Below are 57,671 nucleotides of genomic sequence, written 5' to 3'. Positions count from 1 at the left end.
TAATGGTAAACACTGTCATTTTTAAATCCTCGCTTGAATCTGGCTTGGAAAGATACCACGCACATTCTATACCTACGCCAAATCAGCGAAACTCAACCCGAACTTTTGCAGGTAAACCCGCAAGCGGTGCGAATCATTGCTGCTGGCGCGTTGGGTGCGGCTGATGTTAAACAGGGTGCGCCCCGCTTCCGCCAGACTTTTGCTGGCACGGCATACCCGCAGCACTTCCGCCAATTGCACCCGGTCGAAATGGTCGATGCCTTCCAGCACCTCGTCCGCCGGTGGCATTTCCTGTTGGAAACTACCCCAGTCGTAACGCAGGCGCTGGATTTCCCCGGTCACACCTTCTTCGGTAATGCGCCCGCCATTCGCCAGCGTCGCCATGCGGGTAATGCTGGAATTGAGGTCGCGGAAATTCGCCCGCCAAGTCGCTCGTGGTGAATGCGCAAACGCCAAGTATTGTTCCCGCGCCGCTTTGTTGAAGCTGACTTTGTGCCCGACCTTGCGGGTGAATTGCTGGAGTTCGTATTCGATATTGGCTTCCAGATCTTCGAGGCGGTGTTGGAGGCCGGGCAATTCATACGTCCACAGGTTGATCCGCGCCAGCAGGTCTTCGCGGAATTTGCCGTCGCGCACCCGCTGGAACAGGTCACGGTTGGTTCCGGCAATGAGCTGGAAATCGCTGCTGGTTTCGCGGTCGCTGCCGAAGGGGGTGAATACTTTGTCTTCGATGGCGCGTAACAGCATGGCCTGTTCATCCAGCCCCAATTCGCCGATTTCATCCAGAAACAGCAAGCCTTTGTCGGCTTCGCGTAGCAGGCCGGTGCGGGCGGTCAGTGCGCCGGTAAAAGCGCCTTTCACATGCCCGAACAGGGCTGACATGGCGTTGTCGCCGCGCAAGGTGGCGCAATTCACTTCCACCAATTTGCCACTGACCTGCCCGCGCTGCTTTTTCAGCTCGAAAATGCGTTTGGCGAGGCGTGATTTGCCCGCACCTGTGGGGCCTGTGAGTAAGATCGGCGCAGAGGAGCGGATCGACACTTGTTCGAGCTGTGCAATCAAGCTGTTGAAGGCGGCGTTGCGGGTTTCGATGCCGCTTTTCAGGTAGGCGATGCCTTCTTGTGCTTCGCGGGCAAAGCGGCTGGCAATCTGGTCGTAGCGCGACAGGTCGAGGTCGATGACTTGCAGCTTGCCTTGCACGCCCTCTTCACTCGGTGAGGTTTGCAACAGCTTGCCGGGAATGTAGTTCGCTTCGGTGAGCAGGAACAGGCAGATTTGCGCGACGTGCGTGCCGGTGGTGATGTGCACGTAGTAGTTGTTTTGTTCCGGGTCGAAACGCTGCTGGCGGGTGAATGCGTGAAGCTGGCTGTAAACTTCGCCGAAATCCCACGGGTTGGCGTAGTCGACCACGTAGGCCGTCAGGCGTATGTTGGGCAAAAGTTCGCGCATATCACGCAGCGTAAGACCCGCTAACTCAGCCTCATCGGCGTGGTGGATCAGCACGAACTCGTCCACCGGAAATGCGGGATGCATGAGGATGCCGATGGAAGGCCGCCAGCGTGAATGGCGGCGTTTGCCTAAGCCTTGGTGGTCAAGGCGCGAGCCGAGGATGCCGATGACAATATTATTCATTTGGATATTTCTTTATTTTTTTGGATAGATTTACAGTTTAGCAAAACATCACGGCCAAATCAGAATAATTCGTTTTTTTCAAATTTTACAATTACTTAATGAAAAAATTCTTATCTTGGCATAGCTATTGCTTTAATCAGCCGAAGAGGGCGTATGCAATACGCCCTCTCCAAAACCCAAACAACGAGAAATGCAACAAGGAAAACACGATGACCACTACCGGCAACTATGAAGTCCTCCACGAAGCAGGCCACGCCCCCGTTAAATCGTGGACAAAAGGCGTACCCTTCGATGCCAATGCCAAACAGCAAGTGCTGAACATGGCAAAGATGCCCTTCATCCACCAATGGATTGCGGTGATGCCCGACGTGCATCTGGGAAAGGGCGCGACCATCGGCAGCGTGATCCCGACCCTTGGCGCGGTGATTCCGGCGGCGGTCGGTGTGGATTTGGGTTGCGGGATGATGGCGGCAAAAACCACTTTGAAAGCCAGCGATTTGCCCGATTCACTGGAGGCGATGCGCAGCCAGATCGAACGCCGTGTGCCGCACGGGCGCGGTGAAAACTTGCGCGGTCAACGTGACCCCGGAAGCTGGGGTGATGCGCCCGATGATGTGCTGAATAAATGGCTGACTTTGAGCGACGGTTTCCAACGTTTGTGCGAAAAGCACCCGTTCCTGAAAAATACCAATAACCTGAGCCACTTGGGAACGCTGGGAACCGGCAACCATTTCATCGAGGTGTGTCTGGACGAAACCCAGAGCGTGTGGGTGATGCTGCATAGCGGTTCACGCGGGGTCGGTAACAAGATCGGTACGCACTTCATCGCGCAGGCAAAAAGGGATATGGAACGCTATTTCATTAACCTGCCGGACAAGGATTTGGCTTACATCCCCGAAGGTAGCGAGCATTTCCGCGATTACGTCGAAGCGGTGGCGTGGGCGCAGGATTTCGCGCAAGCCAACCGCGAAGTGATGATGGCGCGTACCCTGCAAGCAATCCGCGAGGTGTTGCCTAAACCGTTTTCTGCCGATGTTGAAGCGGTGAATTGCCACCACAACTACATCCGCAAGGAACACCATTACGGGCAGGATGTGTGGGTAACACGCAAAGGCGCGGTGAGTGCGCGGGCGGGCGAAATGGGCATCATCCCCGGCAGCATGGGGGCGAAGTCTTACATCGTGCGCGGCTTGGGTAACGCCGAAAGCTTTTGCAGTTGCAGCCACGGCGCGGGGCGCGTGATGTCACGCACTGAAGCGAAACGCCGCGTGTCGCTGGATGAGCATAAACGCGCCGTCGCTGGGGTGGAGTGCCGGACTGATGCCAGCGTGATCGACGAAACACCGTCGGCTTACAAGCCGATTGAAAAGGTGATGGAAGCGCAGAGTGATTTGGTGGAGATTATGCATACGTTGAAGCAGGTGCTGTGTGTGAAGGGGTGAGGAATGCTATAATTGAGCATAACTTCACTACCCACAGCACCCACTAATGGCAGATATTACAGCAACCAGCGAACCCCGTATGATCAGGAAGGTGGTGCGTGTCACCACCAACCAGGATCAACCATCCGACTACCAATATTGGGTTTCGCGACCTATCGCTGAACGTCTGGATGCTGTTGAAATGCTTCGTCAATCCTACCTGAGCTTCCGTACCGATGTTCCAACGCGACTTCAAAGAGTTTATCGAGTTACATCACCATTGTTCCTACCACAACAGGAATAATCAGCCACGGTCAGCCTCCGCCAACATCCGCCGAATCTCATCCTCCCCCAGCGGCTCGGCATGTTTGACGCGCAGGCTTTCGTTCCACTCGCGGGCGAAATCGCGTTGCAGCCACCCATTCATACCTGCTGTTATCAGCATCGCCAGCAGCGCCCCCAAACTTGCCAGCCCCATATCCTTGTGTGCATCCCACACATCACCTTGCGTACCGAGGTAAGCCATGCCCAATTCGCCGCCAAACACTTCCGCCACCGCCCATTCCACCAGTTCATACAGCATCGAGGTCGACATGGTTAAATCCAGCGGCAGGAAATAGCTCCAAAAGCCTTTCACATCAGCCACGCGGATAAACATTTCCCGCACCGGATACGCCAGCAACAGGCCATACAAAAAATGCACCAGCCGGTCAAAATGGTTACGCTCAAACCCCAACGCCCCGTTCAAGGAATAGCCAAACACACTCTGCCACCACAGGTCATACGGCACTTCGGCATAGGTATAGTGCGTGCCAAGCTCATGCAGGAACAGGAAAATAAAGATCAAGGCATAGGAAAGGCGTGACAAGGTGAACGACTTGCGAGTGCTGAACAGCAAGATCACCGCCGCCAGCGACAGCACATTTTCCAGCAGCCAATCGTGGCGGTAGAGCGGCGCAATCCCCAACGCCACCGCCCACACCAGAAACAAACCCAATAACAGCAAGAACCAAGTGCGGTGTGTCATCGTTACTCCCGGAATTGTTCGCGATCCAGCCCGTACTTTTTCAGCTTGTCGGTCAGCGTTTTGCGCGGCAAGTCCAGCGCTTCCATCACGGCACGGGTATTGCCCTGATGGTGGTTAAGCGCTTGCACCAGCAGGGTTTTCTCAAAACAGGCCACTTGTTCGGTGAGTGACAAGCCTTCGAGTTTGTCACCCGCATTCATCAGCACCGCCAAGTCGAAATTGTAAGCTTCGCCCAGCAGCACATAACGTTCGGCAATATTGCGCAATTCACGGATATTGCCCGGCCAGTCGTGCCCCATCAACACATGCAGCGCCTGACTGTTGAGTGGCGGCACTTCGGTTTCACAGCGAGCGGCGGCAATCAACACAAAATGCTGGAACAGCAGCGGAATGTCTTCACGCCGCGCCCGCAACGGCGGGATTTCCAGCGTCACCACGTTCAAGCGGTAATACAAATCCTGCCGGAATTCCGCGCGTTCTGCCGCCCCTTTCAAATCGACCTTGGTGGCGGCAATTACGCGAATATCAAGCGGAATCAGCTTATTAGAACCCAGCCGTTCAATCTTGCGCTCCTGCAATACCCGCAGCAGCGGCGCTTGGGTCAGCAGCGGCATTCCTTCAATTTCATCCAGAAACAGCGTGCCGCCATTGGCGTGTTCAAACTTGCCGATTCGCTTGCCTTGCGCCCCGGTGAAAGCCCCCGCCTCGTGCCCAAACAATTCGCTGTCGAGCAAACTGGCGGGAATCGCCGCGCAATTGATTGCCACGTAATTGTGATCACGGCGCAGGCTTTGCTCGTGGATGGAACGCGCCACCAGTTCCTTGCCCGTGCCGGTTTCCCCCATGACCAACACATCCGCGTTAACGTTGGCAATGCGGGTAATCATTTTGCGCAAGTTCATGATCGAGGGCGTTTGCCCAATAATACGCGGGCCGGGGCGGGTCTGGTTTTCCAGTGCCTCTTTCAGGGCGCGGTTTTCCAGCGTCAGGCGGCGTTTTTCACCGGCGCGTTTCACCACTTCCACCAATTGGGTGCTGGAAAATGGCTTTTCCAGCAGGTCATAGCCGCCCTTGCGGATGGCGGCTACGGCGGTGGCGACATCGGCGTGCCCACTGATCAAAATAACCGGCAAATCACGGTCAATTTTCAAGACACGCTGAAGGAATTCCAAACCATCCATCTCCGGCATTCGGATATCGGAAATAATCACACCCTCGAATTCCAGCGTGATTTTGTGCAAAGCCTCGGCAGCACTGCTAAAGGTTTCGACCTCATAACCCGCCAGCATCAGCGATTGCGCGGTGGAATCACGCACGGCTTTTTCGTCATCGACCAGAATAATGTTGGGCGCGATCATGCTTGACCTCCGTCAGCGGCCTGTTGCAGGGTTAGGGTGAAAACCGCGCCACCTTGCGGGGCGTTCGTCACACTCAAATGACCATTCATGTCGCGGGCGAGTCGGTAGGAAATCGACAAGCCCAGCCCTAAACCTTTACCAATGGTTTTGGTGGTAAAGAAGGCTTCAAATACATGCGGCATGGCATCTTCGCTAATCCCCGCGCCATTGTCACGTACACTGACGCAGACTTGCCCATCTGCCGTTTGCACCAGAATCCAGAGGCGCTGTTCATCCTGTTCCAGCACCGCTTCGGCGGCATTGCTCAACAGGTTGACCAGAATCTGTTCCAACCACACCAGATCGGCCTGCACGTAACGGGTCTGCTCGGCACGGTATTGTTCCAGCACAATTCGGCTTTGCGCGAGTTTCGGCTGAACAATGCTGAGGGCGGAATCCAGCGCCCGGTGCAAATCGCAAGTTTCAATCTGCCCGGCACTTTTGCGCGAAAAGGTTTTGAGTTGGCGGGTAATCGCGGCCATGCGTTCGGTCAAGCCAACGATTTCCACCAGATTGCTGCGGGCAATGTCCGGCTTGCCAATGTCGAGGAATTGCGTGGCATTGTCGGCGTAAGCACGAATCGCGGTCAGCGGGTTATTGATTTCGTGGTTGATCCCGGCGGAAAGCTGCCCCAGTGCTGCCATTTTCGCGGCTTGTACCAATTCTTCCTGAGTGCGGTGCAATTCACGGGTACGTTCGACCACTTTGGCTTCAAGTTCTTCACGGGCTTGTTGCTCGTAGTCACGGCGTTGGCGCTGGTTTTTCCACAAAACATACAGCAGCAACAGGGTGAGCAGCAGCATAAAAGCTGTTAACAGCACCGTTATCAGCACACTACGGGTGACGCTACTCCAATCAGTAAGGACATAGACATCCCAGTCAATAAAAGCCATCGCCCGCTTGTGCACCAACGATTGCTGCTGCTCAACAGGTACTTGTTGCCACTCGGTCGCCGGGCTAAGCGGCCATTGTCCCGGCAATGCTTCAATCACTTGCTGGTCATAACGCTGGTTTTGGTACAGGGCGGTTTGCTTTGCTTCAGACAAGGGGCGCAAGGAATGCAAGCGCCACGCGGGTTGGCTGGACATAAATACTACGCCATCGCGATCCGTCACCATGAAATCAGCGTTTTCCTGCTTCCATTGTTCTTCTTGGGTATTGATGTCGACTTTCACCACCATCACCCCCAATGGCTTGCCAGCGGCATCATTCACCGCATGGGCGAAATAGTAACCGCGTTTTTTGGAAGTCGTCCCCAATGCGTAGTAGCGCCCCAACTGCCCTTGCATAGCTTGCTTGAAGTATTGGCGAAACGCGAAGTTCTTGCCCACAAATGACGCGCCTGTATGCCAGTTACTGGCGGCAAGGGTAGTACCGTCCCGACGCATCAGGTAAATGTTGGCGGTCGCCGCGATACGGTTAGCGGTTTCCAAGGTTCGGTTAAGAGCCGACAAAGCGGCAGGATCAGGGCTAGGGGAGCTTAACACGGGGCGCAGATCAAGGGTTTTCGCTAATAATTCAGGCAGGTAACGGTGTTTTTCCAATTCAGCCGTTAACTGCCCGACCAACTGTTGTGATAGCGCGAAGGTTTCTTCGCGCAAACGTTGTTCGGCACTTTGCCGTACTGCGTAGTAAACTGTCAGTAGCGTTAACCCGACAAACAGCGTAACTAAGACAAAGGCTACCCCACGGTTATGTGAAAGTAGCCTTCGGTGATGGTTTATTGCAATACCTCAACCTTCACTTTGGCTGTACCGGTTGCCATCATGCCGATCTTTTTTGCGGCCGCTTTCGACAGGTCGACGACTCGACTACTCCGTTTGCTGAAACCACCTCGGTCATTGACTTTAACGTCTACGGCTTTGTTGTTGCGCAGGTTGGTCACGCGAATGCGACAACCAAACGGTAAGCTACCGTGGGCACAGGTCAGGTTATCCTGATCAAAGCGCTCGCCGCTAGCCGTTTTCTTTCCATCAAAGTTATCGCTGTAATAAGAGGCCGTCCCCACTTGGTGAGCCTTGCCAGATTCGGGAATCTGATCGGAGGAGGCGGTAGATGCTTTTACAGGATCTACGGCAGGTTTCAGGTACTTGGGCGGTTGTTGAGGTTTAGCCACATCGCCTGAAAACGAAGCTGGCATCACATAATAAGCCTGTTTAGGTTTTTGGGATGACTTCCAAACCAACGAGGATGAGTGCTTCGTCGGCTGGTAACTAACCCGCTTCAGCGCAGGCTTGCGAGGCTTTTTACTAACAACCTTGCTTTTGCTAACCTTGGTCGTCTTGGCTACCGTTGTCTTGGTAACTTTGCCAGCCTTGTTAGCCGTTTTGGGGCGTTTTACTACTGCCTTAGGCTTGCGGGGTTTTTTGCTGACTTTCTTGCTCGCCTTCTTGTGTTCTGTCACTTTACTGGAGGATTTTTTTTCCTTCGCAGCAACGGACGTTGGCAAACTGAATGTGACTGCAAGAGCCAACGCCGTCATGCCAATTCCAACCCGGCGCGACCAACCTGACAGTCCGGTTTGTTGTACTATTTTCATTGTTTTAGACATCCTCCAACGATAGTTTGAGTCGTTGCCAAGAATAACACGCTGTCAAGCATTGTAAAACCCTATAAAAAATAGCCATGTCAAGTTATTTTGTAAGAAAAACTGAATTTTCTGGGTAAGTTAAGTTTCTATTTATGCACGTCATGAAAGACTTATACGATAACTGGGCTTACAATAATCACTTTTTATCTAACCTGTTGGCAAACGGGGCGCTAAACTCATTAGGTACGGCAATATGAAAAACGGGAAATCCATGCGAATTTTGCACCTTGGCACATTATTAGTGCTCTCGATTTCGATGGCGGCGTGTAGCTCACAGAACGTCCAGCCAGACACTGCACTAGCCAGCACTAACACACACTCTCAACCAGAGCTATTTGGGGAAGCCGAATCACCAGCGCCAGCGCGTAATACCCAACCGCAAGCCTACCGCCAAGAGCCACGTCAGGTCGCTCAGGTTAGCCGGGTAGCCAGCGCACCGGCGGCACGCATTCAGCCAGCCCGCCTCAGCTCTGCGGGTGGCGACAAAACTTACCGTGGTTCCGGCAAACTCAACCGCTTGCCTGATAATATTGCCAGCAGCCTACGCCTGCGCGGATTGCCAGAACAAAACCTCGGCGCGTATGTCCGCCCGGTCAGCGGTGGCCAACCACTGCTGGTAGCCTATGCCGACACACCGCGTAACCCGGCTTCCACCATGAAACTGGTCACCACGTATACCGCACTGGGTGTGCTGGGGCCGAACTACCGCTGGCCTACCGAAATTTACACGGCAGGCAACCAGATGGGCGACACCTTGCAAGGTGATGTCATCATCAAAGGTTACGGCAACCCCAACTTCGGTGAACAGGACTTCCGCCAACTGCTGCAAGCCCTGCGGGCGCGGGGTATCCGCAATATCAACGGCAACTTCGTGGTCGACAAAAGCTACTTCAATGTCCCCTATCAGGCGGCGATTGACGGCAATGCGAATGCAGATTACAACGCCCAACCAGAAGCACTGCTCTATAACGAACGCGGCAGTTGTTACGAAATGCGCAACAAAGCCGGTCAAGTTCAACGCATGTGCCCCATCAAGCCACGTAATGGCAGCGACCTAAATGCCAACCTGTTCGCCGATTTCTGGCGCATCTGGGTCGGTGAAATGAGCGGCAGCATGAATGGTGGCTTACAAGTGCAATCCCTACCCGGTGGGGCGCAACTCGTCAATACCCAGTATTCAGCGCCACTGCGTGACATCATTGTTGAAATCAACAAGGAAAGTAACAACGTCAAAGCGCGTCAATTACTGCTGTCCGCAGGTGCCAAGCAATTCGGCGCACCGGGAACCACCCAGAAAGGTGCTGGCGCGGTCGGGCAATGGCTGGAAAGCCGTGGCCTGCGCTTTTCCAACCTGAAAATCGAGAATGGTTCTGGCCTCAGCCGGATAGAACGTATTTCAACCCGTGAAATGGGCGAAATGCTGGTTGACGCTTACAACAGCCCTTACCGTGATGATCTGATGCGCTCGATGGCGGTGCTCGGCACTGATGGTACGGTGAAAAATCGTCTGAAAAACCTCGCAGGGCGCGGCAAGTTCAAAACCGGCACCTTGCGTAATGTGCGGGCATTGGCAGGCTATTTGACTGCCGCCAACGGGCAAACCTACGTGGTTGCCTTGCTGCACAATGATGCCAATATCCGCGCTACCGCCAAGGAAGCGCATGATGACCTAGTAGAATGGGTGTACTACGGCGCTCAGAACAATGTTGCCAGCGCACAATAAACAGGCTAGCTGCTGAGAAAATAAAAAACCCGCCTCGGCGGGTTTTTTAGTTTGTCTTAAATATGAATGTTGTGCTCATAGAATCATTACGATACCAAAAGACACAAACAACACCCAACCCAACATACCCATGACTTCTTGGATAGGGATTTGCAAAATAGTCATTTGATAAAAAATAACAATGAGCAGCACGGGTAGCGCATCATGCAAGTTCTCCACGATAGAACCACATAATTTGTTGAATATCTTAATCATCTTTATCAGCCCTTGTATCGGTGCCTTATCAAATAGCCATTAATTGAATTGATTCATGTGTATTATACACAGCACTATAGCACTGCGACAATGATCACTTACTGAACAAATCGGTAACTATTTAAGATCAGCCATCCTTGGATCGTTCTATTTTTAGTCAACTCTCACCCCCGAGAGTTCACTCGCAGAGCAAATAAATAGAACAATCTGGGCAAACTAAATTATCTTATTGATAATGATTAAATTTTCCCCCATAGGTCATGCTCATCAGCGTGAGTAATGCGCACTTGGGCAAATTCCCCTACCGGCAATTCTACCCCTTCAATGATTACCTCGCCGTCAATCTCAGGGGCATCGCGGTGAGTACGCCCAATGCTTTGCCCATCCCCGGACTCATCCACCAGCACGGTCATGGTTTTACCGATCAGGCGGCTGAGCTTGGCGGCACTGATGTCAGCCTGTACTTCCATGAAACGTTCTAGCCGCTCCTCTTTGACTTCCTCAGGGACAGCGCCGTCGATAGCATTGGCGGGTGCGCCATCCACTGCTGAGTACGTGAAGGCGCCCACTCGGTCAAGTTGCGCTTCCTGCAAAAAGTCCAGCAGCATCTCAAAGTCGTCCTCGGTTTCACCGGGGAAACCCACAATGAAGGTACTGCGCACCGCGATATCCGGGCAGGTTTCACGCCAATTCTTCAAGCGATCCAAGACTTTCTCTGCATGAGCCGGGCGACGCATGGCTTTCAGCACCGAAGGGCTGGCGTGCTGGAAAGGAATATCCAGATACGGCAAAATTTTGCCTTCCGCCATCAACGGAATCAGGTTATCAACGTGCGGGTAAGGGTAAACATAATGCAGACGCACCCATACACCCATGTCGCCCAAGGCTTCCGCCAACTGCTGGGAATGGGTTTTGATCGGGCGGCCTTGCCAGAAACCAGTACGGTATTTCACGTCAATACCATAAGCACTGGTGTCTTGCGAAATCACCAGCAATTCTCTGACACCGGCATTCACCAGATTTTCAGCTTCCTGCAACACATCACCGATCGGACGCGACACCAGATCACCCCGCAATGACGGGATAATGCAGAAGGAACAACGGTGGTTACAACCTTCCGAAATCTTCAGGTAAGCGTAATGGCGCGGCGTCAGGCGCACACCCTGTGGCGGGATCAGGTGCATATACGGGTCATGCAGCGGCGGCAGATGCGCGTGTACCGATTGCATGACCGCTTCATAAGCATGGGGGCCACTGACCGCCAGCACGTTAGGGTAAGCATCCAGCACCTTGTCGGCGTTTGCCCCCAGACAGCCAGTGACGATCACCTTGCCATTTTCATGCAAAGCTTCGCCAATCGCATCCAGCGACTCTTCCACCGCCGAATCAATGAAACCGCAGGTATTTACCACCACCAGATCGGCATCATCGTAACTACCGCTGATTTCATAACCTTCGGCACGCAATTGGGTAAGGATACGTTCGGAATCCACCAATGCTTTGGGACAACCGAGACTAACGAAACCGACACGGGGCTGAGCTTGCTTCATAACTAATAGGGGCTAAGTAATTGGAAAGGCGGTAATGATAGCGGATCCCCACGTATTATGCTTCTAGTGTGGGAAAAATCTCTGTCACACTACATCTTGTGTCAAGGCTTTTTACGGAAAATTTTTAGAGTTATGCACATCCTGTCCAACAAACAGAAAAAATTGATCTTAAACAAAACAATACTGGCGCAAAACACTAGGAAAATTACAAGACAATGATTTATAAGTCTTTTTTTATTGTTGTTTTTTTGCACAATGTGGCAAGAATCCTTATAAAACAAGCCCTGTAGACCCCTTCAAACAAAACTTTCCACATAGTTATCCACAGGTTCTGGGGATAACCTGCCTAAGCTCATGATTAAGCTAATATTAAGATTGAGTGACAATGGCCTTGGGGTATCCCTATCGAAAGGCATATACAGGCAAGCCGCCCATTTAGTTAGAATGTTGGTCGATTGCGCATTCACATTCTAGAGAGGAGAATTCCAATGTCCCAAAAACACCCAGTTATCGCTGTAACAGGTTCCTCAGGTGCTGGCACCACTTTCGTCAAACGCGCGTTTGAGCACATTTTCTTCCGTGAAAAAATCACGGCAGCGGTGGTGGAAGGCGATAGCTTCCACAGCGTTACCCGTGCTGAATTCAAGCAGCGCTCCGCAGTAGAAAGTAATTTCAGCCACTTTGGCCCACACGCCAACGACTTCCACTCACTGGAAGCCCTGTTCAAAAGCTACGGCGAAACCGGCAGCGGCAAAAAGCGTTACTACTTGCACAACGATGCTGAAGCCGCGCATCACGTCAAGCGATTGGCGGATTTGGGTGTGGCTTGCAATGCGAGTTCTGGCGAATTCACTCCGTGGGAAGATACCGAACCCAAGACTGACATCCTGTTCTACGAAGGGCTGCATGGCTTGGTAAAAGATGCTAGCGCCGACAAGAAATACGGCGGCTACGACGTGGCTAAATACGTGGATCTGGGGATTGGGGTTGTACCCAGCGTGAATCTGGAATGGATCCAGAAGATTTCCCGTGACCACGCCGAGCGCGGCTATTCACCGGAAGCGACCGTTGACACCATCATGCGTCGGATGCCGGATTACATTAACCACATCACCCCGCAATTCTCGCGCACCCACATCAACTTCCAGCGTGTGCCGACCGTGGATACTTCCAACCCGTTCATTGCGCGTGATATTCCATCACCGGATGAAAGTTTCGTGATCATCCGTTTCGCTGACCCGAAACGTTTTAATGTGGACTTCCCATTCCTATTGTCCATGGTTCACGACTCCTTCATGTCACGCCGTAACAGCATCGTCGTGCCGGGTGGCAAAATGGTACTGGCCATGGAACTGATCCTGAACCCGATCATCCATGACATGATTGAAGCGAAGCATAAAGCGTAAGCTCATCCCCTCGGCGTTACAGTTGCGAGCGCATCGCCTCGCAACGTAACGCTGCGGCTCCAGCAGCATAAGGTTCTGGAACAAACTTCCCCCATACCGGTGCAGGCCAAGCCGCATCACGCTGAAAGCGAGCAATGTGGTGCAAGTGCAATTGCGGCACCATATTCCCCAACGCCGCTAGATTCAGCTTGTCAGGCTGGAATAATGCCATCAAAGCACGGTTAACCTGATCCGACTCTGCCCACAACTGCTGGCGTTCTGCTGGCGTCAATTCATGGATTTCACGAATACCCGCACGGCGTGGCACGAGGATGAACCACGGGTAACGCGACTCATCCATCAACAATACCCGGCACAGCGGCAAATCCGTCACCAAATGGGTATCTTGTGCCAATTGCGGGTGCAAGCTAAAACCCGCTTCGTGTTCACTCATGGCTGTGTTTCCTGCATGGCTTTGAGGGTATCAGGGCTAAACTCAAACGAATCGTAAAACAGTTGTGCTTCTGGCAGGCCATGCGCCAAAAATGCGGTTTTGGCAGCATTCACCATCGGCGGTGGGCCACTCAGGTACACATCATGGCCGGATAACGCCGGGAAATCAGCCGCCACGGCCTCATGCACCCAACCAGTACGCCCTAGCCACTGATCTTCCGGCTGCGGTTCGGACAGCACTGGCACATAAGTCAGGTGCGGGTGGCGAGAAACCCAACTGCGTATGACGTTATCCATGTACAAATCCGCCTTGGCACGCACGCCCCAATACAGATGCACCGGCTTTTCCAAACCTTGCGCCATCATCTGCTCCAGCATCCCCTTGAGTGGCGCAAACCCCGTACCGCCCCCCATCAGGATCAACGGACGTTCTGATTCGCGCAGGTAGAAACTGCCCAATGGCCCCTCAATCCGCAACAACGCCTTTTCCTTCATCTCATTGAACACATGATTGGTGAAATACCCACCTGGCACATGACGGATATGCAATTCCAGAAACTGGTCGTTAAACGGCGCATTCGCCAACGAAAAGCCCCGGCGTTTGCCATCTTTCAACAAAATGTCGATGTATTGCCCCGCCAAAAAGCGCAAACGTTCCGACGCAGGCAATTTCAGGGTCAGTTCCATCACATCATCCGCCAGCTTGCGCAGCTTTTCGACCCGCACCGGCAACGCCTTGATTTCAATATCCGGTTCTGTGCCCACACGCGGGGAATCAATTTCCAGATCGCTCAACGCCCCCGCCATGCACAGAAAGGCTTTACCGCGCTCCTCATCGTAAGGCGCCAGCCCTTGCGGCTCACCAAACGGGTAATGCACCTGACCACTCAGCACCGTTGCGGCACACGAACCGCACACCCCGCCCCGGCAGCCATATGGCAAAGCCACGCCTTGGCGCAAACCCGCCTCCAGCACCGTTTCATTCGCCTCTGCCAAAAAAGTATGCCCGGAGGGCTGCACCGTTACCTTGAAAGTCATCGCATTATCCATTGAAGAATCAAATTGCCTGATTTTAACCTGCTGGTGCAGCTTGTGCTATTCTCCAGAATTTTCATCCACTTGTTGCCCCGGAGAATACTATGCGTATCGGAACCCCGCTCTCCCCTTCAGCCACCCGCGTCATGCTGCTTGGCAGCGGCGAACTTGGTAAGGAAGTCATCATCGCCCTGCAACGTTTAGGGGTCGAAGTGATCGCGGTAGACCGTTACCCGAATGCGCCGGGGCATCAAGTGGCACACCGTTTCCACAGCATCAATATGGCCGACCCGGCAGCCTTGCGTGCCTTGGTGGAAGCCGAAAAGCCGCACTTGATCGTGCCTGAAATCGAAGCGATTGCCACCGATGAATTGGCCGCCATCGAAGCGGCTGGCCTTGCCGAAGTCATCCCCACCGCCCGCACCACGCAATTGACCATGAACCGCGAAGGCATCCGCCGTCTGGCAGCGGAAGAACTCGGCGTACCGACCTCGCGTTACCACTTCGCCTCCAGCCTTGCCGAAATGCAAGCCGCTGCTGATGATGTGGGCTACCCGTGTTTCGTCAAACCCGTCATGTCCTCTTCCGGCAAAGGCCAATCCATGCTGAAAAGTGCAGCGGATGTGGCTGATGCATGGGAATACGCCCTTTCCGCCGGGCGCGTCAATCACGGGCGGGTGATCGTGGAAGAATGCATCCACTTTGATTACGAAATCACCCTGTTGACCGTGCGTGCCGTGGGTGCGAACGGCGCAATCGAAACCCACTTTTGCGCCCCCATCGGGCATCGTCAGGTCAAAGGCGATTACGTCGAAAGCTGGCAGTCGCAACCGATGACCGACAGCGCCCTCGCCAAAGCGCAAGACATCGCCGCGAAAGTCACCGGCAACCTCGGCGGACGTGGCCTGTTCGGAGTGGAATTATTCGTCAAAGGTGACGACGTATGGTTTTCGGAAGTCAGCCCACGCCCGCACGACACCGGCATGGTGACGATGGCAACGCAGTTTCAGAACGAATTTGAGCTACACGCCCGCGCCATTCTGGGTTTGCCAGTGAATACGGCGCTGCATTCCACCGGGGCAAGTGCGGTGATTTACGGCGGCATGGAGGCGGAAGGCATCGCGTTTGAAGGCGTCGAACACGCGCTGCAAGTGCCGGAAAGCGACATCCGCCTGTTCGGCAAGCCCGTATCGTTTGAACGTCGCCGTATGGGTGTGGCGTTAGCGCGGGGTAAGGATACGGATGAAGCGCGGGCGCGAGCGGCGGAAGCGGCGAGCCGCGTGAAGCCGGTGTTGGGTTAAACCGTTAGTATGAGAGCGTTAGCGTTTTACCTAACGTTCTCAAACCAGTTTTCCACCCGCAAGCCACTGAACATCACAAAATCATCCACGTTGCGTGTCACCAGAATCAGGTTGTTCACCACTGCCACGGCAGCAATTTCGCTGTCGTACTTCGGTGGTGTTAATCCTAAGCGTTTGAGCCGAACACGTTCCAACGCTAACCATTCAGCCGCTTGCTCACAGAATGGAAGGATCTGTAAACCACTCGCTTTTAAAATCTCTAATGCCCCGACCAAACCTTGTTTGCGTTTGCCTTCATCCAGCAAATGCACCCCGTGCCAGAGTTCATGCCAGACGGTGGCGGAAGTACACGCAAATATGCTATCCAACTCCCAACGGCGGATAACGCCAGCATTCGGTAGTGGCTTAGTCTGTTCGGAAATGACGTTGGTATCCAATAAATAGCGCATCACCAACCTCAATCCCAAACCGAAGTCGTTTCAGGGTAGGGTTCACGGGTGCGTTGGTGCATTTGTGCCTGCTCAGCATCCGTAAAACCTTGCGCATCAGGATATTGTTCGCGCCAACGACGGAAGGCACTGACAATAGTTGCCCCGCCCGTGAAGGCGTGTTGGTACTTGGCTAGGGAAATCATCACTGCAACGGGTTTACCGTGGCGGGTAATGTGAATATCTTGCCCCGTTTCAGCTAAATGCACCCATTCGGGCAAATGATTTTTGAGCGTGGAAATCGCTGCTTCTGACATGGAAACACCTCATTGCCGAGAAACTATAGCCACAATAATACCAAAAATAGCCATAAATTTCAAAGCAATTTAGAGCTTGCTGTTTTGGCAGCCAGCACTCACACACTCACGAATACGGTCTTGCAAAAACTGCGAGCGTTCGATGGTGGTATTCGTCGCACACTCCAGATTAACGAAAAACTCATCGCCTTCACGTCTTGAGCAACTGGAATTTCTGTCTTCGATCCATGCCAATTGACCGGATTTGAGAAGGTCTTTGCCTTCGCTATCCAATTTGCCTTTGAGCTTTTTGTAATTCTCATTGAGTTCTTTATCGGCTTCTTGGTAAACCTTGTTCAAGCAATATAAACCGTCGAAATCGTTTTTCGGCGCATCGCAGGCAGAGTTTGCTAGGGCGATGCTGGAAGAGCATAGCAGAGAGATAAATGTGAGAGTGATTTTGTTTATTTTAGATATTCCAAATTTAAGTAATTTTAATCAAAACAACATGAAAACACGACTATATGACAGGAAGTAAATCGCCCAGAGACAAGGACTTTTGTAGCATTCGTCGTCGAAAAGTCATTAAAAATCGTAACTACTCAGTCTCCTGAAAAATCAGCTATGCTACCCGTATGAACCAACTCCCACGTCCGACACGAGAAAGTCTCCAGCAGTTAAGCCACGCCGATTTGGTGGAGTTGGTATTGATGCTATTTGAGCGCATTGATCAGTTGACTGCCCGCGTGAATGAACTGGAATCACAGGCCAACAAAAACAGCAAGAACTCGCATAAACCGCCGTCATCGGATGGACTGAAACGCCAGCCCGCACAGCCCCGCCAGCTAGGGCAACGCCCTAAAGGCGGGCAACCGGGTCACAAGGGCCATAGCCTCATGATGCACCCATCGCCTGATCATGTGGAACATTATGGTATCGAAGGGCATTGTGAATGCGGCTTACCCTTGTCCGAAGCCCTGCTCGACACAGGTGAACGCCGCCAGCAATGGGACATCCCGGCTCCGCAAATCGTGGTGACAGAATACCGCCAACTCATTGGCACTTGTAGCTGCGGCAACGTTCATAAAGGCAAGTTCCCAACGTCCCTGCCGCCTTACATCAGTTACGGCGCACGTCTGAAAGCCTATACGGTGGGTTTAGTACAAGGTCACTTCATTTCGCTGTCACGGGTAACGGAGATTGTGTCCGACCAATACGGAGTCAAGCCTTCCGATGGCAGTGTGCAACGCTGGATCGGTCAGGCGAGTGAAAACCTTGCGACAACGTACACGGACATTCGGGACACCATCAGCAGCAGTGCCGTGGCGAACTTTGATGAAAGTGGTATCCGAGCGCAAGGCAAGACCCAATGGCTGCATGTGGCAGCCACCCCGGAAGCCGTTTACTACACTGCCCATGCACGGCGCGGACAGGAGGCAATGACGGCGGCGGGAATCCTACCGGTATTTCAAGGCGTTGCGGTTCATGATCATTGGAAACCTTATTTCCGCTTTGATCATGTGGTACACAGCCTTTGCGTAACGCATCTGCTGCGGGAGTTGAACTACTTTGATGAAACCCTCAAGCATCAATGGCCAGCACAACTCAAACAAGTCTTGATTGATGCCAAAACAGCCGTGGCACAGGCAAAAGCAGTACAACAAACGTCACTGTCGCCGGAGCAAATTGCCGACGTGGAGCAGCGTTATGACCAATGGCTGAACCACGGACTGTTGATTTTCCCCGAACAACCCAAAACCAGCCCTACTAAACAAGGTAAAGCCAAACAAGACCCTGCCAGAAACTTGTTATGCCGTCTGCGCGATTTCAAGGATTCGGTGTTGCGATTCATTCAGCGGTTTGACGTACCGTTTGACAACAATCTGGCTGAACGAGCTGTTCGACCCGTCAAAGTCAAACTCAAGGTGGCGGGTGGATTCCGGGCAATGGGCGGTGCTGATGCTTTTTGTGTCATTCGTTCTGTGTGGGAAACTGACAAACTTCAGGAACGAAATCCGTTTGAGTCCCTCAGAGCGGTTTTCGGATAGACTGAGTAGTTACTTTTTCTTTACAGTTGCATCATAGGATTGACTTCCTATAATTAAACTTATCTCCACATCATTCAATGGGTAATACAGATTACAAAATATACTGAATGGTATTAATTCGTCAATGAATTCCTTATAAATTCCTTTCTTTAAAAAAGCTTTGTGACGTTCACTTTTGTTGCTTTTTGCACTTTGTATATGGCTATTCACAAACTCTCTTAATTCTTTTGGAGTTCTTGGTTTCTCTATTTTCTCTTTAGTTAACATGATGTTCTAACGGTCTATTGAAAAGCATTCAGGCAATAACAATACAGCAAGCATCTGCTTATTGAATGAGCGGAGACTTGTTATTTCATTCGCCCCGCATTTTTTATAGTCCAACATTTTCAAAGCCCTCACTCATCACAAGTGTCCCTAATACCACCGATCTTAACAAAAGCTTCACAGATAAAAAGTGACCATCATCACAAAAACAGTAATTAACAGACAAAAATATGCCATCTAAAACTCATCCCGACTTTGTGCCCGCACCTACTTCCCCGCCAGACAACACCGCAGAAAATGGCGCAACGCCGCCGATTGCCTGTATAGTCAAACCTTCCCAGTGGAGACAACCATGCAAGCCATCAAAACCCAAATCAGCCGTGACGATTACTTGCGATTAGACGAAGCAGCAACCGAAAAACACGAGTTCTACCGTGGGCAAATGTTTGCAATGGCAGGCGGCACTTACCAACACGCCCGCATCGGCTTGAATGTGACTACTGAACTCGCGGTACGCTTGCGCGGCAAACCGTGCCAACCGATGAACAGCGATATGCGGGTATCCACACCATCAGGGCTAGACACTTACCCGGATACCTCGGTCTATTGCCACGCCCCCGAATTGACCGATAACAACCGCACCCTGCTGAATCCGGTACTGATCGTCGAAGTGCTTTCCCCCAGCACCCGCAGCTATGACCGTGGCGACAAATTCATGCACTATCGCTCCATCCCCAGCTTGCAAGATTATGTGCTGATCGACTCGGAAAGGGTCTTGGTCGAACACTACCAGCGCATCGGTACGTATGAATGGCATTTGCACGAATACCGCCAGTTGACGAATACGCTAAAACTGGAATCGGTTGGACAAACACTGGAAATCGCATGTTTTTATGATGGTGTTGAACTTCAGGACTGCGAATAAAAAAGGCCGCAGCGTTACCACTGCGGCCTTCCTGAAGTGAAAGGTACGAATTAAGCCGGTGGGCTATTCGGATCACTCACATTAGCAGGCAACACGTCGATCACTACCGTTGCTTGTGCTTGGTTGCCATACTTGTCCTTCACGACGTAGGTAAAAGAATGATCATTACAGTAACCACTGCGCAAGGTGTAGCGGATGGACTTGCCATCTGCGCTAACCACTGCCGTGCCATAACGCGGCGTGCTGACGCTGATGATTTCCAACCCATCACCTACATCGTTAGCCAAGACAGGCAAGGTTTGGGTCACCGTATTGTTGAGGGCAATCAACAGATAATCATCTTTGAGAACCAGATTACCGGGGTTGGTTGTGCCACTCACCGTGATGTCCACAAACGTTTCTGAGGTAAAACCACGATCATCCGTTAAGCGATACTTTAACTTATCCAAACCCGAGAAATTAGCCGCTGGGGTATACACCACTTTGTTATCCACAACACTGGCTGAACCATTACCAGGCGCTATTACGATGGAAACCGTCGCCCCCGTCGCAGGTACCTCATCATTGCTGATGACATCGAAAAGGTTATTACTGCTGTTCATGTCAACCGTGTACAGGTCATTGACTGTACTCAAGTTGCCGCCGGACGCATTGATTTTCACAAAAACATCCGTCTTTGCAGTGTTACCGTCGCTATTCGTAATGGTGTAGGTAAACTTGTCATCACCCGTAAAACCAGTATCTGGCGTATAGACAATGCTGCTACCGTTTTGCTTGGCTGTACCGTGAGCCGCTTCTAAACCAACCGCTGAAATACTCAGGGTATCGCCATTGGGATCCGTATCATTATCCAGCACCATGATGGTCACTGGGGTATTCTGCATGGTTTCCACCTGATCCACGTTAGCAACTGGTGTGTTAAGCGTTACGCTGGTCACAGTAATGATCGCTGTCGCCTCAGTACCATTGCCCGCAGGGTCGGTAACGGTGTAAGTGAAGCTATCTGCGCCGGTAAAGCCCGCTACGGGCGTATATACCAGCTCATTACCCACTTGTGTCACCGCACCATTGTCTCCCTGATTGAAGCTGGCAATGCTCAAGACATCACCATTCGGATCAGTATCATTCGCCAATACATCAATGGCCACCGGCGTTCCACTGGTGGTGGTCGCGCTATCGTTGACTGCCACAGGTGCGTTCGAGGTAGCTACCACCACGGTCACTGTCACCGTTCCGGTACTTTGGTTGCCCGCAGGATCGGTAACAATGTAAGTGAAGCTATCCGTGCCGGTAAAATCCGCTACGGGCGTATACACCAGCTCATTACCCACTTGTGTCACTGCGCCATTATCTCCCTGATTGAAGCTGGCAATGCTCAAGACATCAGCATTCGGGTCTGTATCATTCGCCAATACATCAATGGTCACCGGTGTTTCACTGGTGGTGGTCGCGCTATCGTTGACTGTCACGGGTGCGTTCGAGGTAGCCGCCACCACGGTCACTGTCACCGTTCCGGTACTTTGGTTGCCCGCAGGGTCGGTAACAATGTAAGTGAAGCTATCCGTGCCGGTAAAATCCGCTACGGGCGTATACACCAGCTCATTACCCACTTGTGTCACTGCGCCATTATCTCCCTGATTGAAGCTGGTAATGCTCAAGACATCAGCATTCGGGTCTGTATCATTCGCCAATACATCAATGGTCACCGGTGTTCCACTGGTGGTGGTCGCGCTATCGTTGACTGTCACGGGTGCGTTCGAGGTAGCCGCCACCACGGTCACTGTCACCGTTGCGGTACTTTGGTTGCCCGCAGGGTCGGTAACAATGTAAGTGAAGCTATCCGTGCCGGTAAAGCCGGGTACGGGCGTATACGCCAACTCATTACCCACTTGTGTCACTGCGCCATTATCTCCCTGATTGAAGCTGGCAATGCTCAAGACATCAGCATTCGGGTCAGTGTCATTCGCCAATACATCAATGGTCACCGGCGTTCCACTGGTGGTGGTCGCGCTATCGTTGACTGCCACGGGTGCGTTCGAGGTAGCCGCCACTACGGTCACTGTCACCGTTGCGGTACTTTGGTTGCCCGCAGGATCGGTAACAATGTAAGTGAAGCTATCCGTGCCGATAAAGCCCGGTTCTGATGTATATACCAGCTCATTACCTACCTGTGTCACTACGCCATTGCTGCCCTGATTGAAGCCGACAATGCTCAAGACATCAGCATTCGGGTCAGTGTCATTCGCCAATACATCAATGGTCACCGGCGTTCCACTGGTGGTGGTCGCAGTATCGTTGACTGCCACAGGTGCATTCGGGGTGGAAGCGCCACCTGTACCCGCCGTGGTTTTATAGGTATCCACCGTTTGCTTGTGGTCAGCAACGTTGCGCAATGCCTGACGTACCCAAAGAGGTGGCTCAGGGATCAGTTCCTTGCGCCACACCACTTTCGGGTCTGTCGTGCTGGTTCCGCCCTGCTCAATCACTTCATCCTTGTATTCGTTTTGGTACGTGACGTATTCGATGTCAACCCGGCGGTTTTTGTGGCCTTCTGCATCAGTATTCGGGTATTTCGGCTGGGTTTCACCCAAACCTTGTGCCAGCAACTCATCGCCATTGAAGCCATTTTTGATCATGAAATCACGCACGGCACTAGCACGGCGCTCAGACAGTTTCTGGTTATGCACTTCGGAACCCTTATCACACGTGTTACCCGTAATACGAATATTACCCTCATGCCCCGACGCCCGCAGTTGCGCCAGCACCGCTTGCATCCGTGTTTTCGCCTCAGGCGTCAGTTCCGCACGATCCAGCTTGAAGAAGGTATCGGATTCCAGCTCCATGGTGTTTTTGACCAGCTTCCGCTCGATCTTGGGCGGCTGCTTGATTTGCTCACCCGGAATTTCAGTACGGATACGGCGATAACGCTGCTCAGGCTGCCAAACGCCCGCTTCGCTGCCGATGTCGTAACGGTAGGAAACACCACCACGCGCTTCAGCATCTTCAGACGCCATCGCGCCCCCGGCTTTCTTGTATACCTCCACTTCAGCGCCAATGCTGTGCGGGCTATCCGGGAAGAATTTTTCAACGCCACCTGTCAAGGTTGTTTGGGTCGGGCGCTTTTCACTATCGGCAAAGTCTTTGCCCCATTCGTAATCCAAACCGCCTTGTACGCGCACTTTCTGGTCAGGCAAGTAAGCACCCAGACGACCACCCACACCCAGGTCATAGGCTTTTTCGCTCACACCCGGCGTGGCAGTCGTACGGGAATCGGAAAGCCCTTTGCTAACATGACCTGACCAAAACAGGTTGGCATTTTCTTGGCCGTAGCCGATCGTGGCTTTTTTGTCTTTCAGTTCATTCTGGTCATAAGCACCGAAAACTTTGTTAACGTGCGTAGCGTTATTCGGGTCACCTGATACCCAGTGGTGGCTCAGCTTTGCGCCTACGCCTGTCATGGTTTCTTCACCCGCAGCTTTGTCGGCCTTGGGATTTACACCCAGATAGCCCTGCCCGATGGTAGCACTGCCGTCAGTTTCATACAGCATCTGGGTGGCTTCTAGCTTGCCTTTGAGTTCGCTGTCGATACCGATGCCAATGCGGGTATTGCCACCTACATAGCCGGTATTGATGCTGGAGGTTTCAGTGGAATCTTCCAGAAAACCATCGCTTTGCTGACCCAGCGCTTGCGCCTGATTCAGGCTATTAGGCGCAAGCTGTGCCGCATCATTTTCCAGCGTCAGGGAGGATGTTTCAGAAGGTGGAAGTTGAGCATACGACCCGTTATAACCGCCATCTCCTGCGAGAACAGCGGCAGAACAGAACAGTAATGGTAGGATAGCCCATTTGGAGGAAAGTACTTTTTTATTATTCATCATTGGATCTCTCTGTCTACGTGCCTTTATTATTGGTATTGGGTCACATGATCACAACGACTATATGCCGTGCGGCTTACGCACCACAACATATTCCGACGAACGCATCAGCCTGCTACATCCCTAGTCAACAGACTGAATCTGCGCAATTTTGTGTTTTAAGCCTGACGAAGTAAAACCCTTCGTTTATACTTTGTGGCACACGGTATACTGTACGCAGGTTTCTGCCGCCTAACCAACAACGCACGGATAAGCGGAACTTTTCAAGGTTAATAAATGGAGAACAACTAGCCGTTATGTTTCGAGCCATACAAATCATTCCCTTTTTCGGGATTTTACTAGTGATCTACTGGTTAGCGGTCAAGGTTAGCCTGTTTCCTAACGGCCTTAATCACGTGCTGTTTCACCTGTATTTGCCCTCTGGCGCATTATGGAAGCCCACCTGGGGTGACTTCATGGTATTGTTGGGTGTCATTTTCCTGTACGTTGAGCTCTTCAAATCCACCCGTACCTCAGAAGTCACCATTATTGACCATTTACTCTCAACCTTCGTACTGATTTTCTACCTGACAGCTTGGCTGATTTACGAGTGGGCGGGAAACTCCGTCTTTCTGATCCTGACCGGGATGGCCTTTCTGGATGTCATCGCAGGGTTTACTATCACGATTTCGGCAGCACGGCGCGATTTGTCTATCGGTGGCAGAGTTTAACGATTCACGTAATAATGCCCAGCGTGTTTTTTGATAGAGGCTCACTCATGCACAAACTTATTGCCAGTTTGACGATGCTGTCTGCCCTGTCAGCCTCTGCTTACGCGGAAACACCACAGTTCCCTGACCCCAGTGTCCTGCCACCTGATGACACTAATACCAGCAGCGATGGTGTCACCACTACTCAGCAACAAACCTATAGTTATACCCAACCGGCGGGTAGTCATACAACCACCACGACGCCAACAGGAATGGGTATCACAGGCACTTACGTTTACCCGCAAAATGGCGGCACAACCACCGCAGTAACAGGCAATACCACTGGCAATAGCGCAGCGGGCATTTACGTTTACCCTCAGGCTGACATCACCGCGACCACCAGCGGAACGGCTGTCAGCCCAACCACGACTTACCGTTACCCCACCACACCGGCAGCTACCACTTATTACACCCAACCCTATACCACAGGGTCACAACAACAGCATTACTATAACCCTACACAATATTTCGCGCCGGGGTCAATGATACCCCCCCCCACACCATCACCAATGGTGATGCCCAGCTTTCCAACGTTCAACTGGCCCAATATAGGCTATGGCTACCGCAGCAGCAATTACCTGACCGGCAGCCCTGCCAACACTCAGGCTACCACTCAAACCACCACCACCCAGAACACCAATACTCAGCAAATCGACGCGCTCAACAAAAGCCTCAGCAGCCTGCGCCAGCAACAAACTGATCTGGAAAGCAAAGCACAGGAAACCCTGTCGCTTCAGGAAAAAACCATTGCCGAACTCCGCAAGCAGCTTGAAGACGCCAGCAAAGGCAAAGGCGACCTCGAAAGCCAGTTAAATGCCCTAAAAGGCGAATTGGCAGAGAGCGTTAAAAAAGCTGAACTGGAAAGCTGCAAGGCTGAAAAAAGCGAGATCGAAAGCGAGAAGCAACGTTTTGCCAAAGAAAAACAACAACTTGCCAATGCTCTGGAAAACGAAACCAAAGACAGCGATGCCGACGGCATTCCTGACAAATTCGATAAATGCCCTGACAGCGCAGCAGGTGTCAGCGTGGATGCGGCTGGCTGCGAACCTCCGAAAGACAGCGACAGCGTGCCTGACGACGCCGACAAATGCCTCGACACCAAGGAAGGCGTCAAAGTCGCTGACAACGGTTGTGATGCCATCCCTGATGCCGACCAAGACGGCATTGCCGACGCTGAGGATCTCTGCCCTAAGACCGCCGCCAATACCGAAGTCAATCAGGTTGGCTGCTCCAAAACCGAAAACATCAACCTCAAAGGTGTCAACTTTGAAACCGGCTCTGCGGTGCTAACGGCGAACTCCCTGCCCATTCTCGACGAAGCCGCCATCACCCTGAACAAACATCCCGAACTGAACATCGAAGTAGGCGGTCACACCGACAGCAGCGGCGACACGCTAGCCAACGAAAAGCTATCCCAATCCCGCGCTGAAGCCGTGATGAAATATCTGGTAGAAAAAGGTATCAAAGCCGAGTTGCTCAGCGCCAAAGGCTACGGCCCCAACACCCCGCTTGCGGACAACGCCACGCCTGATGGTAAAGCGCAAAACCGTCGGGTCGAACTCAAAATATTGGAACAACAGTGAGCCAGTACCACCAACAAGCCAAAAAGCGTTTCGGTCAGCATTTTCTGCACGACCGCAACGTCATCGACAACATGCTCCGCGCCGTGAACCTGCAACCCACTGATCACGTAGTGGAAATCGGCCCCGGCCCCGGCGCACTCACCTTCCCGCTGCTCGAATTGCTGCCCCGTCTCGATGTCGTCGAAATCGACCGCGACGTGATTGCATGGTGGCAAGAACAGCCGCAAGCCCAAGGCAAATTGCACATTCACGCCCAAGATGCACTCAAGCTCGACATCCCCGGCCTACGCGGGGACGGCGACACGCTGCGCATTATCGGCAACCTGCCTTACAACATTTCCACCCCGCTGATTTTCCACTTTCTGGAACACCGCGAACACATCCGCGACATGCTGTTCATGCTGCAAAAGGAAGTGGTCGACCGGCTCACCGCCGAACCGGACAGCGCCCATTACGGGCGACTCTCAGTGATGGTCCAATACTACTGCGAACCACATTACCTGTTGAAGATTGGCCCCGGCGCGTTTACCCCGCCTCCCAAGGTCGATTCGGCGGTGGTGTACCTCAAACCGTGGGCGACACAACCCTTTATCGCCAACGATGCCGAACAGTTTGAAAAGCTGGTAAAGCAAGCCTTTGCCCAGCGGCGCAAGACCTTGCGCAACACGTTGAAAGACTTGCTGACGGTGGAACAGATTGAAAGCGTGGGGATTGATCCGGTGCGACGCGCTGAAACCTTGTCGGTGGAAGATTTTGTTAATTTGGCGAATTTGCTGCCTGCCATGACACAACCCTGAACGAAGAGGGCGTATGCAATACGCCCTCCTCTGCTATACTGCTGTAAACTACGGCACACGGGGCTTACACATGTCGTCAACGACTTTGGGCAAACACATCTTCATTTCCCACGCGACTGCTGACGATGCTTTCGTCAAGGAACTGCGTGAAAAGCTGGATCTCCACCACCTTAACGTTTGGGTTGATTCGCAGAACTTACGCGGCGGCGACAAACTTTGGCCTGAAGTTGCCGAAGCCATCCGCACCGCCTGCCATGTGCTGGTGGTGATCAGCCCGCAGACCATCAATTCAGACTGGGTATTCGACGAGATTGAACTGGCGGAACAGGTCGAAAAGGAACGTGCCGATTACCGCGTGATTCCACTGATGCTCCCCGGCATTACGCCCAAAGCCCTGAAACGCTATTTCACGGAAGAGCCTGCTGGCGAAAAGATCGAGCTGGAAGTCGGCAAATTGCAGGAAGCGATGCCGCGCATCCTCGCCGCCCTTGGCGAACGCCTACCCGACGATTTGCCACAGGAACAACAAGTCGAAAACAAACCCGTTGCCGAATTGCTGCTGGAACTCACCGAACCCAGCATGACGCACAACGCCGATGGCGGCGAACAACTCAGCGCCCGCGCAACCCTGATCTACACCCCCGCCGACCTCAGCAAAGAACGCGAAGTCACCAGCCGCCCGTTCCGCTTCACCGCCCCCATCGGACAGATTGAGCAGGATGAACTGCGCTGGTATCTGGAAGACTATTACCAATGGCCTGTCGGCTTGTTCCGCGAACGGGCGCAACGTACCGAAGCGCAATTGCCGCAATGGGGCGCGAAGCTATCCGCCGCCGTGTTGGAGAAGCCCGAATGTCAGGCGGTGAAAGCGGCTTGGCATAACACCCGCACCGAATCCGAACGCCTGTTTTCCGTGCTGGTGGAAACGGCGTTGCTGGAGGATGCCAGCGATGCGGAAAAAGCCAATGCCAATACCGCTGCCAGCCGCTTGCAAAGCCTGCCGTGGGAGTTGCTGCACGATGGCAAAGGCTATGTCAGTGAGGGCAAACACCCGGTGCGCATCCGGCGGCGGTTGCCCAATTACGCGCAGCAACCGCCCAGTATTACCCAGTTACCGATCCGCATTTTGCTGCTGAGTCCGCGCCCGGAACAGGATGGCGTGGGTTATATCGACCACCGTGCCAGTGCCTTGCCGCTGGTGGATGGGGTAGCAACCCTTGGCGAGTTGGTGCAAGTGAGCGTGTTGACACCACCGACTTTAGGCGCACTGGAACAGGCATTGCGCCGTGCCAGTGAGGCGGGCGAACCCTATCACGTCGTCCATTTCGATGGTCACGGGATTTATGACCAGCAGTATGGGCTGGGTGCGTTGTGTTTTGAAGACCCGCAGGATAGCCATGAGTTGAAAAACCGGCGGATGCAATTGGTACACGCCGACACGCTGGCGGTGCTGTTGCGCGATTACCGCATTCCGCTGGTGTTCCTCGAAGCCTGCCAAACCGCGCAGACCGATACCGACCCCAGCGCCTCGGTTGCCGCCAAATTGCTGGAAGAAGGCATTACCTCGGTGGTGGCCATGACCCACAGCGTGCTGGTGGCAACGGCGCGGCGTTTCGTCACGCAGTTTTACCGCACCTTGGCGGAGGGGCAACGCATTGGCAAGGCAATGCTGGCGGGGCAAACGGAATTGATGCGCGACACCTTCCGCCTGCCGATTGCGGGCGCGGGCGATTTGCACTTGCAGGACTGGTTTGTGCCGATCCTGTATCAGGAACAGCACGACCCGCAGTTGTTCGCACGGCTGCCATCCGCCACCGCGCAATTGATGACGGCGCAACAACGCCAGACGCGGCTTGGTAAGTTACCAGAACACGAATACAAGTTTGTTGGACGTAGCCGCGAATTATTGACCGTGGAACGCCTGCTGGAACAACAACCTTATGCAGTAATCCGGGGACGAGGAGGCGAAGGCAAAACCACGCTGGCGGTGGAGTTGGCGCGGTGGCTGGTGCAAAGCCGTCGCTTCGAGCGGTGCGCCTTCGTCAGCGTCGAGCAGTACACCCACCCCGACTACGTGCTGGAACAACTGCTCCAGCAATTGGTGAACGCGAATCACAATTTTGCAGCGGAATACGCCAGCGACACCGATAAAGCCTTGCAGGCAATCCGGCGGGTGCTGGAAAACGAGCGCGTGTTGATTGTGGTGGATAATGTGGAGGCGTTGTTGGCGGATGGGGGGAATGTGGGGGCGGTGTTGGGGGTATTGGCAAAGCTGCTCCCTCACCCCCACCTCCTGTTTACTACCCGCGAACCACTCCCCGCGCCGTTCCACCACACCGCCCGCGAGATTGTGCTGGGGGCGTTGAGCGTGACGGATGCCAAGGCGTTGGTGATGCAGGTGATGAACAACGAAGGCTTGCACCTGCGCCATGATGATCAGGGCAATACGCCACAGGAAGTAGACGATCTGGTGGGTTCGGTCGGTTGCCATGCGCGGGCATTGGTGCTGCTGGCGCGGGAACTGGCACAGCGCGGGATGAAGGCGACCACCGCGAATGTGCGGGCAATCATGCAGGAACTGGAACAACGCCATCCGGGGCAGCGCGAACTGTCGCTGTTCGCCAGCGTCGAACTCTCCCTGCGGCGGCTGTCGCCGGAAGTGCGCGAGCAGATTGCGGGGTTGGCAGTGTTTCAGGATGGCAGCAGCTCTACAAATATGGCGTATGTTTTGAATGTGGAGGGAAACCAAATCACTACCATCATTCAAGAGATGATTCAGGTTGGTCTGGCACAACCCATCGGCGACTACGGCTACATTCGCCTTGATCCCGCCTTGCCTGCGACACTTGATTTAGAGCTGACAGTGCAACAACGCGAGGGCTATCGGCAACGCTGGCGGGAAGTGATGGGGGAACTGGTGGATTTTCTCTATCAACAGAAGTTCAAAGATACCAAACTGCAATCACAACTCACCCAACTGGAACTGACCAACCTGATGACTTATCTACAAACGCTGGGGGCAGATTTACAAACCGGAAATGTGACGGCGGAAGTGATGGTTGGTAAAGCAGGCAATATTGAGCAACTGCTTGAATACCTGCATCAACCGCTGGCTCTAGCTCAGGTGGTTGCATGGCGGACGCAGGCAGTGCAGGCTCTTGGTGAGTGGAGCAATGCCCGCTTTCAAAGTGAAGGCATGAACCTTGAACGCCTGTTGCAACAAGGCGATATACAAGCCGCTTTTCAGGCAGCACGAACCTTGTTGAAACAGTGCCAGCAGGCTGGGGAACAGGCGTATGCTGGAGCGGATTACGATCTGGCACTAGCAATCAAGTTAGTCGGACAAATATTGAATACAGGCGGTGCATCCACACAAGCCTTGCCCTATTTGCGAGAAGCGCGACAGCGTTTTGAAGCATTGGGGGAAAGCGGAGCAAGGATGGCTTCAGTAGCTTTGACGGAACAGGGTGATTGCCTGCAAGACTTGGGACAATTGGAAGCTGCGGCAGCGACATATGAGGAAGGCATTAAACGTGCTGAAAAACGGGAAGATACACGAGATGTTGCGGCTAACAAAAGTCGGCTTGCTACGGTACGCAAAGATCAAAAACACTATGCCGATGCCCTACAAGACTATCGGCAAGCATTGGTACTGTTCCAGCAACTGGGTGAACTGGGTACAGAAGCAACGGTTTGGCATCAGATCGGGATGACGTACAGGATGGCAGGCGATTTTGCACAGGCTGAGAAAGCATATCGGCGATCCATGTCGATATTCAGCCAGCAAGGCAATAAATCAGATGAAGCGAGTAGCTTAGATGAACTGGGTAATCTTTATGATGCATGGAATCGTGCGGAACAGGCAGTGAGTTTTCATCGGCAGGCAGCGGATATTGCTGTTGCAATTGGCGATAAATTCAAGGAAGGGACTCGGCGTAGCAACCTCGCGGATACCTTGATCAAAATCCAATGCTATGACGAAGCCCGCCCGGAACTGTTGAGGGCGATTGAGTGTGGGCAGGCATTTGGTCATACGGCTCAACCTTGGCTAACATGGAACATCCTACACGATCTGGAACAAGCCAGCGGCAATCCACCAGCAGCCAATGATGCACGGCAAAAGGCACTGGCAACATTTCTGGCGTATCGGCGGGATGGAGGGGAGAATCATGAAAGCGGCGGGCGTTTGGCTTTGGCAGTGGGGCTGGCGATACAGCAGGGGGATACGGCGGAGATTGGTCAGGTAATCGGGCAATTGCTTGAACGTGAAGATTGGCAAGACAACAAAAACTTCCTGCACAAGCTGCAAGCGATTATCGCCGGGGAGCGGGATTTGGCGGAGGATGAGGGGTTGAAGTATGACTTGGCGGCGGAGTTGGTTTTGTTGTTGGAGGGGTTGCAGTAAGAACCCCTCACCCCAACCCCTCTCCCTCAAGGGGCGAGGGGCAAGAGGGATTTTCACTTCGATCTATCTGCTGCCTTCTTTACTATACTACTGAACATGAAAAGAAATTATCTCACCGAACAAGAAATCCAGCGGCAAGCACTCCAAGCCCTGCGCAACAGCCTTGGCGTAGTCGGGCTAATCCGCTTCATGCAGCAATACGACAAAGGCCACGGCAACTACACGCTAGACCGTCAGGCATGGCAACAATCTTATTCTGTCGATAGCCTATTTGCTGCCATTAAGGGTTAACTCTCCAACACCACCGCCAAAAACGCCTGCCCATACTGCGTAAGTTTGCGTTCGCCAATACCGGCAATACCCCGCATCGCCTCCAAGGTTTGCGGGCATTCATTCGTCATGTGCAACAAGGTCGCATCGTGGAAAATAACATAAGGCGGCTCTCTATTTAGTGCCTTCAATCCGAAAAATTGCCGCGTTTAAACAAACCTTTGCTAGACTTCATCTATCTTGCGCGAGATACCCCGTCCTTTAGGTCGGGGAGGGATAGCACGTCGGCGTTAGCCGACCCTGTTCTCGCTCCTCTTTTCGTTAGGCTACCTTTAGTTATTTAACTTTCACATGATATGTAGTAAAAGGTGAAACATGAAAACGAAACGCGCCTATAAATTCCGATTCTACCCTGACCAGCAGCAAGAAAAGCTGCTGGCTCAGACGTTCGGATGTGTGCGTTACGTGTACAACAGCATCTTGCGTTACCGCACTGATGCGTATTACCAGTCTCAGGAAAAAGTCGGTTATACGGGCGCAAACGCCAGATTGACCGCCATCAAGAAGCTCCCTGTGTCCCTGTTCCTGAATGATGTTTCCAGTGTTCCGCTGCAACAATGCTTGCGGAACCAGCAAACCGCATTCAAGAACTTCTTTGAAGGCAGGGCAAAATACCCTGTCTTCAAATCCAAAAAACACCGCCAGTCGGCAGAGTTTACTTACCGAGCTTTCACCTTTAAAAACGGTGAACTGAAACTGGCTAAGTGTGACAAGCCGTTGGCTATCAAGTGGAGCCGTCAGCTTCCTGCTGACCCTACCACCGTTACTGTTTCCAAAGATCAGGCCGGACGCTACTTCGTGTCTTGCCTGTGTGAATTTGAACCCACGTTGTTGCCTGTCACCGATAAAAAGGTGGGCATTGACGTGGGCATCAAGGATTTGTTCGTCACTAGCAACGGCTTCAAGTCCGGCAATCCCCGTCATACCGCCCAACACGCGGTTAAACTGGCGAAGTATCAACGCCGTCTTGCCAAGAAAAAACTCGGTAGCAAGAACAGGTTGAAAGCTAAACGCAAGGTTGCCCGTGTTCACGCGAAAATCTCCGATTGCCGTTCGGACAACTTGCACAAGTTGTCCCGCAGATTAGTTAACGAGAACCAAGTGATCTGTGCTGAAAATCTTGCTGTGAAGAACATGATAAAGAACCCGAAACTAGCCAAACACATTGCTGATGCAAGCTGGGGCGAATTTACCCGACAGCTTGAATACAAGTCTGGTTGGTCTGGCAGGACATACGTTGAGATCGGGCGGTTTTTCCCGTCCAGCAAACGTTGTTCCTGTTGCGGGTTTGTGAAAGAAAACATGCCGCTGGATGTGCGGTCTTGGGAGTGCCCCGAATGTGGCGCAACCCATGACCGTGACGTGAATGCAGCGGTAAACATTTTAGCCGCCGGACTAGCGGTGTTAGCCTTTGGAGAGAATGTTAGTGGTGATGGCATTTCGGTGTCGTTGTCCTGTTCTCGATGAATTAGGAATCCCCTTCCTTTAGGGAGGGGAGGAAGTCAATCTATTAATAACCCCAATAAATACAGCCGCCCCAGCATGAAAACCTCGACCGAATACCGTCAACAATTTGAAGATTTGGTGCATCGCGCCGAGCAGGAAATTACACAACACCCCGCTGCCTACAAACGCCGCCTGCAATGGCTGGCCTTGCTGGGGTACGGCGTTATCATCGGGCTATTCGCCTTGTTGCTGGCGCTTGCTGGTGGAACCGTCTGGCTGGCCTTCACCAGTTCTGCCGTACTGTTGCTGCTGTTCAAAAGCAAGTTGATTGTGGTGCTGGGTGGCCTGATCTGGGTGCTGGGGCGTTCACTGTTGGTGCGTATCCCTGCGCCTACTGGCTATGAGCTGCAACCAACCGATTTTCCGCAACTCTGGGCAGAAGTCAGGGCATTAAGCCAGCAACTGGCAACACCGCCAATTCACAGCATCATCCTCACCCCGGCGATGAATGCCGCCATTGCCCAAACCCCGCGTCTGGGCATTATCGGCCCCTACCACAACACCCTGATTCTCGGGCTGGAACTGTTGCTGGCGCTTTCCCCTTCCCAAACACGGGCAGTATTGGCACATGAGTTGGCGCACCTTTCCGGCAATCACAGCAAATTTGCGGGCTGGATCTACCGCGTGCGCCAAAGCTGGACACAAGTCAGTCAAGCCTTCCAGCAAACCAATGCGTGGGGAACCGGGCTGATACGGCGTTTTTTGAACTGGTATGCCCCCTATTTTGCGGGTTATTCCTACGTGTTAGCGCGTGACAACGAATACGAAGCCGATGCGCTGGCGGGCAAACTGACCTCACCCGACACGGCTGCTTCCGCGCTGGTGGCTGTCCATGTCTACGACGCGTTCACCGGGGAACAATTCTGGAAGCCGTTTTACCGCAAAGCCCATACGCAAGCACACGCCGATCAAGCCACGTATAGCCAATTGCAACAATTCTACCAACAGCCGCAACCGCAGCATGAAGCCTTCAAGCGCCACTTACATACCGTGCTGACCCGCAAAACCGACCCGGCAGATACTCACCCTTCGCTGATGGAACGTCTCAAAGCCCTCAAAGCCACCGGGTTAAAAGCCGAATCCGATGACAGCAAAGCCATCCAGTGGCTCGGCAGCGGCATCAAGCGCGTCATCCAGCATTTCGACCAGCAATGGGTCAACGACAACAGCGCCCAATGGGAGAACTTTTACCAACGCGCCCAAACAGCTCAGCACACCATTGCCACCCTGAGCGAGCGTGATGACCACACCCTGACGGCCGATGAGCGTTGGCAACTCGCCAGCCTGACGGAACAATACCAACCAGATCAGGATGCACTTTCCCTGTACCTGCAATACGCCGCCGAATACCCAGACGACAGCGCCGCCGACCTTGCCATCGGGCGGTTATTGCTGGCACAGAATGACCCCGGTGGTATCCGTCATCTTGAGCAAGCCATGAAAAACCCGGCCTTGCGGGTCTATGCTGCCGATGAATGCTGGCGTTATTACACCCTCCATCAACAGCCACAGCAAGCCAGCACATGGCTGATCAAGCTGGAAGCCGCCAATGAGATGATGCACGAAGCCCAACAAGAACGCGCCCAGATCGACGATGTAGACATGCTAATCTTCCCGGAAGTGGTGGAAAACGGCGGCTATGACTTCGAGCGCGAACTGATCGGCGCACTCAACCGCCATCAACACGTCAGCGAAGTCTGGGTAGCACAAAAACAGGTACGCAATTTCCCCCATGAGCCGGTATTCGTGCTCGCGGTAAAAATCAAAGGCTTCATCATGAATGAGGAACGCTTGCAGCAAACCTTGCTCGAAACCCTGCAACAAACCCAACATACCGTATTTCTGGTCAACGGCGTCACCCACAAAAAGCTGGTGAAAAAAGTCATGGCAGTAGGCAAGCAGTTGTATTAGATTACGCCCTCGATCACACTGGGAAATACCATGCAATTTGGCCTATGGCTAGCGATTGGCGGCACGGCCTTGTTTGCACTGAAATCCATTTTCATCAAACTGGCTTACGCACACGGGGTGGATACCACCACTCTGCTGACGCTGCGGATGTTGCTGGCGCTACCGTTTTACGCGGTTATCCTCGGCTGGCTGCTGCGTAAACCGCAAACGCTGAAACCCGTGCCACTGGAATTACTCACCTTGTTGGGGCTGGGTTTCATGGGCTATTACCTCGCCTCGTGGCTGGATATGGAAGGCTTGCAGCACATTTCCGCGCAACTCGAACGCCTGACGCTGTATACCTACCCGATCATGACTACCTTGCTAGGCTGGGTATTTTTGCGGGAAAAAATCACTTGGCGGATTGTATTGGCGCTGGTACTGACTTACAGCGGCATTGTGTTGCTGTATGCACACGAAGCGCAATGGAACGACGGCAATGCGCGGCTAGGCGTGATGTTGGTGACAATGGCAGCGCTTACCTTTGCGTGTTACGTGGTCTTCAGCAAACGTCTGATTGGCAAGCTGGGTAGCCTGTTATTCACTAGCATTGCCATGTTGGCGTCGACGTTATTCATCTTTGTGCACTTTCTGGCGACGCACGCCCTCGCGGATTTGGCAGTGCCCCTGCCGGTATGGGGTTATGCGGTGTTGTTATCAGTATTCAGCACGGTATTGCCGAGCTTTATGATCAGTGAAGCCATTGCGCGGATTGGTGCGGCGAAAACCAGCATAGTGGGTACAGTGGGACCCGTGTTTACGATCTTACTGGCGGTGTGGCTGTTGGGTGAACCGTTTGGCTGGTTCCATTTGGCGGGGATGGTGTTGGTGATGTATGGAGTAAGTTTATTGCGGAAATAATCGGGAAGAACGAAGAGGGCGTATGCAATACGCCCCTACGAATATTGTTCCCGGTAGGGGCGTATTGCATACGCCCTCTTCCACTCTTCCAGAAGGTTATTTCATCGTGACCAGTTCTTCGGCACTGACAGGGTGAATGGCGATGGTGTCGTCAAAGTCTTGCTTGGTTGCACCCATACGGATAGCCACCGCGAAACCTTGCATCATTTCATCCACACCCAAACCAATGGCGTGGCAGCCGACGATCTTTTCGTCTTCACCGACTACCACTAGCTTCATTGCCGTCTTGGCTTTGTGTTTGACGAAGGAATAATACATGGGGGTGAATTCGGTGCTGTACACCTTCACCGCGTCGCCGTATTTTTCCCGTGCGGCTTCTTCCGACAGACCAATCGTGCCAATCGGTGGATGCGTGAACATCACCGTGGGGATCAGGCTGTAGTCGAGCTTGCGGTCTTTCATGCCACCAAATAAACGGTCGCCGAGACGACGCCCTGCGGCAATTGCCACCGGAGTCAGTTGCACACCGCGCTTATTGATGATGTCACCAATCGCGTAAACACCGGGAACGCTGGTTTCCTGATAGTCGTTTACGTCGATGAAACCACCGGGCGCAAGTGCCAAGCCAATGTTTTCCAGACCGAGGTCATCGGTGTTGTTCTTGCGGCCAATCGCCCACAATAATTGGTCAACATCGCCCAGCGTGCTGCCATCGACGTACTGAATGCTCAGTTTGCCGTCAGCCTGCTTGTCGACGCTGGCAATCTTGCCGTTGTCATTGAAATGCACGCCATCGGCTTCCATTTGCGCACGCAAGGTTTTCTGCATCAGGCTGTCAAAACCGATCAACACCGGGAAACCCTGGTGCAGCATGTGGGTTTCTGAACCTAGCGCATTCAACACACCCGCCAGTTCCAGTGCGATGTAACCGCCACCAACTACCGCCACTTTTTCAGGCTGTTCATCCAGCGCGAAAAAGCCGTCGGAGCTGATGCCGTGTTCCGCACCGGGAATATCCGTCGGCACCACCGGGCGACCACCCGTGGCAATCACGATGTGGTCAGCGGTGTAGGTTTCGCCATTTACTTGCAGCGTTTTTGCATCGACAAACCGTGCCTGACCTTCGATCAGGTCAATGCCCGCTTCGCTGAGGAAGCTATCCAGATACCAGTCGTTGATGCCGCCGATCATGTTTTCGCGCTTCATCACCAGCTTGCCCCAATCGAGCTTGCCGGGAACCGTGGCGAAACCGTAATCCTGCGCATCGTGTTGGGCATGAGCCAGATTCGCCGCGAACCACATGACCTTTTTCGGTACACAGCCACGGTTGACGCACGTACCGCCGAGGTCGTCGTTGACTTCCACCACGGCACATTTCGCGCCGTGCTTTGCGGCCTTTTCGACAACCGACAGGCCGCCGCTACCGCCGCCAATGGCGATTAAATCGTAATGTTGGCTCATGCCCTACTCCTTCTTAACGTGCTTTCAACCACGCTTCCAGTTTGTCCGATCCGCCAATCAACTCACCGTTGATGAACACTTGTGGAACCATGTCCACGCCCGCAGTGGCACGCAGGCTACGGTTGGTATAATCGCGGTTCAGTTCCATTTCGTCAAAATCAATTTGAGCATCATGCAACATGCCTTTGGCACGGGCGCAGAATGGGCAACCTTGACGGGTGAATACGGTAACATCCAGCGGTGCTTGTTCATTCGGTGCAATGTAGGCCAGCATAGTATCCGCATCGGATACTTCAAACGGGTCGCCCGGCTTATTAGGTTCGATGAACATTTTCTCAACCACGCCGTCTTTCACCAGCATGGAATAACGCCATGAACGCTTGCCGAAACCGATGTCGTTCTTGTCGACCAACAGACCCATACCGTCGGTGAAGTCACCGTTACCGTCCGGGATGAAGGTGATTTTGTCGGCTTTCTGGTCCACTTTCCACTCGTTCATAACGAAAGTATCGTTGACCGACATGCAGATGATTTCATCGACACCCAGCTTCTTGAAGGTATCCGCCATCTGGTTGTAACGCGGTACGTGCGTAGACGAACAAGTCGGGGTAAATGCGCCCGGCAGTGAGAAGACGATCACGGTCTTGCCCGCAAACAGGTCGGCACTTTGCACATCAACCCACGCATTGTTTTGGCGAGTACGGAATGTAACGTTAGGAATACGTTGACCTTCTTTATTTTCAAACATGGTTGATCTCCTTTTGAGAAAAAACAATTTAACAATTACGTAACAATCTATAAAACTGATTGGAATGGGGGCAGTATAAGCAGATGTTAATGCATTTAACAGTGGATTGTTTCTAACGTTATGTTCGATTTATTCGATGGCAACGTGAATTGCCCTAGTTTGGGGCTTGATTATTTTTTATTCAGCCAGGATTCAGGCGAACTAACCCAATCGCTAGGGAAATTGACATCCTCCCCGTCCTAACGGGCGAGGATTCCTCCCGCGAGACGGCTATGCCCAGCCGCGAGAATGTTGCGGGCTGCATTGACATCTCTGTCGTGCAGCGTGCCACAGTCGGCACACATCCACTCCCTTATTCCAAGCCCTGCTCTACCTTTCGGACTGTTGACGGAAAGACTGCCGCAACACGAACACGTCTGGGTACTGTACGCTTCGTTGACTTCTTCAAACACCACTGACCGCGCGATCGCTTTGTATTTCAGTTGGGTTTTAAGCATGAACCAGCCTGCATCCAAGACGCTTTTAGCCATCGTGGTTTTTGCTAGGCCAGCACTGCTGACGTTGCCGACGAATATAGCACCGTGCTGTTGCACCAGTGCGGTGGTGAATTTGTGGGTATCGTCCTTGCGTTGGTGTTTGATTTTGGCATGAATCGCTTTCACGCGCCGTTTTTGTTTGGCACGTTGGGCTTTGCCGAGCTTCACTTCAAGATTTCGGTAACGCTGCTGGCGTTCCAACACCGTGCCATCACTACAGGTGGCCGTGGTTTTTAACCCAAGGTCAATGCCAATCGCGGTTTGGCTTTCATGGGTGGCAACCTCAACCTGCACCACCACATTGAAATACCACCGACCCCGCGCATCTTCGGAAAACGAGCCGGAACGGAAGGCGTATTGTGACAAGCCGTAACTGTCCCACACCTTGAAAAAATGTTTGTTATAGCGAACTTGTCCGTCTTTCCAAACCGCCGCACCCGACTTGAAGGGAATCCAGCCCAACGAACGTTGGGAGCCACCGGAAATCCGCCAGCGCAATTTGTCTTTTTTGAACTGTTTGCGGGCTTTCGCGTGTGCCTCAGTGACTTCTTGCACGGTTTGCGAATGTAGGGTGAAGCCGCGCTCTTTTTTGTACGCTGCCTGCTGTTTGGCGAGGTCGAAGGCGGTGATGTTGCTGCGCACCCAACCTACACCGGGAATGGGCATGTTGCTGTATTCCGCCGTGTAAGCATTAGCGAAATTCCACACCTGATTGCACTCAAACGCCCACTGACAAGAAAGTCGAAGACGCTTATATCCCCGCCTTGAAGGACGAGGTTTTACGCGATTACTGATAAACAACCAGCCAGCGGTGCAAGCGTTACCCGCTGGCGGATTGCAGGACGGATCTTAAGCATCGTTATGCTCAAGCTACTGGGTGGCGGTTGGACTTGGTTGTTCACTTGCCCCCAAGCTATTTTCCAGTGCGGAAACCCGCCGCCGCAAGGTCACCTGTTCCCGGGTGGCGGCTACCAGTTGCCGCTGTACTGCCAGCAATTCTTTGAGCAGGTGAAGGCGTCTTGATGACGCAGGTATGGTTTCAGGTGCCGTCATACAGGGTATTGTCATTGTGCTTCCACTTGGGTCAAGGGTTGAGGGCAAGGGTGTTATAAACGCGGGTATTTAGCTGATGCATCACCGCATACACGGTTTCACCTTGCTTGGCAGGCGTAGCCGAATCCAAGGAAACCAGCACTAGATTGAGCAGTGTGGCAGCCGTAAAGAACAGGCAAAATTTGGTTTGAGCAGACATGAGTAGACCTGACTTCTAATTATGATGATTATTGGGATAATTATAACCAGACTGGCTGAAGCGAAGATTAATTATTGGACAAACGCAGGCGTAGACTTTATTCGTTGACATCCTCCCCTCCCTGAAGGAAGGGGATTCCTACTGCATTCAGCTAGATAGCTGACTGACTTCGGCGGGTTCCTGCTTCATCGAGCGGCTTAATGCCGCATCTCCACAGGCTAACAAGCGGTATCCCCGCTCTTTGATATTGATCGCGCCGACATGATCGGCATGATTTTCATAGTGGCATTTCACGCACACAAACTTGGCTTGCGTCTGGCGGTTATCTGCCGACATATGATGGCATTCGGGGCATTCTTGACTGGTATAATGCGGCGGCACGGCAAACAACATCCCGCCTTTCCATGCCAGCTTGTAGTCAAGTTGCCGTCGAAATTCACCCCAGCCTTGGTCGAGAATGGCTTTGTTTAAGCCAGATTTCTGGGCAACGTTTTTACCGGGGTTTTCCGCTGTGCCTGCCGCTGACTTGGACATATTCCGTACCTGCAAATCTTCGATGAACACGAGCGCGTGGTTTTGGCTGAGCGTGGTCGTCGCCTTGTGCAGGAAATCACGGCGGGCATTGGCGATTTGCATGTGAATTTTTTGAACGTTGGCTTTGGCCTTTTTCCAGTTGTTGCTGAACTTTTGTTTGTGCGCCATGCCCCGTTGGTATTTGGCGAGTGTGGCTTGCTTGCTCTTGAAGCTGTTACGCGATTCCATCCATGTGCCATCGGAGAGCGTCGCAAAACGCGCTATCCCAAGGTCAATACCGATAGCAGTGGTTGCGAGTGTGGCTGGCAATTCCACTTCGCGCTGGGTTTGGATGCTGGCAAACCATTTCCCGCCTTTGCTGGAAACCGTGACATTGCGTAGTTCTCCCAGCACATCGCGGCTATTGCGGTAGCGTATCCAGCCGATTTTTGGCAGAAAAATTCGGCTATTGCCTGGGTCGAGCTTGAGATGAATTTTTCACCCGCTTCATGATTGGCTTGCTGCAACGCTAACGCCTTGTTGTAAACGAAGCGGCATGACCCAGCAAAACGGCGTAGTTGACGCTGCGTCTCACCATTGGGCATGAGTTCGTATTTGAAGGCTTGGCGTCGTTGCATCTTCGGAGTGTAGCTAAACAAGAGCGGCTGGAGTGGGTATTCTGCGTTAAACTGCACGGATTATCCGACAAAACTACCGAACATAGGGCGGCTTCGCCACCCGCGCTATCCTCCCCGACCTGAAGGACGGGGTTTGCCGCGCAACCTGATCAGTTCCATGAGTGTTTGCAGCAACGCCTCTGGTTCAAAGGGTTTGGTAACGTGGGCATTCATGCCTGCCGCCAGACAACGCTCCTTTTCTTCGAGCATGGCATTCGCGGTCAGCGCAATAATGGGTAGGGTTGCAAAATAGGCGTGGCTACGCACCATGCGCGTCGCTTCGTAACCATCCATCACCGGCATCTGGATGTCCATCAGCACCGCGTGATACGGCTGCTCGCGGGCTGCCAAGATTTTCTCAACACCTTCCTGACCATTATCAGCACAGTCGATCATCGCGCCGTATTGACTAAGGATTTCCGACGCAATCAACTGATTGATCGGGTTATCTTCCACCACCAGAATCCGCTTGCCCCGCAGGCTGACAGCAACATCACCGGCCAGCGTACTGACCGCACGTTCCTCAGACGAAGACTGATTAAGCAGTTTGTACAAATCCTTGGGCAACACCGGCTTAGGCAGGAAATGGTCAATATGCTGCTGCCCGTAAAGCTGGTGAATTTGCTCAAGATCATAAGCGGAAACCACCACAATCAGCGGCGGTGTGGCAAGGGGTAACGCCTTGATCGCAGTAACCAGCGCCTCGCTACTAATCCCCGGCATCACCCAATCGGTAAACACCAGATCATACACCACCCCCGGCTGCTGGAGCATCGCGAGTGCTATTGCACCTGATTCGGCATCATCACAGTCAATGCCCCGCTGTTTCAACTGACGGCACAGCACAGAGCGGGCAGGCTTGTGGTCATCCACAACCAGCGCCCGCCGCTTCAAGGTATGATTGACCGGCAAAGGCTCCATAACCTGAGCGGCATGTTCCAGCGTCAGCTCAAGGGTAAAGCGTGAGCCGCGACCGAGTTCACTGCTGACACTGATCTCCCCCCCCATCAGATCCAGCAAACGCTTAACAATGCTCAAGCCCAACCCTGTACCCCCATAGCGGCGGGTGGTCGAGTCATCCGCTTGGGAAAACTCCTGAAACAGGCCATTCACCGCCTTGGCATCCATGCCGATACCGCTATCCTCAATGCAGAAGCGCAAGCGACTGGTCTGTTCCCCGCGCTCCAGCTCTTCGATACACAGCAGCACATAACCCTCATCGGTAAATTTCACACCATTGGTCAACAGATTGGTGAGGATTTGCTCCAGCCGCAACGGATCGCCAAAAAATGTCCCCTGCTCGCCCATCAGGCAAATACTGCGCAAATCCAGCAACAACTCGATACCTTTTTCCAGCGCCCGTTGGCGTTGCAGGGTCAGGACACTGCTCACCATATCCTCTAGCCGGAAAGCGGTTGATTCCAACACCAGCTTGCCTGCTTCGATCTTGGAAAAGTCCAGAATGTCATTGATGATGCGTAGCAACGATTGCGCCGCATTTTGTATCTGGGTCACGTAATCGTATTGGCGCTGATCCAGTTGTGTGCTGAGGGCAAGGTAGCTCATGCCGATGATGGCATTCATCGGGGTGCGGATTTCATGGCTCATATTGGCGAGGAACAGGCTTTTGGCCTTGCTGGCCTCCTCGGCCTTGGCAGCCATTGCCAGTGAATGCTCAGTCGCCTGTTTCAGTTTGAGGTTGGTTTCACGCAAAGTGACTTCTGAACGGTGGCGCATGACGGCCGTTCCCACTGATGCCGCCATCGACGTCAGGATAGCCTGATCCTCCGCCCCCCAGCGGCAGTCAGTCTGGCAATTGTCGAAACCAATGAAACCCCAGAACTGCCCTTCCACCTGTACCGGCACAACCATCAGGGATACGATATTCTGTGGCTCCAAAATCAGGCGTTCACTTTCTGGGAAATTCGCCACTACCCCGGCGACCACCTCCCCTTGCGACAACAGCTTAAACCAGCGCGGAAACAGTTTATCGAAGGAAAGCTGCTGCAATACTGGGTTATTGATCTGGGCTCCAACACCACCACGCACCCATTCATAACGTTGGCTCATCAAGCTCTCACCGCTACCGGGGTCAACATGGCATTCAAACAGGTAGACCCGATCCTGCCCGGTAGCAGCGCCCACGGCTGCCAAGGCTTGCTGCACCGCTGTATTGATACAGGACTCGGAAAGTAATGCCTGCACAGCCATGGCTACCGCCTGAAGCAGCGCATCCTTGCGCAACAACAGGGTCTCGGCGTGCTTGTGCTCGGTAATATCACGCCCGGTTTCCAGAATGCACTCGGGGCGACCTTGCGCATCACGGATGAGGCGGTGTTCGCTATTACACCAGTAGTGGCTACCATCCTTGCGGATCACATCCAGATCAACATCAAAGCTAATGGCGAGCTGCGGGTCAGCCAAGCGTTCCGGCGTCAGATTTTCAGCCACTAATTGTGTCATCCGGGCATAGGAATCAGGTGTCATCAATTGCGCAAGCGGCAAACTAGTGAACTCCGCCGGGCTATATCCCATCCGCTGATAGAGGGATGGTGTGGCATACAGCGTCTTGAGATCAAGACCGAGAATGCCGATGTAATCGTGCATATTCTCGGTAATGAGGTTGAACAGGCGGGTTTGCTCCTGCGATGCCTGTTCCGCCTGCTTGCGCTCGGTAATATCCCGGACATCGGCAACAATTTTGCGCCCATCTTCATGTCGATTGAGAGAGGCCATAAAACAGCGCTGCTCACCCGCTATCACCAACTCGTATTCGTAACGGCGGTTCTCACCCGTTTGCCTGACTTGTATAGCACAAGCCTGATAGCGTTCGCCGACCTCAGGCGGCAGTACCGCCGTCACGCATTGCCCCAGAAATTCCGCTGACGGCAACCACAGCATCTGCGGTGAACGGCAATGAAAATCCAGTACCCGGTCTTGCTCATCCATCACAAACACCAGATCGCTCATTGAAGAAAGCAGTGTTCGGTAGCGCTCCTCACTGTTGCGCAGCGCTTGTTGGGTTTGCTCCAGCAGACCGGCGCAAGAATCTTGATAGCTGTCCATGTATACACCTAAGTCTATTTATTGTTTTGATTGGTTTGCATAACACTGAAGCATACCTGCGATGCTGCGCCATTCCCAGATAATTTCGACCTACAGCACCCCTTGCGCACGCATATTCAAGGCCGCAATCGCCTGTTCCGCCGCATACATCGCCTGAGCGACTTCCGCCTCGCTGCCCATCATGGTCAGACGCCCAAACGGACCAAAGGCTTTCATGTCCACCAGCGTCACATGCGCCGCCTTTTCCGCTTCATTGGCGGCGTAAACGATGTAACCGGCAGGCTCGGTTTCGAGGATGAACATGCTTTTGCCCGGCAACAGCATCGAGCCTTGGCGCAACTGACGGTTGATCAAAGTGGCGTGGTCGGGGGCAAGGGCGCGGATGATTTCCTTCCAGGCAATCCGGCAAGGCATCCGGCTTTCCATGCTTGCGCCGATTTCATTGAGGATGCATTCGCCCGCCGTCAAGACTTCGCTCTGGTTACGGAAATGGATTTCCATGCTGCCAAACGCCCGCTCCACCACCTGCTGCCCCAAGCGCACATTGGTGGCCTTGAGGGCAATGTCGCTGAGGCGGTGTACCGACATGCCGGGAGCCACCTCAATCCACAAACAGGCGTCGCCGGGAATCGGCAGAAAACCTTGCGAAGAGGTCGCCAAATAAGAGGCTAGCTGCGGTTGCAGCGAGTCGATAAAAGAATAAACACGCAAACTCACATTATTCATGGGTACATCGCTTAATTTGTCAAAGGTTGAATCGCAGGCTGGGCGGAATGCGCCGGAAACACCAGCCGGGTAGCATTGATTTCCTGCCAGATACGTGCGCCGTCCTGCAACAGGAAATCGAGGAAACGGCGCGAGGTATTGGACAGTTTTTTGCTTTTCAAATGCACCGCATACCATTGGCGTACCAGCGGAAAGTGCTGCACATCCAGCACTACCAGCAAGCCTGCTTCCAGCTCCAGCCGCAGGTTGTGGATCGACAACACGGAAATGCCCAGCCCGGCCATCACCGCCTGCTTGATGGCTTCGCCGCTGCCCAGCTCCATATACGCCTTGCTTTCCAGCCCGTGTTCGGCAAACAGGCGGCGGCGTGCTTCACGCGTACCGGAACCCAGTTCCCGCGAGATGAAGCGCTCTTCCACAAGGCGATCCAGCGGGATGTTTTTCCTGCCGACCAGCGGATGATCCGGCGGCGCGACCACCACCAGCGGGTTGTCGAGGAAGTATTCTGCCTCCAGATCCATGTTTTCCGGGATCGTGCCCATAATCACCAGATCATCCAAGTTTTCTTCCAGCCGCCCCACCACCTTGGCCTGATTGGTAATCGTCAAGTTTGGCTCCACGCCGGGGTAATCGCGCATGAAAACACCCAGCAGATACGGCATGAAATACTTGGCGGTGGTAATCGCTGCCAGATTGAGCGGGCCTTTCACGCCTTCTTCCATGCCGATCATGTCTTCATTGAGGACTTTGAGGCGATCCAGCACATCCCGCGATGCCTCAAACAGCTCGCGTCCGGCATCGCTCAGGAACAAGCGTTTGCCCATCTTTTCCACCAGCGGCATCCCCACGCTTTCTTCCAACCGTTTGATCTGGATCGACATCGCGGGCTGTGACAAGTGCATTTCCTCCGCCGCACGGGTGAACGACAAATGCCTGCCCAGACTGTGGAACAGGCGTAGCTGATGCAGGGTGATGTGGCGCAGGTTCATGGGTGTTTTATCCGTAATTTTCGGTGGCAACAGCTTATTTTGATAGATTAACCGTGGTAAATGCAATCCCTTAACAAGATTTACCTCAGTGCATTTACTGGAGTAAATGACCAGCATTTACATTTACTTAAGTATATGAAAACCATTTTTACAATTAACTTCAGTTCATCATCCAGCTTGCTTATAGTCGTCCCCATCTGGCAAACATCCAGCCAGAAAAGATTTCCGACAGCGACTTCTGCAAGGAGAAGATGATGGCAAAGAAATACGAGGCCGGGGTTAAAGAATACCGGCAAACCTACTGGCAACCGGATTACGTCCCACTGGATACCGACTTGCTGGCTTGTTTCAAGATTACCCCGCAACCGGGTGTTGACCGTGAAGAAGCGGCGGCTGCGGTCGCGGCTGAATCCTCAACCGGTACTTGGACAACCGTGTGGACTGACCTCCTCACCGACATGGATTACTACCGTGGTCGTGCCTATGCGATTGAAGACGTACCAGGGGATGACTCCTGCTACTACGCCTTCATTGCTTACCCGATCGACCTGTTTGAAGAAGGCTCGATTGTCAACGTCTTCACCTCACTGGTAGGTAACGTGTTCGGCTTCAAGGCAGTACGCGCCCTGCGCTTGGAAGACGTGCGCTTCCCAATTGCCTACATCAAAACCTGTAACGGCCCACCACACGGCATTCAGGTTGAACGTGACCACATGAACAAGTATGGCCGCCCGCTGCTGGGTTGCACCATCAAGCCCAAGCTGGGTCTGTCGGCGAAGAACTATGGGCGTGCCGTTTACGAATGTCTGCGCGGTGGTCTCGACTTCACCAAAGACGACGAAAACATCAACTCACAGCCATTCATGCGCTGGCGTGACCGCTTCCTGTTTGTGCAGGATGCTATCGAAACGGCTGAAGCCCATACCGGCGAACGCAAAGGTCACTACCTCAACGTTACCGCGCCTTCCCCGGAAGAAATGTATGAGCGTGCTGCTTTCGCCAAGGAAATCGGTTCCCCGATCATCATGCACGACTTCCTCACTGGCGGCCTGACAGCCAACACCGGTCTGGCACGCTGGTGCCGCAAGAACGGCATGTTGCTGCACATCCATCGGGCGATGCACGCGGTACTCGACCGTAACCCGCACCACGGCATCCACTTCCGCGTCTTGGCGAAAGCCCTGCGCCTGTCCGGCGGCGACCACCTGCATACCGGCACGGTTGTCGGCAAGCTGGAAGGCGACCGCGAAGCCACCATCGGCTGGATCGACCTGTTGCGCGAATCTTTCGTACCGGAAGACCGTTCACGCGGCATCTTCTTCGATCAGGACTGGGGTTCCATGCCGGGCGTATTCGCGGTGGCCTCTGGGGGTATCCACGTCTGGCACATGCCTGCGCTGGTCAACATCTTCGGCGACGATTCCGTCCTGCAATTCGGTGGCGGCACCTTGGGGCATCCGTGGGGTAACGCAGCCGGGGCAGCAGCCAACCGCGTCGCACTGGAAGCTTGCGTAGAAGCCCGCAACAGCGGCATGGATCTGGAAAGGAACGGCAAGGAAATCCTCACCAAGGCGGCGCAGTCCAGCCCTGAGCTGAAGATTGCCATGGAAACCTGGAAAGAGATCAAGTTCGAGTTCGATACCGTCGACAAACTGGATGTTCAGAACCGTTAATTTAAGGAGTTGACAACATGGCAACTGTTGCAGATTACAAACAGTCACTGAAATACGAAACCTTTTCCTACCTACCGCCGCTGTCGGCGGAGGAAATCCGTACACAGATTCGCTACATCATTGCGCAAGGCTGGAACCCGGCGGTAGAACACGTCGAACCCTCTGGTGCAGCGCGTAACTACTGGTTCATGTGGAAGCTGCCGCTGTTCGGCGAGCAAAACGTCGATGCGGTACTGGCGGAACTCGATGCCTGCCGCCGTGAGTATCCGAATAATCATGTTCGCTTGATCGGCTACGACAACTACACCCAGAGCCAAGGCACTGCCTTTATCGTTTACCGGGGCTAATCCACGTTAGCGGAGGAACACCATGCCTGCACAAACTGCAACCAGCGCGGATAAAGTCCGCGCAGCGCAAGCGGCACGCAGAAAGACCGCGCAGCGCGGCGCTGCTGACCGGCGCTCAAAACCGGCACCGACGCCTTCTGCGCCTGTTGCGGCGGCGCAGGCCAGCACCGACCGCCTCGCGGATCTGTGTTCCATGGTTGAAAGTGATCCTTCAGCCTTGGGGCCAGATACCAACAGCGTGCGCCATTTATGCCGCAATCGTCGGCAGTCGATGGCAGCGGAGGGTAAAACTAGGGTGGCGGGAAAAGCTTCCCCTTCCCGCCCGACACGACCACAACGCGCCGCGCCGCTAGATATGGATGAAATGGACAGTGAAGGTTCCGCTGAAGCGATAGCCGAGCTGGACATGATCTGCGAACTGGTAGAAACCAACCCCGGCGCATTGGGGGTAGATACCAACAGTGTTCGTCAACTATGTCGCAACCGCCGTCAGGCACTGACCAGCAAGGGCAAAGCAGCGGTAACGGGTAAACGCCGTACCTCAGGCCGCGCCAGTGTTGCCGCCAGCTTCCTGAGCGCTGATGCCGACGGACGCGAAACGGCACGCAAGCACCGCCAACAAGTTATTAGCAAGGGTGGCATGAGGAAAAAGCCAGCACGCCCCAGCGGACGGACTCGCCCAACCGTGGCTCCAGCCAAGGTAGAAACCGGCACCACGCTCTCCGGCAGCCCGGTCACGGGTACTCAGGTCGAGCGCAAGCCTGCCATGACCGGTAACGAGTCCGGCACCTGCCGCACCATTACCGGCACCGAGTACATCGGTAGCGAGCAGTTCGCCAGTTTCTGTGGCAACAAGCCCGCACCGAGTCAGCCCGCCAAGGTTGGTGTCAGCGTCACCAGCGCTGGAATGGCGGTTTCTGGTACGGAAGTGGGTCGTTCCAGCAAAGTGACCGGCGATGAGCAAGGCAGTTGCCGCAGCGTCACCGGTACCGAATACCTCGGCGCGGAACGCTTCGCCGAATTCTGTGAAAACAAGGGGTTGGCAAACAAACCGCCCAAAGTGATAAGCAGCATGACCGAACGTAAAAATCCTGGCGTTACCGGCTCGCAGTATGCGGATACCGGCATGGCCAAACTGACCATCAACGGGCCCTCCAAAGTTGCCCTGACCCACACCATTGCGGGTCGCCCGGTGACAGGGACGGAAGTAGGCCGTTCCAACAAAGTGACAGGGGATGAGCAAGGCAGTTGCCGCACCGTGACTGGCACGGAATACATTTCCAACGAGCAGTTCGCCTCGATCTGCCAGACCATGCCGCAGCCAAGCCCGGCGAAAGTCGGGGTTGACCGCACCCGCAAGGATCAGCGCATCACTGGCAATCTGGTTGACCGCAGCGACAAGGTAACGGGTAACGAACCGGGTTCCTGCAAACGGGTCACGGGTGCGCAATATGACAGTGCCAGCAAGAGCAAGCTGTGCGGTGGTGCGCCACCCAAGGCACACAATATGCACACATTGGCAGGTCGCGCCTTGACCGGCACACGGGTTGATCACGGCCCAAAGCTTAGCGGTGACGAGCACGGGGGGTGCCTGCCTGTCACCGGGACTGAATACTACGGTCAGGAACAATTCGCCGAGTATTGCGCGAGCACCCCACCAGCAACACCAGCCAAGGTTGGTGTAGAGCATACGCCGCACAGCCTGCATGTTTCCGGCACTCTGCTGAGTAACACGGCAAGCGTTACCGGCAATGAAATGGGCAGCGACCTGTCGATCAGTGGTACGCCGTATGCTGGCATACCGGTGCCGGAACATCACGGTGCTTGTTGCAGCACTTGCGCCGCCCGACAGTTGGCAGAAGCGGCGGGGTTGATTACCCCAGAGCCGCAACCCGTGCCGATGCAGGTTAGTGCGCCACCTGCGTACTACACGCAACCAGCGGTAGCGCCACCACCGACACCGACGTGGATGGCTCAGCCACAGTACCCATACCCGGTACAGGCTGCCATGCCACAGCCGGAACCGACAGCGCCACACGACTTCAGCATTGTCTCGCCAGCGCGGGCGGCTCAAAAGTCATGGCAGAGCAGCATCACGGGCAACGCCTGCGATGGTAGTGGGCGAGTGACCGGGCCGGTCAATCTGGGGGCGCAATGGGTTTCGGGCACGCCTGAATTTCGCCATAGCCACATGATGCAGCCGCCGCCGATGATCCAGCCGCAACCGGCAGCGCCTGCCCCCATGGCAGTACCGGCCACTGCGCCGACGCCTGTGCAAGCTTCCCTGCAACACCCGGTTGTGGCGGGGCAAGCACCCGCAGCGACGCAGCGCATCACCGGCGAAGGTCGGGATGATGGCATCAGCATTACCGGCGACAACTGGGCACGGGGTCGACAGATCACCGGCACGGAAGGCCGCTCGGCACAGGGGCGTAACCCGACCCTGCGTTGTGAGGCACGCGGTGCGGCATTCAATGCGCACGTGAACCGAACAATGGAACGACCAGAAGCTGCCATCTCAGCAATTACCGGCAGTAGTGGCAACACACATCAGGGCGCAGTCATCACCGTATCCGGTGGGGCGCGTGGTTAATCAACGGCAAGGAATGAAAGGCAACACGCGATGAATACACGTAATGCTTACAACATTCGGGCAAGCAAGCCGCAGGCAAACAGCAACAGCCTGCGCCGCGCCGGGGCGACTGCGCCGGTCGGTCTGGCTGTCAGCGATGCGCCAGCGATGCCGCACCCGGCCTGCGCATCTTTGCCTGCTGCGAGCTGCCGTCATCCGCTGACCGACGGTCATATGAATGCCCGGCTGGCACATTGCGAAGACTCGGTGAAAGGCCGTTTCGACCTGATCGCGCCGACCCTGAAGAACATTGCCGGGATGCCGCGTGGCGCAGGTTTCGCCGGACAAGCACGGGAAATCGCCGCGCAGTGGCTGGATTACGCACTGCCGGAACGCTTGCTGGACGATGCCTGGATTGCTGGGCCAGACATGAAGTCGCTGTATGCCCATTGCGTGTTTTCCGCGCTGAAGGCATCCGCCGCCCAGTTTGTGGATGACCTCAACCGCCAGGTCGAAACCGTGCAGGACACGCGCAATTTCTTTCTGGATTGCGGCTTCCACGCGGTGGACATCAGCGCCTGCTCGGATGGGCGTCTGAAAGGCATGAGCCGCTACATCCTGCGCCTGCCGATGTCGTCCTTTACCCGGCGCAAGTCGTATGCGGGGACATTGTTTGATGTAGAAACCGATGTCCACCACTGGGAAGAAACTGAATTACGCCGCTTCCGCGAAGGTGTTCCCAGCACCGTGGATGCAGGCACACGTTATTTAAAGATTGCGGTGTATCACACCAGCTCCAGTTCCTCCTGCCATGAGGGCTGTGCTGCCCACGGCAGTAACGAGCGCAAGGCCATGGAAGCCGCACTGGAACGTTTGAACCAGTTCCGTGAAGCCATTGAAAACTCGTTCTGCTGTGGGGCTAGCACAGATTTATTACTGATCGGTGTGGATACGGACACCGATGCTATCCGGGTACATGTACCGGACTCTTACGGCGATTTATCGACCCATCGGCTCATCGACAACGCCGCGCTGTACCGCGACACGCTGAATCTGTCGGCAGACGCGGCACGTCTGGCGGTGTACGAAGCGATTCGTAAGACAGCGCTGGAAACAGAAAGCTGGGGCACGGGCAAGGGCGAACCGCACGACGGAATGCGCCGCCTGATCGCCAACCTGCTGATCAACAATTTGTCGCAGATTGAATACGTCGCCGATGTATACGGCGGACGCTACCCCGACATCGGTCATGCCGAACGCTTCATCAGCGTCGGCGACAGTTTCGAGGAAGTGCAGATGCGCAATATTGCCTACTACGCGCACCTGCAAACGCTGGAAGAAGGCGTGGCGGATATGGATGTAGGCATCAAGATTTTTAAGGGACTCAATGTCAAGCACGGTTTGCCGATTCCGGTCGCCATTCACTTCCGCTATAACGCGAAAGTGCCTGGCTCCCGCGAACGCACAGTCGCCAAGGCGCAACGGGTACGCGATGCGATCAAGACCCGTTACGCCGAACTAGACAAACAAGGCTTGTTGTTCTGTCACCTCTCGGTGCAGAACAAGCCCACCGCCAGCCCGATTGAAACCGTGGAGGATGGTTTATGAGAATCATGCGGGTCGAAAAAACGCTGGTTTCCAGTAACCGGCAGGCTGAACTGGGGCATCGCCCCTTGTTGGTAGTACGTGACAAACCGGGCGCTATCCCGCTGGTAGCGGTGGATGCGATCGGCTGCATCACCGGTGACTGGGTGATTTGCGTGAGTTCATCGGCAGCGCGGGAAGCGGCAGGCAGTAAGTCCTACCCCTCCGACCTGACGATCGTGGGCATTATTGATCATTGGCAGCCGGAGACCTAAGCGCATGGAAATCATGCAAGTCAAAGGCGACATGGTAACCACCCGGCGCGTGCCGGGGTTAAAAAACGCACCTTTGCGGGTTCTGCGAACACTCAAAGGCGGCCTGTTGGTAGCGACCGATCCGATCGGCGTACCCGCAGGGAAATGGGTCTTTACCTCCAGTGGTTCAGCCGCCCGTTTCGGTATGGGTGATGCTGAGATCCAGACGGATTTGGCGATACTGGGAATTATTGATTACTGGGAAGAGGAATAATCCTTCTCCCGTTTTTTGAAAAAAGGAGCACGAAAATGGCTGAAGTGACGGGCATTGCCCTCGGCATGATTGAAACACGGGGTCTGGTGCCCGCCATCGAAGCGGCGGACGCCATGACCAAGGCAGCAGAAGTACGTCTGGTCGGACGCCAGTTTGTTGGCGGCGGTTACGTCACCGTGCTGGTACGCGGCGAAACCGGGGCGGTCAATGCAGCGGTACGCGCCGGTGCAGACGCTTGCGAGCGGGTCGGTGACGGCATTGTGGCGGCGCACATCATTGCGCGTGTCCATTCGGAAGTGGAAAGCATCCTCCCCAAACCGGGCGAGACGGCTGACCAAGCATTCATCGGTTAATTTACAGATAAGATCTCAAGGAGACTCACCATGGCACAAGTAACAGGCGTTGCTCTAGGCATGATCGAAACACGGGGTCTGGTTCCTGCCATCGAAGCGGCGGACGCCATGACCAAAGCAGCAGAAGTCAAGCTGATCGGGCGTCAGTTCGTCGGCGGCGGTTACGTCACCGTACTGGTACGCGGCGAAACCGGCGCAGTCAATGCCGCCGTCCGCGCAGGCGCTGACGCTTGCGAACGGGTCGGCGACGGCATCGTGGCTGCGCACATTATCGCGCGTGTCCACTCTGAGGTGGAAACGATTTTGCCGCAGGCTGAATAAAGGTTGATTCTCTGAAGAGGGCGTATGCAATACGCCCCTACGGAGAACACCCATGTAGGGGCGTATTGCATACGCCCTCTTCCCCCCAACAGGAGCATCATCATGGCAGATATACACTCACTCAACCAATGGGACACTCACAAACTTCCGGTCGGCATGTCGCGCCGTTACGAGTTCAGTTCCTATGAAGAAACCCGTCAGTTTCTTGACGATCTGGCGCACCTTTCAGGGCGTACCGGCTATTACCCCAGCCTGAATTTCAACCGCACTCAAGTGACGGTCAGAATCGAGGCCGAAGCCAAAGAGCTGGGCATGATGGAATACGGTTTCGCGGCTGAAACGGATGCCATCCTCTCGCACAAAGCGCTCGCCGCTTGAGGACGCTGGCATGACAGAACAGGAAGAACAAGCGGCTGCCCCAGACACTCCAACAGAGCCTGCGGTAGCCGCCAAGGAACCGAAACCCAAACCGGCGACCGCAGCAAAACGCAGCCCACCGGCGCCTAAAACCGTAGTCAAACCCGCTGCAAAACCGACACCGAAACCCAAAGCGACTGGTAACAGCCGCAAACCACCGGCTGCCAACAAGACAACGGATCTGAACGCCAAAGATTTCCCGTTGCACCCGGAGCGAATCTGGCCTGATTAAAAACCGCTTTTAAAGGAATGAACCATGGCGATCCAACTCAGTGACTATCAGGACATCCTGGACGAATTGGGCGAAACCGCCAATGCCGTCCTCGAAGCCAACTGGCACGACGCCGCACGTGTGTTCACCCCGCGTGGGCTGGACACTTACCTGCGCGGCGCGGCTGGCCTGAATGCACTGGGTCGCGGCACCGATCTGGTCGAAGCCTTTCTGGAATCCGCCCCACTGGTGGCGCGTGAAATCGGTGAAGAAGCGGTTTCCGAACTGCTTTCTGCCGCCATCAAGATGTATTCCCGCACCAGTGCTGCGGTACTGGTCATGCTGTTTTCCACCGCCCCCACTGCGGCCACCCGACTGGGTGAGCTGGAATTGTTCAAGGGCTATCTCGCCCTGCTGAATACCCTGCTGGCGCAGGCGCCACGCGGCTTGCGACCGATGCTCTCCAAACTCGATGTGCTGATGGGCTACCTGACACTGGGTGGCTTGCGGCGCTGGGCAATGTGGGGTGTCGCCGCCTACCGCAACAAGTTCGACGAGCAAGTCGCCTATTTCGGGCTGGACAGCGAAGACTCCCAGACCATCATGAAAAAGGAACAGCGCGGGGTACTGTTCGTCGATGTCCAGCGCCGCCTGATCATGTATTTACGCGCCTTGTGGGGGAAGGATTTCTTCCTGCGCCCTACATCCGGTGACTTTGAAACCCGTGAAGGGTATCGCCCCTACATCGAACACTATTTCATCCACCTGCCGGATGCCTTCGACGATTACAGCAGCGAGGCCAATGCTGCCACTGAAGACAAGATCGCGGGCATGGAAATCTACCGTGCTGCCGCTGCCCACGCCGCTGCGCACATCGTGCATTCACGCTACGACCCGCTGGCCGAAGCGCTGAGTTCCCTGCAAAAAGCCATGATCGGCTTGGTGGAAGATGCGCGGGTGGAAGCGCTGGCGATCAAAGCATTCCCCGGCCTCAAACAACTCTGGCTCAAGTTGCTGCCCGCCGACCCGACCCAAACAAACAGTACCGGCGCATTGCTCGACCGTATGGCACGGGCAATGGCTGATGAAAACGATAACAACGACGACCATCCACTGGTAGAAGCCGCGCAAGCCCTGTTCCGCCAAGCATCCGGGCGGCTGGAAGAGGAACGGCTGGCTTGGGAAATCGGGCGCGAACTGGCTAAACAAGCCGAAGCACTCAATATCGGCTTCAACCCCAATAAGGATTTACCCGCCAACCCCTACCGCGATGACAACCGCTACCTGTGGCAGGATCAGACCGACGAAGCCGACGGCGTGCTGCTGCCGGGGCAAACCAAACAGGTACGCAAATACGTCAGCGTCATGGAAATGTGGAACAACCTCGACGTTGAGTTCGCCGGTGATGACGCACAGGAAGTCTGGGTACTGGCGACGGAATGGTTCCACGATGACGGCAAGTCCCTCAACGAAAAAGAAGGCAAAGCACCTATGGCCTCGCCGGTGCATTACCCGGAATGGGATTACCAGACCCAACTGGAACGCCCCAACTGGGTCACTGTGCTGGAAAAGCGCCCGAAACTGGGCGAAGTCGCCGAGATCGACGCGGCGATCGAACGCCACAAACCCATCATCCAGCGCCTCAAACACTTGATCGAAGCGGTGCAACCGCAGGGCGTGGTACGCCAACGCAAACAGGAAGACGGCGACACCATCGACATCAATGCGGCAGTGGATGCGATGATCAGCATCCGCATGGGTTCGCAGCCTGACCCGCGCATCAATATCCGCACCCACCTGCAAATCCGTGACCTGTCGGTGGTCTTGCTCATCGACCTGTCCGAATCCACCAACGATCAGGTACGCGATGCCGAGGAAGGGGTAACGGTGCTGGATATGGCACGCGAAGCCGCTGCCCTGCTCGCCGAAGCCCTCAACAAGGTCGGCGACCCGTTCGCCATCCACGGTTTCGATTCCAACGGGCGGCACGATGTCGAGTATTACCGCATCAAGGATTTCGACGCACCCTACAGCGACATGACCAAGGGACGACTGGCGGGAATGCAAGGGCAACTTTCCACCCGCATGGGGGCAGCTTTACGTCATGCCGGTTCTTTGCTGGCGCAGCGTTCCAGCCAGAAAAAGCTGGTGATCCTGCTGACCGACGGCGAGCCTGCCGATAATGATGTACGCGACCCGCAGTACCTGCGTTTCGATACCAAAAAGGCGGTGGAAGAACTGGGGCGTAATGGCATCCGCACCTTCTGCCTGAGCCTTGACCCTTACGCTGACCAGTATGTTTCCAACATCTTTGGCGCGAAAAATTATCTGGTGCTGGATCACGTCACGCGCCTGCCGGAAAAGCTGCCTGCGCTCTACCTGAGCATGACCCGGTGAAAAAAGATCAGGAGAAACAAGCGTGTCAAACCGAAACACAACCACACCAACCACACCCTTTATCCAGCTACGATCTGGCTCCCTTGGCCGTACTCGCGGTCTTTATGGTGCTGTTTCTGGAATTTCTGCCGGAACTGCGGCTCTGGCTGCTGGGGTTCCTCGTGTGTGCGGTGCTGGCACGACTGGCTTATGCGTATTTTCGCAAGCAGGGGTAAGGCAAGATGCTTAACTGGTTGCAATCCCTGGGCACGAACTTTACCCCCTACCGACAATGGACGGGGGAGTTACACAATCCTGCTACCCTGAAAGCGGATGCTATGGCGGGGCTGACCGTTGCCATGATCGCCATTCCGCAGTCAATGGCCTACGCACAACTGGCGGGGCTGCCTGCACATATCGGTTTGTACGCGTCTTTCCTGCCGGTGATTGTGGCGGCGCTGTTTGGCTCGTCACGCCAGCTCAGCACCGGGCCGGTTGCCCTTGCCTCGCTGATGTCGGCTACCGCCATTCAGCCCTATGCGGCTCAGGGGGTGGAAGTCATGATCATTTATTCCGCCATGCTGGCCTTGATGATCGGGGTTTTCCGCCTGTCACTGGGCTTGTTGCGACTGGGTGTTGTGGTGGATTTTCTATCCAACCCGGTAGTACTGGGTTTCACCAATGGGGCTGCACTGATTATCGGCACTTCACAATTGCCGAAACTGTTCGGGCTGGACATCAAAGCCGACCAATTTGAACACTATTACGAGTATTTGTGGGCAATGCTCACCTCACTGGGGAATACCCAACAGGTTATCTTGCTGATGGCGGCGCTCGCTTTGACTTCCTTGGTCATGCTGAAACGCTATGCGCCGCGTTTGCCGGGCATCTTGCTGACGGTGGTACTGACGACAGTCCTTGCTTGGACTTTCCATTATGAGGAGCGCGGCGGCAGTGTGGTGGGCGCGATTCCGCAAGGACTGCCGTCGTTTTCTTTCCCGGCTGTCGAGTTCAACTTTGATCAGCTCAGCGGACTCATGGCTTCGGCTATCGTGATCGGCCTGATGGGGCTGGTGGAAGCCATTTCGATTTCTAAAGCGATTGCTGCACAAACCCGCCAGCCTTGGTCGGTCAATCAGGAACTGGTTGGGCAAGGCATGGCGAATATCACCGCCGGGTTATTTCAGGGCTATGTGGTGTCGGGTTCATTTTCCCGTTCGGCGGTAAATTTTTCCTCAGGCGCAATCACGGGTTTGGCATCCGTGATTACAGGGCTGCTAATCGCCGTTACCCTGCTGTTCCTGACGGATCTACTGCATCACTTGCCGCAGGCAACCCTCGGGGCAGTCATCATCATGGCGGTCGTCAACCTGTTTTCCCTGAAGCCGATCTTGCGTGCCTGGCGGGTGGAACGCCACGATGGCATTGCCGCCATCATTACCTTCGTCGCCACGCTGCTATTCGCGCCGCATCTGGAAGTCGGCATCCTGACCGGTATTTTCCTGTCGCTTGGCCTATTCCTGTACCGCACCATG

51 protein-coding genes and 1 pseudogene (2 of these 52 cut by a window edge) are annotated in these 57,671 nt (G+C 54.2%); 27 read left to right on the top strand and 25 right to left on the bottom strand.

Annotated elements, in window-relative coordinates; translation table 11 throughout:
* Window positions 1-19 carry the 5' end (the start) of a TIGR00266 family protein gene (locus tag J9253_RS17770; RefSeq protein ID WP_210222201.1) on the bottom strand. The gene continues 692 nt to the left of window position 1, outside the view, so the window shows 19 of its 711 coding nt (coding positions 1-19); it begins with the start codon at window positions 17-19; its stop codon lies off the left edge, out of view.
* A gap of 53 nt (window positions 20-72) precedes the next feature.
* Window positions 73-1,632, bottom strand: coding sequence for an RNA repair transcriptional activator RtcR (rtcR, locus tag J9253_RS17765; RefSeq protein ID WP_210222200.1), 1,560 nt, complete (start codon window positions 1,630-1,632; stop codon window positions 73-75).
* Window positions 1,633-1,841: 209 nt separating this feature from the next.
* Here rtcR and J9253_RS17760 point away from each other — a divergent pair, with 209 nt between their 5' ends.
* The gene (locus J9253_RS17760; RefSeq protein ID WP_210222199.1) at window positions 1,842-3,074 is read left to right on the top strand and encodes an RtcB family protein; all 1,233 of its coding nucleotides are present in this window, start codon (window positions 1,842-1,844) and stop codon (window positions 3,072-3,074) included.
* Between the two features lie 283 nt (window positions 3,075-3,357).
* Here J9253_RS17760 and J9253_RS17755 read toward each other — a convergent pair whose 3' ends face one another.
* The 4 genes from J9253_RS17755 to J9253_RS17740 all read right to left on the bottom strand — a co-directional run bounded on the left by J9253_RS17755 (window position 3,358) and on the right by J9253_RS17740 (window position 8,016).
* Entirely contained in the window at window positions 3,358-4,080 is a 723-nt protein-coding gene (locus J9253_RS17755; RefSeq protein ID WP_210222198.1) for a DUF2238 domain-containing protein, read from the bottom strand.
* 2 nt (window positions 4,081-4,082) lie between these two features.
* Window positions 4,083-5,438 carry a sigma-54-dependent transcriptional regulator gene (locus J9253_RS17750; protein WP_210222197.1) on the bottom strand — a complete coding sequence of 452 codons (1,356 nt, stop codon included), beginning with the start codon at window positions 5,436-5,438 and terminating at the stop codon, window positions 4,083-4,085.
* Window positions 5,435-7,078: a sensor histidine kinase gene (locus tag J9253_RS17745; RefSeq protein WP_210222196.1), complete on the bottom strand. Its 1,644-nt coding sequence runs from the start codon at window positions 7,076-7,078 to the stop codon at window positions 5,435-5,437. Before J9253_RS17745 ends, J9253_RS17750 begins: the two co-directional genes overlap by 4 nt.
* 119 nt (window positions 7,079-7,197) lie before the next feature.
* The gene (locus tag J9253_RS17740; protein WP_210222195.1) at window positions 7,198-8,016 is read right to left on the bottom strand and encodes a septal ring lytic transglycosylase RlpA family protein; all 819 of its coding nucleotides are present in this window, start codon (window positions 8,014-8,016) and stop codon (window positions 7,198-7,200) included.
* 244 nt (window positions 8,017-8,260) lie between these two features.
* Between J9253_RS17740 and J9253_RS17735 the strand changes: the two genes are divergently transcribed.
* Entirely contained in the window at window positions 8,261-9,790 is a 1,530-nt protein-coding gene (locus J9253_RS17735) for a D-alanyl-D-alanine carboxypeptidase/D-alanyl-D-alanine-endopeptidase (RefSeq protein WP_228291421.1), read from the top strand.
* Window positions 9,791-10,284: 494 nt separating this feature from the next.
* Here J9253_RS17735 and rimO read toward each other — a convergent pair whose 3' ends face one another.
* On the bottom strand, window positions 10,285-11,595 hold the full coding sequence (gene rimO / locus J9253_RS17730; RefSeq protein WP_210222194.1) for a 30S ribosomal protein S12 methylthiotransferase RimO: 1,311 nt from the start codon (window positions 11,593-11,595) through the stop codon (window positions 10,285-10,287).
* Window positions 11,596-12,083: 488 nt separating this feature from the next.
* Here rimO and J9253_RS17725 point away from each other — a divergent pair, with 488 nt between their 5' ends.
* Window positions 12,084-13,001, top strand: coding sequence for a phosphoribulokinase (locus J9253_RS17725; protein WP_210222193.1), 918 nt, complete (start codon window positions 12,084-12,086; stop codon window positions 12,999-13,001).
* A gap of 16 nt (window positions 13,002-13,017) precedes the next feature.
* Here the strand turns inward: J9253_RS17725 and J9253_RS17720 are convergent, their stop codons facing one another.
* Together J9253_RS17720 and J9253_RS17715 are read right to left on the bottom strand one after the other, a co-directional pair.
* Entirely contained in the window at window positions 13,018-13,434 is a 417-nt protein-coding gene (locus J9253_RS17720; RefSeq protein ID WP_210222192.1) for an HIT family protein, read from the bottom strand.
* Window positions 13,431-14,471, bottom strand: coding sequence for a CDP-6-deoxy-delta-3,4-glucoseen reductase (locus tag J9253_RS17715; RefSeq protein ID WP_028489685.1), 1,041 nt, complete (start codon window positions 14,469-14,471; stop codon window positions 13,431-13,433). The genes J9253_RS17720 and J9253_RS17715 overlap by 4 nt, the downstream gene beginning before the upstream one ends.
* Before the next feature lie 101 nt (window positions 14,472-14,572).
* On the opposite strand from J9253_RS17715, the gene purT reads away from it, so the two are divergent.
* The gene (gene purT, locus J9253_RS17710; protein WP_210222191.1) at window positions 14,573-15,769 is read left to right on the top strand and encodes a formate-dependent phosphoribosylglycinamide formyltransferase; all 1,197 of its coding nucleotides are present in this window, start codon (window positions 14,573-14,575) and stop codon (window positions 15,767-15,769) included.
* 26 nt (window positions 15,770-15,795) lie between these two features.
* On the opposite strand, the gene J9253_RS17705 is transcribed toward purT, so the two are convergent.
* From J9253_RS17705 to J9253_RS17695, 3 genes are all read right to left on the bottom strand, one after another.
* Window positions 15,796-16,218 carry a type II toxin-antitoxin system VapC family toxin gene (locus J9253_RS17705; protein WP_210222190.1) on the bottom strand — a complete coding sequence of 141 codons (423 nt, stop codon included), beginning with the start codon at window positions 16,216-16,218 and terminating at the stop codon, window positions 15,796-15,798.
* 8 nt (window positions 16,219-16,226) lie between these two features.
* The gene (locus J9253_RS17700) at window positions 16,227-16,514 is read right to left on the bottom strand and encodes a type II toxin-antitoxin system Phd/YefM family antitoxin (RefSeq protein WP_207249778.1); all 288 of its coding nucleotides are present in this window, start codon (window positions 16,512-16,514) and stop codon (window positions 16,227-16,229) included.
* Window positions 16,515-16,583: 69 nt separating this feature from the next.
* Window positions 16,584-16,913: a lysozyme inhibitor LprI family protein gene (locus tag J9253_RS17695; RefSeq protein WP_407701799.1), complete on the bottom strand. Its 330-nt coding sequence runs from the start codon at window positions 16,911-16,913 to the stop codon at window positions 16,584-16,586.
* Between the two features lie 215 nt (window positions 16,914-17,128).
* Here J9253_RS17695 and tnpC point away from each other — a divergent pair, with 215 nt between their 5' ends.
* On the top strand, window positions 17,129-18,541 hold the full coding sequence (gene tnpC / locus J9253_RS17690) for an IS66 family transposase (protein WP_210222189.1): 1,413 nt from the start codon (window positions 17,129-17,131) through the stop codon (window positions 18,539-18,541).
* A gap of 9 nt (window positions 18,542-18,550) precedes the next feature.
* On the opposite strand, the gene J9253_RS17685 is transcribed toward tnpC, so the two are convergent.
* Window positions 18,551-18,808: a hypothetical protein gene (locus J9253_RS17685; RefSeq protein ID WP_210222188.1), complete on the bottom strand. Its 258-nt coding sequence runs from the start codon at window positions 18,806-18,808 to the stop codon at window positions 18,551-18,553.
* Window positions 18,809-19,157: 349 nt separating this feature from the next.
* On the opposite strand from J9253_RS17685, the gene J9253_RS17680 reads away from it, so the two are divergent.
* On the top strand, window positions 19,158-19,730 hold the full coding sequence (locus J9253_RS17680; protein ID WP_210222187.1) for a Uma2 family endonuclease: 573 nt from the start codon (window positions 19,158-19,160) through the stop codon (window positions 19,728-19,730).
* Between the two features lie 50 nt (window positions 19,731-19,780).
* Here J9253_RS17680 and J9253_RS17675 read toward each other — a convergent pair whose 3' ends face one another.
* Window positions 19,781-23,608, bottom strand: a complete 3,828-nt coding sequence (locus J9253_RS17675; RefSeq protein ID WP_210222186.1) for an Ig-like domain-containing protein — start codon at window positions 23,606-23,608, stop codon at window positions 19,781-19,783.
* 338 nt (window positions 23,609-23,946) lie between these two features.
* Here J9253_RS17675 and J9253_RS17670 point away from each other — a divergent pair, with 338 nt between their 5' ends.
* From J9253_RS17670 to J9253_RS17650, 5 genes are all read left to right on the top strand, one after another.
* Window positions 23,947-24,315 carry a hypothetical protein gene (locus J9253_RS17670; RefSeq protein WP_228291419.1) on the top strand — a complete coding sequence of 123 codons (369 nt, stop codon included), beginning with the start codon at window positions 23,947-23,949 and terminating at the stop codon, window positions 24,313-24,315.
* 47 nt (window positions 24,316-24,362) lie between these two features.
* Window positions 24,363-25,937 carry an OmpA family protein gene (locus J9253_RS17665; protein WP_210222184.1) on the top strand — a complete coding sequence of 525 codons (1,575 nt, stop codon included), beginning with the start codon at window positions 24,363-24,365 and terminating at the stop codon, window positions 25,935-25,937.
* On the top strand, window positions 25,934-26,734 hold the full coding sequence (gene rsmA, locus J9253_RS17660; RefSeq protein ID WP_210222183.1) for a 16S rRNA (adenine(1518)-N(6)/adenine(1519)-N(6))-dimethyltransferase RsmA: 801 nt from the start codon (window positions 25,934-25,936) through the stop codon (window positions 26,732-26,734). Before J9253_RS17665 ends, rsmA begins: the two co-directional genes overlap by 4 nt.
* 70 nt (window positions 26,735-26,804) lie before the next feature.
* Window positions 26,805-31,139 (top strand): TIR domain-containing protein, encoded by a 4,335-nt coding sequence (locus tag J9253_RS17655; RefSeq protein WP_210222182.1) that lies wholly within the window; start codon window positions 26,805-26,807, stop codon window positions 31,137-31,139.
* 96 nt (window positions 31,140-31,235) lie between these two features.
* Entirely contained in the window at window positions 31,236-31,430 is a 195-nt protein-coding gene (locus J9253_RS17650; RefSeq protein WP_038140532.1) for a hypothetical protein, read from the top strand.
* Here the strand turns inward: J9253_RS17650 and J9253_RS17645 are convergent.
* On the bottom strand, window positions 31,427-31,600 hold the full coding sequence (locus J9253_RS17645; protein WP_210222181.1) for an HRDC domain-containing protein: 174 nt from the start codon (window positions 31,598-31,600) through the stop codon (window positions 31,427-31,429). The two genes, J9253_RS17650 and J9253_RS17645, sit on opposite strands and share 4 nt — an antisense overlap.
* 184 nt (window positions 31,601-31,784) lie before the next feature.
* Between J9253_RS17645 and J9253_RS17640 the strand changes: the two genes are divergently transcribed.
* The 3 genes from J9253_RS17640 to J9253_RS17630 all read left to right on the top strand — a co-directional run bounded on the left by J9253_RS17640 (window position 31,785) and on the right by J9253_RS17630 (window position 35,786).
* Complete coding sequence (locus J9253_RS17640) at window positions 31,785-32,936, top strand: RNA-guided endonuclease InsQ/TnpB family protein (RefSeq protein ID WP_210222180.1); 1,152 nt, start codon at window positions 31,785-31,787, stop codon at window positions 32,934-32,936.
* A 75-nt stretch (window positions 32,937-33,011) separates the two neighbouring features.
* The gene (locus tag J9253_RS17635; protein ID WP_210222179.1) at window positions 33,012-34,886 is read left to right on the top strand and encodes a M48 family metallopeptidase; all 1,875 of its coding nucleotides are present in this window, start codon (window positions 33,012-33,014) and stop codon (window positions 34,884-34,886) included.
* 30 nt (window positions 34,887-34,916) lie between these two features.
* Window positions 34,917-35,786 carry a DMT family transporter gene (locus tag J9253_RS17630; protein ID WP_210222178.1) on the top strand — a complete coding sequence of 290 codons (870 nt, stop codon included), beginning with the start codon at window positions 34,917-34,919 and terminating at the stop codon, window positions 35,784-35,786.
* Between the two features lie 96 nt (window positions 35,787-35,882).
* On the opposite strand, the gene gorA is transcribed toward J9253_RS17630, so the two are convergent.
* The 10 genes and pseudogenes from gorA to J9253_RS17585 form a co-directional block, all read right to left on the bottom strand.
* On the bottom strand, window positions 35,883-37,247 hold the full coding sequence (gene gorA, locus J9253_RS17625) for a glutathione-disulfide reductase (RefSeq protein ID WP_210222177.1): 1,365 nt from the start codon (window positions 37,245-37,247) through the stop codon (window positions 35,883-35,885).
* A gap of 13 nt (window positions 37,248-37,260) precedes the next feature.
* Window positions 37,261-37,995: a glutathione peroxidase gene (locus tag J9253_RS17620; protein WP_210222176.1), complete on the bottom strand. Its 735-nt coding sequence runs from the start codon at window positions 37,993-37,995 to the stop codon at window positions 37,261-37,263.
* A gap of 239 nt (window positions 37,996-38,234) precedes the next feature.
* Window positions 38,235-39,332 (bottom strand): RNA-guided endonuclease InsQ/TnpB family protein, encoded by a 1,098-nt coding sequence (locus J9253_RS17615; RefSeq protein WP_407701775.1) that lies wholly within the window; start codon window positions 39,330-39,332, stop codon window positions 38,235-38,237.
* A gap of 69 nt (window positions 39,333-39,401) precedes the next feature.
* On the bottom strand, window positions 39,402-39,584 hold the full coding sequence (locus tag J9253_RS17610; protein WP_210222174.1) for a hypothetical protein: 183 nt from the start codon (window positions 39,582-39,584) through the stop codon (window positions 39,402-39,404).
* Window positions 39,585-39,615: 31 nt separating this feature from the next.
* A complete protein-coding gene (locus J9253_RS17605; RefSeq protein ID WP_210222173.1) occupies window positions 39,616-39,783 on the bottom strand; it encodes a hypothetical protein in 168 nt (55 codons plus the stop codon).
* A gap of 147 nt (window positions 39,784-39,930) precedes the next feature.
* Window positions 39,931-40,710 (bottom strand): RNA-guided endonuclease InsQ/TnpB family protein, encoded by a 780-nt coding sequence (locus tag J9253_RS17600; protein ID WP_210222172.1) that lies wholly within the window; start codon window positions 40,708-40,710, stop codon window positions 39,931-39,933.
* Between the two features lie 140 nt (window positions 40,711-40,850).
* Window positions 40,851-40,901: pseudogene (locus J9253_RS21370) on the bottom strand (hypothetical protein); the annotation flags it as partial.
* Window positions 40,902-41,039: 138 nt separating this feature from the next.
* Window positions 41,040-44,039, bottom strand: a complete 3,000-nt coding sequence (locus J9253_RS17595) for a response regulator (protein ID WP_210222171.1) — start codon at window positions 44,037-44,039, stop codon at window positions 41,040-41,042.
* A gap of 90 nt (window positions 44,040-44,129) precedes the next feature.
* Window positions 44,130-44,765 (bottom strand): BMC domain-containing protein, encoded by a 636-nt coding sequence (locus J9253_RS17590; protein ID WP_210222170.1) that lies wholly within the window; start codon window positions 44,763-44,765, stop codon window positions 44,130-44,132.
* 11 nt (window positions 44,766-44,776) lie between these two features.
* Complete coding sequence (locus J9253_RS17585) at window positions 44,777-45,754, bottom strand: LysR family transcriptional regulator (protein ID WP_210222169.1); 978 nt, start codon at window positions 45,752-45,754, stop codon at window positions 44,777-44,779.
* Between the two features lie 254 nt (window positions 45,755-46,008).
* Between J9253_RS17585 and J9253_RS17580 the strand changes: the two genes are divergently transcribed.
* From J9253_RS17580 to J9253_RS17520, 13 genes are all read left to right on the top strand, one after another.
* The gene (locus J9253_RS17580) at window positions 46,009-47,427 is read left to right on the top strand and encodes a form I ribulose bisphosphate carboxylase large subunit (protein WP_210224658.1); all 1,419 of its coding nucleotides are present in this window, start codon (window positions 46,009-46,011) and stop codon (window positions 47,425-47,427) included.
* 17 nt (window positions 47,428-47,444) lie between these two features.
* The gene (locus J9253_RS17575; RefSeq protein ID WP_210222168.1) at window positions 47,445-47,774 is read left to right on the top strand and encodes a ribulose bisphosphate carboxylase small subunit; all 330 of its coding nucleotides are present in this window, start codon (window positions 47,445-47,447) and stop codon (window positions 47,772-47,774) included.
* A gap of 22 nt (window positions 47,775-47,796) precedes the next feature.
* Window positions 47,797-50,367 carry a CsoS2 family carboxysome shell protein gene (locus J9253_RS17570; protein WP_210222167.1) on the top strand — a complete coding sequence of 857 codons (2,571 nt, stop codon included), beginning with the start codon at window positions 47,797-47,799 and terminating at the stop codon, window positions 50,365-50,367.
* Between the two features lie 30 nt (window positions 50,368-50,397).
* Window positions 50,398-51,954: a carboxysome shell carbonic anhydrase gene (locus J9253_RS17565; protein ID WP_210222166.1), complete on the top strand. Its 1,557-nt coding sequence runs from the start codon at window positions 50,398-50,400 to the stop codon at window positions 51,952-51,954.
* Window positions 51,951-52,205, top strand: a complete 255-nt coding sequence (locus J9253_RS17560) for a carboxysome peptide A (RefSeq protein WP_210222165.1) — start codon at window positions 51,951-51,953, stop codon at window positions 52,203-52,205. The genes J9253_RS17565 and J9253_RS17560 overlap by 4 nt, the downstream gene beginning before the upstream one ends.
* Window positions 52,206-52,209: 4 nt before the next feature.
* Window positions 52,210-52,458, top strand: a complete 249-nt coding sequence (locus tag J9253_RS17555; RefSeq protein ID WP_210222164.1) for a carboxysome peptide B — start codon at window positions 52,210-52,212, stop codon at window positions 52,456-52,458.
* 35 nt (window positions 52,459-52,493) lie between these two features.
* Complete coding sequence (locus J9253_RS17550) at window positions 52,494-52,811, top strand: BMC domain-containing protein (protein ID WP_210222163.1); 318 nt, start codon at window positions 52,494-52,496, stop codon at window positions 52,809-52,811.
* A gap of 30 nt (window positions 52,812-52,841) precedes the next feature.
* The gene (locus J9253_RS17545; RefSeq protein ID WP_210222162.1) at window positions 52,842-53,132 is read left to right on the top strand and encodes a BMC domain-containing protein; all 291 of its coding nucleotides are present in this window, start codon (window positions 52,842-52,844) and stop codon (window positions 53,130-53,132) included.
* 102 nt (window positions 53,133-53,234) lie between these two features.
* The gene (locus tag J9253_RS17540; RefSeq protein WP_210222161.1) at window positions 53,235-53,510 is read left to right on the top strand and encodes a 4a-hydroxytetrahydrobiopterin dehydratase; all 276 of its coding nucleotides are present in this window, start codon (window positions 53,235-53,237) and stop codon (window positions 53,508-53,510) included.
* Window positions 53,511-53,520: 10 nt separating this feature from the next.
* Complete coding sequence (locus tag J9253_RS21200; RefSeq protein WP_210222160.1) at window positions 53,521-53,781, top strand: hypothetical protein; 261 nt, start codon at window positions 53,521-53,523, stop codon at window positions 53,779-53,781.
* Between the two features lie 24 nt (window positions 53,782-53,805).
* Window positions 53,806-56,157, top strand: a complete 2,352-nt coding sequence (locus tag J9253_RS17530) for a nitric oxide reductase activation protein NorD (RefSeq protein WP_210222159.1) — start codon at window positions 53,806-53,808, stop codon at window positions 56,155-56,157.
* Window positions 56,154-56,372 (top strand): hypothetical protein, encoded by a 219-nt coding sequence (locus J9253_RS17525; protein ID WP_210222158.1) that lies wholly within the window; start codon window positions 56,154-56,156, stop codon window positions 56,370-56,372. Before J9253_RS17530 ends, J9253_RS17525 begins: the two co-directional genes overlap by 4 nt.
* Before the next feature lie 6 nt (window positions 56,373-56,378).
* Window positions 56,379-57,671, top strand: the 5' portion of a protein-coding gene (locus tag J9253_RS17520) for a SulP family inorganic anion transporter (RefSeq protein ID WP_210222157.1). The gene runs 483 nt beyond the window's last position; only the first 1,293 of its 1,776 coding nucleotides appear in the window; its start codon is at window positions 56,379-56,381; its stop codon lies off the right edge, out of view.

The organism is Thiothrix litoralis, from assembly GCF_017901135.1.
In the GTDB taxonomy this organism is placed as follows: Bacteria; Pseudomonadota; Gammaproteobacteria; order Thiotrichales; family Thiotrichaceae; genus Thiothrix; species Thiothrix litoralis.
This window is presented reverse-complemented; position numbering and strand designations above follow the sequence as displayed.

Bases quoted from the DNA above. Each gene is read 5' to 3' on its own strand.
- J9253_RS17570 (WP_210222167.1), top strand. From the start codon at position 47,797: ATGCCTGCACAAACTGCAACCAGCGCGGATAAAGTCCGCGCAGCGCAA.
- J9253_RS17700 (WP_207249778.1), bottom strand. From the start codon at position 16,514: ATGTCAGAAGCAGCGATTTCCACGCTCAAAAATCATTTGCCCGAATGG.
- J9253_RS17735 (WP_228291421.1), top strand. From the start codon at position 8,261: ATGAAAAACGGGAAATCCATGCGAATTTTGCACCTTGGCACATTATTA.
- J9253_RS17750 (WP_210222197.1), bottom strand. From the start codon at position 5,438: ATGATCGCGCCCAACATTATTCTGGTCGATGACGAAAAAGCCGTGCGT.
- J9253_RS17575 (WP_210222168.1), top strand. From the start codon at position 47,445: ATGGCAACTGTTGCAGATTACAAACAGTCACTGAAATACGAAACCTTT.
- J9253_RS17540 (WP_210222161.1), top strand. From the start codon at position 53,235: ATGGCAGATATACACTCACTCAACCAATGGGACACTCACAAACTTCCG.
- J9253_RS17620 (WP_210222176.1), bottom strand. From the start codon at position 37,995: ATGTTTGAAAATAAAGAAGGTCAACGTATTCCTAACGTTACATTCCGT.
- J9253_RS17675 (WP_210222186.1), bottom strand. From the start codon at position 23,608: ATGATGAATAATAAAAAAGTACTTTCCTCCAAATGGGCTATCCTACCA.
- J9253_RS17590 (WP_210222170.1), bottom strand. From the start codon at position 44,765: ATGAATAATGTGAGTTTGCGTGTTTATTCTTTTATCGACTCGCTGCAA.
- J9253_RS17665 (WP_210222184.1), top strand. From the start codon at position 24,363: ATGCACAAACTTATTGCCAGTTTGACGATGCTGTCTGCCCTGTCAGCC.
- J9253_RS17545 (WP_210222162.1), top strand. From the start codon at position 52,842: ATGGCACAAGTAACAGGCGTTGCTCTAGGCATGATCGAAACACGGGGT.
- J9253_RS21200 (WP_210222160.1), top strand. From the start codon at position 53,521: ATGACAGAACAGGAAGAACAAGCGGCTGCCCCAGACACTCCAACAGAG.
- J9253_RS17740 (WP_210222195.1), bottom strand. From the start codon at position 8,016: ATGAAAATAGTACAACAAACCGGACTGTCAGGTTGGTCGCGCCGGGTT.
- J9253_RS17595 (WP_210222171.1), bottom strand. From the start codon at position 44,039: ATGGACAGCTATCAAGATTCTTGCGCCGGTCTGCTGGAGCAAACCCAA.
- J9253_RS17715 (WP_028489685.1), bottom strand. From the start codon at position 14,471: ATGACTTTCAAGGTAACGGTGCAGCCCTCCGGGCATACTTTTTTGGCA.
- J9253_RS17565 (WP_210222166.1), top strand. From the start codon at position 50,398: ATGAATACACGTAATGCTTACAACATTCGGGCAAGCAAGCCGCAGGCA.
- rtcR (WP_210222200.1), bottom strand. From the start codon at position 1,632: ATGAATAATATTGTCATCGGCATCCTCGGCTCGCGCCTTGACCACCAA.
- J9253_RS17755 (WP_210222198.1), bottom strand. From the start codon at position 4,080: ATGACACACCGCACTTGGTTCTTGCTGTTATTGGGTTTGTTTCTGGTG.
- rimO (WP_210222194.1), bottom strand. From the start codon at position 11,595: ATGAAGCAAGCTCAGCCCCGTGTCGGTTTCGTTAGTCTCGGTTGTCCC.
- J9253_RS17640 (WP_210222180.1), top strand. From the start codon at position 31,785: ATGAAAACGAAACGCGCCTATAAATTCCGATTCTACCCTGACCAGCAG.
- purT (WP_210222191.1), top strand. From the start codon at position 14,573: ATGCGTATCGGAACCCCGCTCTCCCCTTCAGCCACCCGCGTCATGCTG.
- J9253_RS17655 (WP_210222182.1), top strand. From the start codon at position 26,805: ATGTCGTCAACGACTTTGGGCAAACACATCTTCATTTCCCACGCGACT.
- J9253_RS17685 (WP_210222188.1), bottom strand. From the start codon at position 18,808: ATGTTAACTAAAGAGAAAATAGAGAAACCAAGAACTCCAAAAGAATTA.
- J9253_RS17705 (WP_210222190.1), bottom strand. From the start codon at position 16,218: ATGCGCTATTTATTGGATACCAACGTCATTTCCGAACAGACTAAGCCA.
- J9253_RS17605 (WP_210222173.1), bottom strand. From the start codon at position 39,783: ATGTCTGCTCAAACCAAATTTTGCCTGTTCTTTACGGCTGCCACACTG.
- J9253_RS17610 (WP_210222174.1), bottom strand. From the start codon at position 39,584: ATGACGGCACCTGAAACCATACCTGCGTCATCAAGACGCCTTCACCTG.
- J9253_RS17580 (WP_210224658.1), top strand. From the start codon at position 46,009: ATGGCAAAGAAATACGAGGCCGGGGTTAAAGAATACCGGCAAACCTAC.
- J9253_RS17635 (WP_210222179.1), top strand. From the start codon at position 33,012: ATGAAAACCTCGACCGAATACCGTCAACAATTTGAAGATTTGGTGCAT.
- J9253_RS17720 (WP_210222192.1), bottom strand. From the start codon at position 13,434: ATGAGTGAACACGAAGCGGGTTTTAGCTTGCACCCGCAATTGGCACAA.
- J9253_RS17760 (WP_210222199.1), top strand. From the start codon at position 1,842: ATGACCACTACCGGCAACTATGAAGTCCTCCACGAAGCAGGCCACGCC.
- J9253_RS17585 (WP_210222169.1), bottom strand. From the start codon at position 45,754: ATGAACCTGCGCCACATCACCCTGCATCAGCTACGCCTGTTCCACAGT.
- J9253_RS17555 (WP_210222164.1), top strand. From the start codon at position 52,210: ATGGAAATCATGCAAGTCAAAGGCGACATGGTAACCACCCGGCGCGTG.
- tnpC (WP_210222189.1), top strand. From the start codon at position 17,129: ATGAACCAACTCCCACGTCCGACACGAGAAAGTCTCCAGCAGTTAAGC.
- J9253_RS17630 (WP_210222178.1), top strand. From the start codon at position 34,917: ATGCAATTTGGCCTATGGCTAGCGATTGGCGGCACGGCCTTGTTTGCA.
- gorA (WP_210222177.1), bottom strand. From the start codon at position 37,247: ATGAGCCAACATTACGATTTAATCGCCATTGGCGGCGGTAGCGGCGGC.
- J9253_RS17550 (WP_210222163.1), top strand. From the start codon at position 52,494: ATGGCTGAAGTGACGGGCATTGCCCTCGGCATGATTGAAACACGGGGT.
- J9253_RS17650 (WP_038140532.1), top strand. From the start codon at position 31,236: ATGAAAAGAAATTATCTCACCGAACAAGAAATCCAGCGGCAAGCACTC.
- J9253_RS17680 (WP_210222187.1), top strand. From the start codon at position 19,158: ATGCAAGCCATCAAAACCCAAATCAGCCGTGACGATTACTTGCGATTA.
- J9253_RS17530 (WP_210222159.1), top strand. From the start codon at position 53,806: ATGGCGATCCAACTCAGTGACTATCAGGACATCCTGGACGAATTGGGC.
- J9253_RS17560 (WP_210222165.1), top strand. From the start codon at position 51,951: ATGAGAATCATGCGGGTCGAAAAAACGCTGGTTTCCAGTAACCGGCAG.
- J9253_RS17725 (WP_210222193.1), top strand. From the start codon at position 12,084: ATGTCCCAAAAACACCCAGTTATCGCTGTAACAGGTTCCTCAGGTGCT.